The organism is Komarekiella delphini-convector SJRDD-AB1, assembly GCF_014831675.1.
GTDB lineage: Bacteria > Cyanobacteriota > Cyanobacteriia > Cyanobacteriales > Nostocaceae > Komarekiella.
On the sequence record NZ_VJXY01000001.1, the window covers coordinates 574,367 to 630,957 of the forward strand.

Consider the following 56,591-nt stretch of genomic DNA (forward strand, 5'->3'; position numbering starts at 1 on the left):
TGACCCATGTTGGGAAAATCAGCCAACAGCTTACATTGCTGTTTAATTCTTTCTTTGAGTTTTCTAGCCGCATCGGGATTAAAACGGTTGATATAGCTGCTAATTTCCTTCAAATCTAATCTAGCTGAAGGTGCAAAAATACACCTACTCATTATTTAGCTGCCTCTACTTGCTCAATTTCAGCCTCAGCGCGTCGGATGTCCTCTTCAATTTCTGCAAATACCTCTTCGCCATCGATTCCTTCACCACGTTCGAGTTCTTCAATCCCAACTTGGATCTTAGCTTTCAATTCTGCTAGACGCTGTTCTTGAAGGCGATCGCGTTCTTCTAGCAACCGCAATGCTTCACCAATCACCTCATTAACTGAGTGGTATCTACCACTGGTAACTCTATCCTTAACCAACTGCTCTAGTTCTGGGGTCAAAGATACATTCACAACTATTACCTCATTCCATTTACTTTATATGCTAGCCGAAAGGGATTAGAGCAAAGTTAATTCGCCGCTGTTTGAGCTTCTTGATAAATTATTTCCTGAAACTGAATCATGTCTTTTTGCGGATCAGCGTGGCTAACTTTCACTAATATCTGTTCGCCCAAGTTCACAGAACGTTTGAAAATCATTGGTAACTGCAAGCCCAAATCTTCTAACAAAATTAGTGCTAAGTTGCTATCTTCGCGCAGCCACATCAATACTGTCACACTCCAAGTTTGCTCTGGATGACGGCGCAGATATTCTAAAGCCCAATATCTATTGGTTTGCCGTTCTACCATCGTCACCTCTTGGGTGGTAGTAGTGACAGTCATCATCACTTCTTTGAGCTGTTCTGCTGAAAATGGCAGCATTTCACCGCGCAAGTGGGCTTTCAGTTGAAAATGGGTTAGTAAGTCACTGTAGCGGCGAATAGGAGAAGTCGCTTGGGTGTAAGTATCTAAGCCCAAACCAGCATGACGCAAAGGCGTAATGCTCATTTCACTCTTGGGCATGCAACGGCGCATAGCGCAAGCGCGAACAAATCCTGCTGGTAGTAGTAGTAATTCCTCTTCTGGGGGCAATTCTGGCTGCGGCTGACCGCGAAAGGGCAGAGGTATGTTGTGAGCTTGACCGTAACGGGCAGCAACTTCACCAGCAAGAATCATCATCTCTGCTACCAGTTGCCGCGATGCAGAATCATCTAAAATGTCAATGTTGATCTCGTCACCTTTGACTTTGATCATCGCCTCTGGCATATTAATGCTAATTGCGCCTTGAGCATACCGCCAAGCTCTGCGCCGCTGTGCCCAAGTGGCGATCGCTTCAATTTCTGGTTCTGCTTGCACTCCCAATTCCAGCACCTCATCGGCATCTTCATAGGTGAGGCGATAAGTCGGCTTAATCAAGCTGGTATGAATGCTGTAATCTTCTACTGCTCCAGTTTTATCTAGAACAACCCCAAAGCTGAGGGCGCAACAAACCCGTCCCTGTACTAGACTCATTGGCCCAGTTGCTAGTAACTCTGGAAACATGGGAATCATCCCAGTCGGTAAGTAAACTGTGCTACCCCGCTTTCTGGCTTCGAGATCTAAATCATCTTCTGGCGCTAACCACCGAGTGGGGTCGGCTATATGTACCCACAGCCGCTCTCGTCCATCAGGCAATAATTCCCAACTCAGACCATCGTCGATCTCAGTGGTACTTTCATCATCAATTGTGTATGCCTTCAAGTGAGTCAAATCTAGGCGATTTGCATCTAAGTCAGTCGGTGGAAAATCCAAACGCTGTTGCGCCACTTCTAATACCTTATTAGGGAACTGAATCGGAATTGAAGAACGACGCAGGAACAAGTTCTCGTAAGGACTCCACCAACCTAAGTCCACCAAAAGTTGAAAGGCTCCTGGGGGAGTTGTAGGACGTCCCAGCATGGTCATAGTTTCTAAAACTGGAGCCGGGGGAGGATAGGCACGAGCCAAAGAGTCATAATTGACCCCCATCCGCACGGTATCAGCAAGCAGGGCTGCATATTTTTCCAGTCCTTCTAAGCGCTGGAGATCGTGGCGTTGCCACTCTACTGCTTCACCTTTAAGCGCCTGCTCTACGCGAGCCAAAAATTCCTGCTGTCCCTTAGCTTTTAGAGCCTCTACTTCCATCTGGTGCTTGCGTTCTGCTACCTGAGCAGCAGTTCGCGGCTCGTAAGCCTCTGCTTTTTGTTTGAAATAAAGCTTGTCTTCTGATAACAAGCAGTGAGCGGCATAACAATAAAGCGCGTCTGATTCAGAAAAAAGCAGATTTGCCATTTGGTCTGGGGTAACTGTTTCCCCATCCTCAACAAGTAATTCCCAAGCTACTTCTAAGCTAGATGGATCTAAATAAGCTTGAGCTTGCTCCAAAAATCTGGGAATCTCTGAAGGCTTGTAGGTTTGTCCGTTAACTGTATAGGTAATTTGTCTAGGCGCGAGGCTGTGGGATTGACCACGTTCATCTACCACAAACCAGCGGGTTTTGCCGTCTGGACGATCTACGACACCCAGACGACGATCGCCTTGAACCCTAAATTCAACTAGCGTCCCCTTCTCCACAACTCTCGCGCTTTATTTAGTGAACAGTTTAAATAGTTTATAAGGTAAAAGTCGAAAGTCAAAAATTTCAAAGTCAATAGTCCAGAGTAATAATTCTTGACTCTTGACCGTGCCAATTTTAGATTTTAGATTTTGGATTTTAGATTTTTTTGGTTCATGCCCTGTCACCGAACGCGAGTGCGTCTACCCTTGGGAGAAGTTTGCCCGGAGGGAAATTAACGCCACTTACCTGGTTGTCGGGAAACCCTCTGGCGGTAGTAGCTCCTCCTTGCAACTTCTCAAATTGTGGGCGGAACAAATCCTGTTAGAGTCAATCCAAAATCCTCAAGCTTTCAATCCAAAATCGTAAATCCAAAATTGATTGACTCTTGACTTTTTTAGCCTTCCGCATTGATGAATGGCAACAAAGCCACAATCCGCGATCGCTTAATTGCTAATGTCAAATCTCGCTGTTGTTTACACGTCAGTCCGGTAATCCGGCGCGGTAATATTTTGCCTCGCTCGGTGATAAACTTACGCAACAAATCAACATCTTTGTAATCTATTGGTTCTCCTGGCTTGATTGGAGATAGGCGACGACGATAATAGCTCATCTTTACTTAATTTCCTTGTGAACGGTATGTTTGTTGCAGTGGGTACAGAACTTTTTCAGTTCTAGCCGATTAGTTGTATTGCGACGGTTCTTGGTGCTGGTATACCGTGAAACACCAGCAGAGCGCTTGTCTAGGTTAGTGCGACACTCAGTGCATTCTAGTGTCACTATTATGCGGGCGCCTTTGCTCTTAGCCATAATCTTACAAACAGTAAAGCCTGAAGAGAATTAACACAAATGACTATCTTCTCACATTACGACGCAAATTTTCAACTAATCGCTTAACTTTTATATCTAGCGAGTAGCCTCGACGCGACGAAACTATGAAAGTTCCTGTATAGCGATCGTGCAAAGCTTGCCGCATCTGGGTATCAGAGAAGGCACTAGCACAATCGATTGCCAGAGGAAGTACTAGAAGTATAGCAGTAGGATTGGCTCTAATGTTACTCAAGGCAATTGACACTAAAAGCGCACCACAACCGACGATCGCCTCACGCTTCAGCAGCGATCGCAAATCTGGAATTCTACCCACTATTTGCCCATCTTCAACTTCCAACACTTTCAAATCGAACGCCCAACGCCCTAAACTTTGTCCTTGATTGTTGTATACCAACACTACCCGCAAAACCAGCCAAGCTATGACAAAAACTAGGATCTGCACAAATTGAATACCGACATTGCTGCCTCCTAGCAAGGAACTGACTAACCAGACAACCAGGAAATCAAGCCCCAATGCCATACCTCGTCGCCCAATCTCAGCCTTGGGATAGTGTTTTTGGGTAACTCTTTCAATAGTCATATAAAATTAAGTATTTTATTTAAGGGTTGGGAAATAATCATTGCTTCTATTTTTTATATTAAAGTGATGACTGTGGTCATAGAAAAATTGATTTTTGCTTGATATAGAAAATCATTCCACATGAATATCATTGCTGAAACTGACCGTCTTATTATCCGTACTTGGAATCCCCAAGCAGACGCAGAACAAGCGTTTTATATTTATAGTGATCCCGAAGTTACGCGCTTTATCATAACTAAAGTGGATAGCGTTGAAAGTTCACAAAATTTGCTGAAAAAATGGATTACAAAGTCACAAGAATTGAACAATGGCAGTGGTTTTTGGGCAATTCTTCCTAAAGAGACTGAAGAAATTGTGGGAACGATCATCCTCATCCAACTCCGAGATGAAGATGAACAATTGACCCCAAATTACGAAATAGGGTGGCATCTCAAGAAATCTGCTTGGGGAAAAGGATATGCTACCGAAGCCGCGAAAGCGATTCTGGATTACGGATTTAAGACTTTAAAACTTCCTGTAATCTATTCAATTGCCCGTTCTGAAAACACAAACTCACTTCGCGTGATCCAGAGGTTAGGAATGACTCCAGTAGGACGTACAACCAAGTATTACAAAATGGAACTAGAAATGTTTAAGTTAGCTAACCCAATGTAGTACACGCTAAGTAATCAGAGGCGATCGCTATGCTATCAGTCAACGATGCAGAAGCAATTATTTTAAATTTAGTGCAACCGTTGGATGCTCAGCGGGATATAGAAGTTGTAGATTTATTGATAGCAGATAATCGCATTCTGGCAACACCTGTTACTAGTTCATTAGATTTTCCCCATTGGGATAATTCGGCAATGGATGGCTATGCTGTACGTTACGAAGATGTGCAGCACGCCAGCGCCGAACAGCCTGTTATTTTGGAAATTATTGAAGAGATTCCTGCGGGATATCAACCCAAGTCTACGATTCAACCGGGACAAGCGGCACGAATTTTCACAGGTGCGGTGATCCCCACAGGTGCAGATACTATAGTCATACAAGAGAGAACACGCCGGGAAGAAAACCGTGTCTTCATCCTAGCTGCACCGCAGCCGCAAGAATTTATCAGACACAAAGCATCTTTTTACCGAGCTGGAACACAATTACTATCAGCAGGAATTAGGTTAAATCCTGCGGACATTGCGGTGTTGGCAGCGGCACAGTGTCCCCAATTAAACGTTTACCGTCGTCCGCGCGTGGCGATTTTTTCTACTGGTGATGAGTTGGTAACGCCTGATCAAACGCTGCAATCTGGTCAAATTGTAGATTCTAATCAGTATGCTCTAGCTGCTTTGGTAAAGGAGAGTGGAGCGGAACCGTTACTGTTAGGAATTATTAAGGATGAGCCAAATGCCCTTCAAGAAGCGATCGCCTATGCTATCGCTAACGCCGATATAGTTATCTCTTCCGGTGGGGTTTCGGTAGGAGATTACGACTATGTTGACCAAATTCTGGAGTCACTAGGAGCAAAAATCCATATTCGTGCAGTGGGGATGAAACCAGGAAAACCCCTCACCGTCGCCACCTTCTCTACTCAAAACTCAGCACTCTATTTCGGTTTACCGGGAAACCCGGCTGCGGTTTTGGTGACTTTCTGGCGGTTTGTACAACCGGCAATTAAGAAACTTTCTGGAGTTACTGAAGGTTGGAAACCGATATTTGTGAAGGTGCGATCGCGCGATGAGTTGCGATCGGATGGTAAGCGTGAAACTTACCTTTGGGGTAAATTGTATTTAATTGATGGAGTTTACGAATTTCACAAAGCTTGTGGTAGTCACAGTTCTGGTAATTTAATTAATTTAGCTCAAACCAACGCCTTAGCTGTTTTACCTATCGGTAAAACATTAATTTCCTCAGAAGAAAAAGTCCAAGTTTTGCAGATTAGTAATTTGTAATTGTTAATATCCCTGTCGCTATAGCGGTTCTAATTTGGATACAACACACGATAGCTGTAAAAAAAGACCTCTTAGAGGTTTTACTACGCAAAGCCGTCTCTCTCCGGCTCGGAGAGGAGTAGATTTGAACTAAAGTTCAAGGCAGGGAGAAGATTTATCAAATTTACATCTTAAACTTCTTGCAAAAGTCGATTTTAGGAAAATTAAACTACAGATAAACACCGATAAATTATCGGTGTTTATCTGTGTTAATCTATGGTTTCAATAAAAAACTAGTATTTTTGCAAGATGTCTCTTAAATGTCTTAACTGTCTAGTAAAACTCTAAATTTCGATTATTTATTATAGTTATTTTTTTTTAATTCTCTCTTAACTGTCTTATCTGTCGTTGCATTTATTTATTGATAGTGAAAAAATACACACGTGATACTGAAAGGCAATTTTCGATATCACAATTATCTCAACAATTTCTATTTCCCAGGAGAAAAATAATGGGTGCAGTTGACGAAACACAGATACACATCTTAACAAAAGGACAAGACATTCAACTGTCTGATAAATCCATTCAAACCGAAAAATTTTTTAGTGAAAAGACCCTACGAGATGGGGGGAAAATTAGATTCAAAATTCGTTATAGTGCTGAACTAAGAGATTTTTGTCTACTCGAAGTTTTTCTGATGAGAGCACAGAACGGAACAATACATTCTAGTATGAACATTCCTAATGGCGTCTCGACAATTAATGTTCAAGAAATACAGCGAGAATTTAATATTTGGGAAACAGGAGATTATTACTTCGTCTTTAAGATGTCTTTTAATGTTGGAATGTTTTATATTGAGGAATATCAACTTTATTGGACACCTAAGTAATTACTTTTTGTTGCAAGCAATTAATCTTAAAATCAGCAACATCAAACTCGGTGCGATCGCTTTGCTAAGGCTATGTTAATTAGGGTGTCAATAAAACTTGATTTTACCTGAGTTAACAGTTAGCGATCGCTATTATACAATATTATTTTATATAGACTATTTTTCAGTTAATAACATCACTAAAACCCTTACTTATTCCAAATTCAGCTAAGTTAAATTAAGACTTTTTGCTACGGTCGATCCAAATGCCTCTGAGTCCAGCTGCTTTAGCACCGTTGTAGTCTTCTGTAATACTGTCACCAATATGCCATGCTGCCTCTGGGGGACAGTTATGTTTTTTTAAAGCAATGGCAAAAATTTGGGGATCAGGTTTAGCTGCACGTGCCTGAGTAGAAATAGTAACAGATATAAAAAAGTCTCTCAATCCTAAACTTTGCAATACTGAGTAAATCCGAGAATCAAAATTGGATAGTACCCCTAGTTCGATTCCTAAACGCCGCCAGTTGACCAAAGCTGCTAAAACATCAGGATAAACAAACCACGGTTGAGCAGTGCCGAAGTGAATGTAGAGTTCGCTAAAAAAAGCTGAAAAGTCAGAAAATTGCTTGAGAACACCCGCACTTTCAAAAGTGTTTAAGGCAATTATCCGCCACCAATCAAACTCGCGCTGGGGAATATCTTGCGTGTCTGCGTCTAGAAATATCGGCGGTGGCGCGGCTTTAAAACTTTTGATAAACGTTTTATTCAGTGTATCGGCTGAAACTTTAACGCCAAATTCTTCGGCTATTTGACTATAAACTTCACCTACACTACCTTTGACATCAAAGAGTGTGCCCACAGCATCTAAAAAAATAACTTTCGGTTGTTCCATAGTATTAAGTGCTAAGCGTTGAGAGGATATTTTAAAAGTATTGGGCGAATATACGCTACTACATTTTTAGAACCTGCGGAGGCAGAGAGAAGTCTGTAGCTTGCTTTCCTGCGGAACGCTACGCGAACCCGCAGGGTCAGGGTGCGTCGGCTTCCGGCGATGGGCAGTAAGACCCGCATAGTGATGGCTCCGCCAACACCAATGGTGAACAGAACTTCGGAGTTTTGTCTGTGTAGACGCCACTTCTAATCGCCAAGGCTAGTAACAAATTAGACTTTACAAACATCCTTTAAGACAACTAACGTTTATCTAACCGGGTTTGTATCATTATTAAACAGGTATTGAAAAAAAATTAAAACAAATTTAGTTCAAGATTTTTGACAATTATGATCATTACAAATTTGGGTTAAGAACAATATAGGTAAGGCTTATGCCCTACCTACAGTTCTAAAGTTCTATTTAGAAAGTGTTTCTATAATAGGACGGACTAGCCAGTTAAAACCAACTTTGAGCTGATGTTCTAAAGTTGGCAACCGATAGAGATAAGCAACACGACGGGCCACGTATGCCAAGGGGCCGTCTAGTTTCATTCCTAAACCGGTCAGGGTGGCGTTGTCTATTCCTAGTGCCATCATTTCCCCTAACTGTTGGTAGCGCAAGGGAAGTAAGGGGCGATTGGTTAAAGAAGCCCAGATATTCCAAGCGGCATAATCAGATTCTTGGAAAGCTGCTTGTGCAGTGGCGGGAACTTGCTGCCCTTCTGCATCATGACAGTCTGCTAAATCTCCCAAGGCAAAGATTTTTGGATGGTCAAGAACTTGCAGAGTGGGTGTAGTGCTGATTTGACCACGCTGATTTTGCTTTAGAGGCAAGGATTTAACTACGGGAGCAACTCGTGTTCCTACAGTCCAAATTACTAAATCTACAGGAATCGTATCTACTTGGCTTTTGTATTCTAAGGAGATGGTATTTTGGTCTATTAATTCCACTTTGGTTTCTAAATCAATAAACACACCACGCGCATCTAAAGCTTTCTTTGCTGCTTCACGGTTGAACTCTGGCGAAGTTCGCAATATTTGATCAGCGATTTCAATTATCCGAAAGCGTCCTCTTTCCCCTAATCTGTCTGCTAACTTACAGGCTAACTCTACACCACTGTAGCCAGCCCCAACAATTGCTACGCGAATTTTATCAGCATCCGATTCTTCTAAAAATCGCAGGCGTTCTTCTAGACGATAAGCATCAGAGATTGTGCGGAACGGGTAAGCATAGGACGTCGCACCGGGGACTAAATCCAATGGTGTTTCTCCACCTAACGCCAATACTAATCGGTCGTAGGGGATTTCTGGCCCATCATGTAAATATACCCTTTGCTGGTCGATGTCAATTCCAGACACAACTGCTTGATAAAAACGTATACCTGTGCCTTGTAAGAGTTCTTCAAATGGGGGGGCAATTTCCCAGGTTTGCAGTTCACCAGTCAGTAATTCGTATAGTAAAGGAGAAAATAGGAAGCGATCGCTTTGATCTACCAGAACTATTTCGGGTTTTTGCGTAGATTCCCAAGGTAACTGGCTCAAGCGCAGCGCAGTGTAGAGACCACCAAAGCCTCCACCGAGAATACAAATTCTAGGAGTTTGTTGAGTCATCGGTCGATATATGTGGAACCGTCAATTCCAGCAGGGCAACTAACTTCAGTGTAATGATTTCTTTCGGTTTATTGCCATGAGCCAACAATCTGAATGTCGTCCCTCATGCAGTTGATGTGCAGTTAATAGCTTCACCTTGACAAAGCCACATTTTTCATAGCAGCGGTTAGCACGAGTATTGCTAACGTCTGGATCGATGACAATTTTAACAGCTTGCAGTTGTTCAAAAATATATTCTATAACCGCTGAGAGCATTTTTGTGCCGATTCCCTGATTCAAATAGTTGGTTTCGCCGATGAACAAGTCAATTCCATAGACATTATTGGTTTTATCTAAAATAATATAATTGTCTGTCGGTTTCTGGTAAGTCATTAAGTGCATAGTACTGTAAATAATCCATGAGAGCGTTTCGATAGTAAAAGAGACAGGGAACAATTGGCTCATCTCCTCTAATTATAAATTTGTATGTTTTTATAATTCTTTTTAAAGGAAAAGGATTATCTCTCCCTTCATAAAATTCTAAAACTTTTTTGTCAGTTAGCCATTTTGCCATCAACTGATAATCGTACATATCATCTCACATTCGACGAAGGGCGATTTCGTTTTTCTGAAAAAGCATATATATTTAAAATTCTTTTATTGTTGGCTACTCTGCTCGGATTTTAAAACAAACTGTAAAAACAAAAGTATCTAATAACTGAAGTCATAGCTATAAATAAGCAAAAAAATATTTATGCAAAATATAAACCGCCTTTAATTTAATATTTAGGTAAAAAGTAATTAATTACGGTCAGATGTCACAACTTTATAATGCTGTTTATTATCATCTGTTTTAATGTATCAGTTGCTATCTTTATCTTGGGTGTATTAGTTTTTGACGACGCTATTCCAAGCAAAATAACGAGCAATCTCTTCACTCAAACCGTCACTTTGGGTGGTATTAAATGCTGCAACAAAAATTTGTTAGCAATTTTCAGATTAGCCCTGCGATGATATTGATGGTAATAGCTAGAATAGTCGTATTAAAAAAAAAGGATAATATGCCGTGTAGCAGAGTCAAACGTCTCATTTGACGTGATGTAGTTTGTACGTCAGAAACTTGGCTAGTCATACCAATTACAAAAGAATAATATAAAAATTCCCAATAATCTGGATAGTCGTTATTAGGGAAATCTAAACCTCTAGCTATCTCTTCATTATTACTATGATTAATATGTTTATAATAACTATGTGCATATTGCAGTGCAAACATAGTATGTACTAGTAGCCAAGAACCTAAAATTGTCATAATCGAAAGTATGACATGTAGGGTCAGTATAATTGTTGATATTTCTTTTTTATCAGTGAGTAAAAACCCAATAGCTATTACACTAGCGCAAGCCGCAGCAATCACCAGCATGAATATAGCCAAACGGCCTTCATATTCATTTTCGGCATAACGGCGGATTTTTTCTGGGTTAGCTCTGATCATCTTCCACCAAGTTATAGTTAAGAAAAAGTCAGCACTGGAGTTCCAAGCGCAGAGAATACGGGTGGCTAAGTGTAGCCAAGGCGGAAGTAATACTAACACTAATGCAGCCAAGCCAGTAGCAATGATCAATCGGGGTCGGTGGTCAAAGTTTTTAAATAAGTTCAATTTAATTGACACTTTGACAAATTATTTAAACTATAGAGCATGATTAGTAGTATAGCTTTTAAGTTAGTGATTATAGTTGAGAAAATCCTAATTTATTAAAAGTAAATATTATTAATAAGTAACGCGATCGCGCCATTTATCCAGCATCTTATTACTAATGCCTGAAACTATTTTTAAGTCTTGTAAAGATGAAAAATTTCGCTGTTGACGGGTAATAATTATTCGTTGGGCTAACTTCTCACCTATACCGGGCAGAGTTATTAATTCTTCCAAGTTTGCAGTGTTAATATTTACTTCTTTGCTTGCTGTAATTTTACTTGATAAAGGATTTTGAGTCTGAGGACACTGCTGTTGTTGTAGTTTAACTTTTTCTTGAATTGCTGTTGGTATCCCTGGTTTTGCTTTAGCATAAAGACGAGCAAACTCACGCACATAATGGGCAGATACAATGGAATTTTCAATCACCATCAGTGTCTCATCATTGCCACTATTAGCAGCATCCGACCAATTGTGAGAACCTGTAATTACTGTTTGACTATCAATGACACCAAATTTGTGATGTAGTAGATCACCTTTGGCTAATAAAGGCACACCCACAGTAGTAATTGGATTTTGCCAAGGATGATTATCAACTTCATATTTACATTTGTTACTGAGTGCAACACCCATCATATCTAGCGCTTCGCTATAAAAACGGTATGCAAATTGTGGCTCAATCAATGCGCGAATTTGCACACTTTGTTGATGACGGTTTTCTAAGATATTGGCAAGACGTTGCTCGGAAAAGACAAATAATGCCAGATCAATAGATTTAGTTGCTGAATCTAAAGTTTTGCCAATTAAACCATTGCTGCTGTTACTCCAAGGTTGAGTAGGAGAAGTAGGCGAAAACTGTACAGTAATTTGGGTTTTTCCGAAAGTGATTGTTTTAGGCGATCGCATCAGCTTTTGCAAACCAAATCGACTATCTGGCTTGCCTCCTGGCCCATCCCCCCACATGATGTTAAACTCTTCTGTAAATAAAGATGCTAATTCTGGGCTGTCAATTTGCAATAAATTATTAGCATTACCTAAACTACTGGAATTGGTGAAATCGCCAAAAGTATCACTGAGAGTAAAATTTGCCGAAGTTATAATAACAATGCGATTATCCACAATCACAAATTTGTGATGCATTAAACTGCTACCTGCTGAACCATCTGCTTGATCATCAAGCCAGGGAATTTCAGCATTGTGTAAAATTACTAATGCATCTCTTTGATTGATTTCCTCTGGAGTGAGTTGATTATCTTGATTAATATCTACAAATTGGCGAAACTCGTTATAGCGTTCTCGTTCTCTTTTATCTAATTTATTTATTTCAGTAGATGTTAAGCTACTCCAAGGTCGGCTATAACTATTTTCTAAAATTATTCTGATCTTGATCCCAGCTTTTTGTCTATCAACTAGTGCTCTAGCAATTGCAGGTAAACGTAATTCTTGAACTGCTACATCTACTGTTGATTTAGCTTGAGAAATAGCATCAACAATCTGTTTTTCTAAATTATCTCCCAGGCGGGTTTGTTGACGGTAAGGTTCTTTGTATTCTGAAGACTCGGAATGATTCAAGTAAACTTGAACTAATGGGTCTTGCGGTAAAGGTGCTGGACGCTGATTGTAGGAATGGACTCGTTGACAAGCAGCAAGGGGAAATATCAGTAAAAAGATATAAAAAGAATACCTTTGTCTAGAGAAAAACTGCACTGTAATCTGCTAAAAGTGGATTAGGGGTGAACACATTTATCATTCCCAAAATTTTGTGTTCTGAATTAAGTAGAGAAATAACTACCCATACACGCTGAAGTATCTAGATTTTGTCAGATTTGTCATTTAAATGTATGTGTTGACAAGATCAGTATCCTGCTGTCAGCGTGTGTTCCCACTAGGTATTGATTGATATGCAAATTTATCTAGATTACAGCGCCACTACTCCCACTCGCCCAGAAGCGATCGCAGCGATGCAAGTAGTCCTCACTCAACAGTGGGGTAATCCTTCCAGTTTGCATGAGTGGGGAAAAAGGGCTGCAACAGTTGTGGAACAAGCAAGAGTCCAAGTAGCTGGATTAATTAACGCCGCCAGTCCTGAATCTATCATCTTTACTTCTGGCGGCACAGAAGCAAATAATCTAGTGATTATGGGTATTGCCCGGTTGTACGCTGTTCCCCAACATCTAATTATTTCCAGCGTCGAGCATTCTGCAATTTCCGAACCAGTAAGGTTACTTGAAATGTGGGGTTGGGAAGTAACGCGCCTATGTGTGGATGCTAAAGGCAGAATCAACCCTCTGGAATTGAAGGCCGCATTGCGACGTAACACAGTCTTAGTTTCAGTAATTTACGGTCAAAGTGAAGTAGGAACAGTACAACCAATTGAGGAACTGGGGCAAATTGCCCGATCGCATGGGGTTTTGTTCCACACAGACGCAGTGCAAGCAGCGGGACGTTTGCCTATAGATGTACAACAACTCCCAGTAGACTTACTTAGTCTTTCCAGTCATAAAATATATGGGCCACAAGGTGCTGGGGCCTTGTATGTGCGTCCTGATATAGAATTAATACCCTTGCTGGGTGGCGGTGGACAAGAAATGGGATTGCGTTCTGGGACTCAAGCTGTACCAGCGATCGCTGGTTTTGGGGTAGCAGCTGAATTAGCCGCACAAGAACTATCAATCGAAACACCCCGTTTAATTAAGTTACGCGATCGCGCCTTTGCCCTATTAGCCGAAATTCCTAGTTTAATACCCACAGGCGATCTTGATCATCGTTTACCTCACCATGTCAGTGTCTATACAGAAAACGCCGATGGGGAAATCAGCGGTAAAACCTTGGTACGACAACTAAACCTTGCCGGCATTGGTATAAGTGCTGGTGCTGCTTGTCACAGTGGTAAACTTAGCCCTAGTCCAATATTGTTGGCAATGGGCTATTCAGAAAAAGCTGCTTTGGGCGGAATTCGCTTAACACTGGGGCGTGATACCACTGAAGCTGACATAGATTGGACAGCAATGGTGTTGAAGCAAGTTTTGCAAAGACTGACACCAGATTTGTCTTTAACCAAACGTTAAACAGTTATCAGTTATCAGTAAAAAGTGATGTCTTTATCCGCGTTCTTACCCTCTCCCCTATCTCCATCCTCATTAAAAATATTTGTCACCTATCCAAAGCAGAAGATGGCTAGCTATGATCAGCTAAGTGGTCTACCAGCGAATAAAGCAGGTGCATGGGGTAAAATTCACTCAACTATTGCCCAAGGGTGAAGAAGCACAGAGCATTATCTAAAAGTACACTTAACTATTTACGGGGCAATACTTTTTAGATGAAGACTTCTGACGTCTAATTTAGTCTGGGAAAAAGTTAAAGGGTAAGGAGTAAATTTCAGCCTTTCCCCTTTCCCCCTTAACCGAAACGTATTGAGGTACAGGGGACAAAAAATACAAAAAATTTCTCAAGAATAAAAATAAGGATCAGGCTATGACAACCGAACAGTTGACTAGAGACAGCGACAATTTAGATTTAAATCAGCTATTGAGAACGCTGGCTGCTGTCAAACAAGGTGACTTTTCTGTTCGGATGCCCATAGAGCAAACTGGTATGGCGGGGAAAATCGCTGATACGCTCAACGATATTATTGACCGGAATGAGCGGATGGCGACAGAGTTACAGCGGATGGGCGATGTTGTCGGTAAAGAAGGCAAAATCACTGAACGCGCCTCTTTAGGAGATGTTCGCGGTTCATGGTCAGATTGTGTGACTTCTGTCAATACTTTAATTACAGATTTAGTCCAACCAACAGCTGAAACTACACGTGTAATCAGGGCTGTAGCTAATGGCGATCTATCCCAAACCATCGCTACAGAAATTGATGGCAGACCCCTCCAAGGTGAGTTTCTCCAAACTGCCAATATTGTCAACACGATGGTAGACCGGCTCGGTTCCTTTGCATCAGAGGTGACGCGAGTTGCTCGTGAGGTGGGAACCGAAGGTAAACTGGGCGTGCAAGCAGAAGTGCTGGGGGTGGCTGGCACTTGGAAGGATTTGACCGATAACGTGAACTTAATGGCGGGTAATCTGACTGGTCAAGTTCGTAACATTGCCGAAGTGGCTACTGCGATCGCAAACGGCGACCTTTCCAAGAAAATCACCGTCAATGTTAAAGGCGAAATTCTGGAGTTGAAAAACACCGTCAACACGATGGTAGATCAACTCAATTCCTTTGCATCGGAAGTAACGCGGGTTGCTCGTGAGGTGGGAACTGAAGGTAAGCTAGGTGTGCAAGCAGAAGTGCGCGGCGTGGCAGGTACTTGGAAAGATTTGACCGACAACGTAAATTTAATGGCAGGAAATCTGACTGCTCAAGTCCGTAATATTGCTGAAGTTACCACAGCGGTAGCCAATGGCGACCTTTCCAAAAAAATTACTGTCGATGTTAAAGGCGAAATTTTAGAGTTGAAAAACACCGTCAACATCATGGTGGATCAACTCAATTCTTTTGCATCGGAAGTAACGCGGGTTGCCCGTGAGGTGGGTGCAGAAGGAAAATTAGGCGGTCAAGCGGAAGTTCGGGGAGTAGCAGGTACGTGGAAAGACTTGACCGATAGTGTGAACTTCATGGCGGGAAGCTTGACAGCGCAGGTGCGGAACATTGCTGAAGTTACCACGGCGGTGGCAAACGGCGACCTCTCCAAGAAAATTACTGTCGATGTCAAAGGCGAAATTTTGGAGTTGAAAAATACCATTAACACAATGGTGGATCAACTCAACTCCTTTGCCAGTGAGGTAACGCGAGTTGCGCGTGAGGTGGGAACTGAAGGTAAACTGGGCGTGCAAGCAGAAGTCGGGGGAGTGGCAGGTACTTGGAAAGACTTGACCGATAACGTGAACTTAATGGCGGGTAATCTTACCGGACAGGTACGGAACATTGCCGAAGTTGCCACAGCGATCGCTAGCGGTGATCTTTCTAAAAAAATCACTGTCGATGTCAGAGGTGAAATTTTAGAACTCAAAAACACCATCAATATAATGGTGGATCAACTCAGTTCCTTTGCAAGTGAGGTGACGCGGGTCGCCCGTGAGGTGGGAAGTGAAGGTAAGCTGGGTGTGCAAGCAGATGTCCGGGGAGTGGCTGGCACTTGGAAGGACTTGACCGACAGCGTGAACTTCATGGCGGGAAGTTTGACAGCGCAGGTACGGAACATTGCCGAAGTTACCACAGCTGTAGCCACAGGCGACCTTTCCAAGAAAATCACCGTCGATGTCAAAGGCGAAATTTTGGAGTTGAAAAACACCATAAATACAATGGTGGATCAACTCAACTCTTTTGCAAGTGAAGTAACGCGGGTCGCCCGTGAGGTAGGAAGCGAAGGTAAACTGGGCGTGCAAGCAGAAGTGCGCGGCGTGGCTGGGACTTGGAAGGACTTAACCGATAGCGTGAACTTCATGGCGGGAAGCTTGACGGCACAAGTACGCAACATTGCCGAAGTAACCACAGCTGTAGCAACAGGCGACCTTTCCAAGAAAATCACTGTCGATGTCAAAGGCGAAATTTTAGAGTTGAAAAATACCATAAATACAATGGTGGATCAACTCAGTTCCTTTGCAAGTGAAGTAACGCGGGTGGCGCGGGAGGTGGGAACCGAAGGTAAACTAGGTGTCCAAGCAGATGTCAAAGACGTTGCTGGGACTTGGAAGGATTTAACCGACAGCGTGAACTTCATGGCGGGAAGTTTAACGGCACAGGTACGGAATATTGCCGAAGTTACAACTGCGATCGCTAACGGCGACCTTTCCAAAAAAATTACTGTTGCTGTCAAAGGCGAAATTCTGGAACTCAAAAACACCATCAATATAATGGTGGATCAACTCAACTCCTTTGCTAGCGAGGTAACACGAGTTGCTAGGGAAGTAGGAAGTGAGGGCAAACTGGGCGTCCAAGCAGATGTGCGCGGTGTGGCTGGGACTTGGAAAGACTTAACCGACAGCGTGAACTTCATGGCGGGAAGCCTAACAGCACAAGTCCGCAACATCGCCGCCGTCACCACCGCCGTGGCAAATGGCGACCTCTCCAAGAAAATTTCTGTTGATGTCAAAGGTGAAATTTTGGAGTTGAAAAATACCGTTAACACGATGGTGGATCAACTCAATTCCTTTGCTAGTGAGGTAACGCGGGTTGCCCGTGAAGTGGGAACCGAGGGCAAACTGGGTGTACAAGCAGAAGTTAAAGGCGTTGCCGGCACTTGGAAGGATCTCACCGATAGCGTGAACTTCATGGCGGGAAGCTTGACGGCACAAGTGCGGAATATTGCCGAAGTTACCACAGCGGTGGCGAACGGCGACCTTTCCAAAAAAATCACCGTCGATGTTAAAGGTGAAATTCAAGAACTTAAAAACACCATTAACACAATGGTAGATCAGCTTAATTCCTTTGCATCAGAAGTTACAAGGGTTGCCCGTGAAGTGGGAACCGAAGGTAAGCTGGGCGTACAAGCCTACGTTAGAGGCGTGGCTGGGACTTGGAAAGATTTAACTGATAACGTTAACTCGATGGCGGGGAACCTTACCGGACAAGTGCGGAACATCGCCGAAGTTACCAAGGCGGTGGCAAATGGCGACCTCTCCAAAAAAATCACCGTCGATGCCAAAGGCGAAATTTTGGACTTGAAAAATACGACCAACACGATGGTGGATCAACTCAGTTCCTTTGCATCGGAAGTAACGCGGGTGGCGCGGGAAGTGGGAACTGAAGGGAAGTTGGGCGGACAAGCGCAAGTCCAAGGTGTGGCAGGGACTTGGAAAGACTTAACTGATAACGTTAACTCGATGGCGGGTAACTTAACCGCACAAGTACGCGGTATTGCCAGAGTTGTAACAGCGGTTGCGAATGGTGACTTGAAACGGAAACTCATGCTGGATGCTAAGGGAGAAATTGAAACCTTAGCAGAGACAATCAACGAGATGATTGATACCCTAGCAACGTTTGCCAATCAAGTAACCACAGTGGCGCGGGAAGTGGGAATTGAAGGGAAGTTAGGCGGACAAGCCAGAGTACCTGGGGCGGCTGGAACTTGGAAAGATTTAACAGATAACGTCAACGAACTTGCTGCTACTCTTACAACCCAGTTACGGGCGATCGCCGAAGTGGCTACAGCGGTGACTAAGGGCGATTTAACCCGCTCAATCGCCGTTGAAGCCTTGGGTGAAGTGGCAATCCTCAAAGACAATATTAACCAGATGATCGCCAATCTGCGGGAGACAACCCAGAAAAACACCGAACAAGATTGGTTGAAGACTAACCTAGCTAAGTTTACCCGGATGCTCCAAGGTCAGCGAGACTTGGAAACTGTATCCAAACTGATTCTCTCAGAACTAGCTCCTTTGGTAGGAGCGCAACACGGCGTCTTCTTCATGATGGAAGCAGCAGAAAATCAGCCCTATCTCAAACTGCTGAGTAGTTACGCTTACCGTGAACGTAAGCATCTAGCTAACCGCTTCCATTTGGGTGAAGGTTTGGTAGGACAATGCGCTTTGGAAAAAGAGCGAATTCTACTCACGGAAGTGCCAAGCGATTATGTCAAAATCGGCTCTGGTTTAGGAGAAGCGGCTCCCCTAAATGCCGTGGTGTTACCCGTTTTATTTGAAGGACAAGTGACGGCGGTGATTGAATTAGCTTCCTTCCGCCGCTTTAGCGAAATTCATTTAACATTCTTTGATCAACTTACCGAAAGTATTGCGATCGTGCTCAACACGATCGCAGCTTCTATGCGGACTGAAGAATTGCTGAAGCAGTCGCAATCTTTAGCTGAAGAACTACAAACCCAGCAAAGCGAACTCAGAGAAACCAACAAGCGCCTAGAACAACAAGCCCAATCACTCAAAACCTCCGAGGATTTATTAAGAGGACAGCAAGACGAACTACAACAAACCAACGCCGAGTTAGAAGAAAAGGCAGAGTTACTAGCTGTGCAAAAGCAAGAAGTCGAGCGCAAAAATCGCGAAATCGAACAAGCAAGACGATCTTTGGAAGATAAAGCTGAACAACTAGCCCTCTCGTCAAAATACAAGTCTGAGTTTCTCGCCAATATGTCCCATGAGTTGCGGACACCGCTAAACAGCTTATTGATTTTGGCTAGATTGTTGGCGGATAACGTCGAGAGCAACCTCACCGCCAAGCAAGTCGAATACAGTCGCACAATTTACTCAGCTGGTAACGACCTTTTGGCGTTAATCAACGATATTCTCGACCTCGCCAAAATTGAATCTGGAACCATGTCAATTGATATGACCCAGATGCTCTTAACAGAGTTGCGCGAACAGATTGAAGGCACATTTGGACAATTAGCTCAAAATAAAGGGCTTGCCTTCACAATTGAATTGGCTTCGGAATTGCCACCAACTATTTATACCGATGCCAAACGCTTACAACAAGTGTTGAAAAATCTACTCTCCAACGCTTTTAAATTTACAGAGCAAGGAGAGGTACGCTTGCAAATTGCGGTGGTGAAGCAAGGCTGGAGTATCGACCAGCAAACCTTAAATCGCGCCCAGACTGTGATTGCCTTCTCAGTCAGTGATACAGGCATTGGTATTGCCCCCGATAAGCAAAAAGTGATTTTTGAAGCATTTCAGCAAGCCGATGGCTCTACCAGTCGTAGATACGGTGGTACTGGATTAGGTTTATCAATTAGCCGCGAAATTGCTCGTCTCTTTGGCGGAGAAATAAAACTGGTTAGTAATCCAGGTCAAGGTAGCACGTTTACATTCTACTTACCGCAAGAGGGGAGAGGGGGAGAGGGGGAGAGAGGGAGAGGAGGAGAATTTACCTTCTTACCCAGTCCCCAGTCCCTAGTCCCCAGTACCCAGTACCCAGTCCTAAATGACGATCGCGCTACTATCGAAAATGGCGATCGCATATTGCTAATTGTCGAAGATGACATTAACTTTGCTCGTATTCTCCTAGATATGGCGCAACAGCAAGGATTTAAGGTCATAACCGCCCAAAATGGTGTTGCAGGTTTGGCCCTAGCACAGCAATTTCAGCCTTCAGCTATTTTGCTAGATATTCGGATGCCAGAAATGGATGGTTGGACGGTGTTAGATCGTTTGAAGCATGACCCAAGTATGCGTCACATTCCTGTACATATCATGACAGTCGAAGAAGGAAGACAGCGGAGTTTGCAACTAGGAGCGATCGCATATCTGCAAAAGCCTTTAACCAGCGAAACAATATCGGAGGCATTGAGCAAAATTAAAGGTTTTGTTGAGCGTCGAGTGAAGAATTTGCTGATAGTTGAAGATGATGATATTCAACGACTGAGCATTGTGGAATTGGTTGGTAACAGTGATGTTGCTACCACTGCTGTTGCTACTGGTGCAGCAGCTTTAGAAGCCATTCGCTCACAGCATTTTGATTGCCTCGTTCTCGATTTAGGGCTACCAGATATGACTGGGTTTGAGCTAATCGAGCAGATCAAGCTTGAACGTAATGGTGAAAACTTACCTATCATCGTCTACACCGGCAGAGAAATTACCAAAGCTCAAGAAACTGAACTGAGGCGGATAGCCGAGACAATTATTGTCAAAGACGTGCGATCGCCCGAACGTCTCCTTGATGAAACAGCATTATTTTTACACCGAGTCCAAGCAAATTTACCTGCGCCCAAACAACAAATACTAGAACAACTACATTCAATCGACTACTTACTCCTTGGGAAGAAAGTGCTAATCGTAGACGACGATATGCGTAATATCTTCGCGCTGACGAGTATGCTAGAACGCTATCAAATGCAGGTTCTATATGCTGAAAACGGCACAGAGAGTATTGCTTTACTGGATAATACACCAGATATTGATGTCATTTTGATGGATATAATGATGCCAGAAATGGACGGTTACGAAACAACCCGTTTAATCCGCCAGAACGAGCAATTTAAAAATTTGCCGATCATTGCACTCACCGCTAAAGCGATGCAAGGCGATCGCGATAAATGTATTGAAGCAGGCGCATCAGATTACATCACTAAACCTGTAGATACTGAACAGTTACTTTCACTCTTGCGTGTTTGGCTATACCGATAGTTATAAAAATGTTATGGACATAGTCACATAACAACTCTTGCAAAAATATTTTGTGGTATAATGGATAATTTGGCAATTTACGATTATAAGATTTGATTAGCAGTGAGAATAGAGAAAGCTAAACGGCTTACTTCAAGAAAATTTAAGCGTATGACTGGAGTAAGCCGTCAAACCTTTGAGTTAATTGTGGATGTAGTTAAAGATGCTAAATTGCCGCGCAGCTTGGCGATGTCACGATGTGGGGGAATACCAAATAGTTTTTTATATTCCCGGCTGAAATAAGACGCGTCATCGTAACCGACGCGAAAACTGGCGCTCGCCACGTCCATGTTTTCGCCGAGCATCAGACGGCGTGCTTCCTGAAGCCGTATTTGTTTTTGGAACTGCAAGGGACTCATTGCCGTAACAGACTTGAAATGAGAGTGAAAGCCTGACACGCTCATGCCGAGTTCGCGGGCTGTATCTTCAATTTTTAGCGGCTGATCAATGTTCTCGCGGATTTGGCTGACGACCCTGGAGATGCGCTGCACGTCGCCTTCGGTCGTAATAAGCTGGCTGAGCCGCGCGCGCTGTTTTCCCTTTAAAAGCCGATAGATGATCTCGCGGATGATGAGCGGCGCGAGAAACTTCATTTCGTCCGGCGTGTCAAATAGTTTCACCAATTTGACGACTGCATCGAGTAAATCCGCATCAACCGGGCTGACATCCATCGCCTTGACTCCGGCATCGCTTTTTTTTGTTTCGATGCCGGAGTCAATCATCACCGCAGCAACAACTGCCAGATCGAGGTCTATGCGAAGATTCAAATAAGGTTTTTCCTCGGACGCTTCGACGACATTACTCATAATCGGCAAATCAAGCGTCGAGATTAAGTAATGATCGGAATCATAGTGAAATAATTCATCGTTCAAAAGCACATCCTTGCTGCCTTGCGCGATGACGCAGAAGGCGGGCTTGAATACGGATACCTGGCTCTCGGTCGGTTTCGACGATTGATATATGAAAATGTCCGGAAACACTTTCAAAAGGCTGTTTTCGGGAGCGAGACGAATCATTCTTTCGATCAGTTCTTCCCGATTGATCTGCATCTTTCGCTTTTCAAATTCTGCTTCTTTTTGGTTCATAAATTCATCTTAAACGCTTTGTTCTGACAGCAGTAAGCGTTCGCGGAGCGTCTCGTAGAGAAGCCATGCCGCAGGCGATAAGCCTGTGTTCTTTAACTTTTTTTCCTCATCTTAGACTACTACCTCTGAACGCAACTTAGTATCAGCACGTGACGCGGCGGATTTTTGGAGAATTGTCCGGTTTTTTTCGATGAACGTCCTCACGCTATCCGTTTTCACGCCCGTAGAATTGAACTCATACAGCAAACGGTAGAAACGCTGCTGATAAAAACCAGATTAATATTTGGAAAAATTTCAGATTAATAGAGCAACAATTTCCATCTGTAAATCTGATAATGCAAAGGAGAAAAATTATATGAAATATCTATTAATTTTAGGGATGATGACTCTTATGATCAGCGGGCCAGCTTACACACAAACAGAACAAAAAGAACAATCAAAAACAACAAAAGAAATGGAACAAATAACACCAAAGGGATATACAACTTTTAAGGTAAGCGACAACGTTACGATGTATAAAGTTACTTTTAAAAACCAATACAAAATGAATGTTGCCGGACATCTATTTATTCCCAAGAATTTAGATCAGAGTAAAAAACATTCGGCGCTCATTGTTGGGCATCCTATGGGAGCTGTAAAAGAACAAAGTGCCAATGTATATGCTGCAAATATGGCTGAACGAGGGTTTGTGACTTTATCTGTTGACTTGTCTTTCTGGGGTGAGAGTGAGGGCGAACCACGCAACGCTGTTGCGCCTGATATTTATTCTGAAGATTTCAGTGCAGCAGTTGACTTTCTTGGCACTCGTCCATTTGTTGACAGAAACCGAATCGGAATAATTGGAATTTGTGGTAGCGGAAGCTTTGCTATCAGTGCTGCTAAGATTGATCCGCGAATGAAAGCGATCGCAACTGTCAGCATGTACGATATGGGAGCAGCCAACCGAAATGCACTTAACCATTCGCTGACCCTTGAGCAGAGAAAGAAAATCCAGGAGGAGGCTGCAAAGCAACGTTATGTAGAGTTTACCGATGGTGAAACCAAATACACGAGTGGGACTGTACATAAGTTAGATGAAAACACACACCCTATCCAGCGTGAGTTTTATGATTTCTACCGTACACCGAGAGGTGAATACACTCCAAAAGGAGGGTCGCCGGAACTCACAACGCACCCGACGCTAAGCAGTAACGTTAAGTTTATGAATTTTTATCCGTTTAATGATATGGAAACGATTTCCCCTCGTCCTATGCTTTTCATCACGGGTGATAAGGCTCACTCAAGAGAGTTTAGTGAGGATGCCTACAAACGTGCAGCCGAACCCAAAGAATTGTATATCATTCCGAAAGCAGGACACGTTGATTTATATGACAGAGTTGAGTTAATTCCCTTTGATAAACTCACGTCATTTTTTACCGAACATTTAAAGTAACGTGAGTTTGGGATAAGAACCGAAGAATTATTGAAGAAACCGTCGTTTGAGATACAACGACGGTTTCTTTTCAAGTAATTTCAACAATAATTGAAACAAATCTTTGTCATGATAATTGAATTCGGATTCGCACTCATTCGAGTGCAAATAAAAGTTCTGTTAAAGATTGACTCTCGATTTTTAAGAAGCGGTCTAACTATTTATTATACGGAAAGTTTCTATATAATCTTTTTCTAAATCCTAATATTTCAAGCATGACAGCTACCTTCTGTCTGAAATATACAGAAAATTTCTTTTTTACGTTCCCACAGCACTTTGCTATACTTGCCATTCGAGAAAAGAGATGCCAGAAATGTATCCGAATGCCTATTAATTGGCGCACATATTTTTGTATAAACAAGAGGAAACTAATGGCAAATTTTGAAGTTATCGAACAAGAAGGGTTGCATTTAGTCAAGATAAATTTGCAAAACGAAACAGTACGCACTGAATCTGGTGCTATGTACTATATACGTGGCAACATTACTATGCAATCTAAACCGCCCTCTGCGGGTGGATTTTTGAAATCTTTAGCCACAGGTGAAAACATATTTCGTCCCACTTATACAGGAAGCGGTGAATTGTATTTGGAACCTTCTTTGTCTGGATTTCACATCCTAGAATTGGATGGCAGTGAATGGATTTTAGATACTGGCGCTTATTGGGCAAGTGATGGCAGTGTAGAAGTAGGAATTGAACGTAATAAATTAATATCTGGATTAATTGGTGGCGAAGGTTTATTTCAAACCAAAGTCAAAGGCAGGGGTAAAGTGGTCATGGTAGCCCAAGGGCCTGTAGAAGTTGTGCATTTAAAAAATGACCGATTAGTAGTTGATGGCAACTTTGCGATCGCGCGAACAACTACCTTAAATTATCGTGTGGAAAAAGCCACTAAATCTTTCTTCGGTTCTATGACTTCTGGTGAGTTTTTAGTTAACACTTTCGAGGGAACTGGTACTGTCTTACTAGCACCTGTTCCTTATTGGCAAGTAATGTTGTTACGTCAAATTACAGCATTAATTCCTAAAACTTCTAGCTAGGAATTGTCAATTAATTGAACGTGAGAGCGATTAATACGCAAATAAAATGCTTGGTTTTTTAGACGACTAACTAGCAAGTGCCCGCCGAGCAGCCACAGCAGCGACTAACAAAGAGATGCCGCTCATGAACAGGCTAATACCCACATATAGACCAATCAGCCAGAGAGCGCTGAAAGGCCATCGATTCAGAACTATGATGCCCAAAATTAGAGTAACGACTCCGTTTAATGCTACTAGCCAGGACATCCTGTGCCCTGCTCGGTTGGTAAACGCCATAATGATTGTAAAAATACCCTCAACAATGAATAGAATGCCAAAAGCTAAGGTCAACGCTAGCAGCGCAGATCCCAGATTAAACAGAATGTAAATGCCTGCGATCGCGTATAAAATACCCACAATCAAATTCAGCCAGAACCCTCTTACTGGTTTTGACTGAAACGATTCAACAATCATCACAACGCCGCTAATGAGGGTAATCCAACCAATGACGGAGGTAAAAAATGCCGAGGCAATGCCAGGCATTAAAATTGCTAGCACACCCAGAATAATCAAACCAATGCTTAGAGCGATTACCCAACCAGTCGATTTTTGGATATTTACTTCAGGTTGAAAATTAGTAGTCATAGCACTCACCTCGTTTTTTTAACGTGTTTAGGTTAAAACAACTAGCCTCAAGCGAGAAAAACCGCTAAAGGTTGTGTTTGACTGTGAAAACTTGACATTAATAGCGCAAAACCAATGCAATTCGCTGATGAATGGATAGTGCTTCATCGTCCACAATTGCAATGTTTCCTCCCTTAGCCAAGACAACTTCTATAATTTCATCGACAGCATCATCCATTACCTCTGTACCACCCGGTTGATCCACTAACTCAAACCTGCCATCTTCAGTCAAGATTGCAGGTACATGGTAGTTTTTTTCAACCAAAAGCAATTTCCCTCGACCTTCATGTGCTAATCGCCAGGTTTCCCCAATCGTAGAAACGACACTTTGAGTGCTCATTGCGTTATCCAATGCCTGGAGTGCATCAGCCTGTTGCGCCTCCCGAACGGACTGCACGATTGACCACACTTGAGGAGTCAGTTCATGAATCGTCGCTTTGTCAAAATTGCCGCTTAGACTTGGTGCAATCGCTTGGGTATTTTGCGAAACCTCCTGGAAGAAAGATACTTGCCGCTCAACCCCTCCAACAACCAATGGTAGTGACTCATTTTGATTCTGATAGAGCGTCAATACACTATCTACCTGCTGAAAAAATCTGCGATGCCTGTCGTCTCGATAGCTTGAATCAGTGTCATAGGGAAGCGGAGCCGTGGCTCCGGGCCCTGTCATTTGCATTGGGAAGTTTTCATCATCAACTTCTTCAAGAGTTTCTCCTGTTCCAGCTAATAAGCGCGTGGATGCCTGACTTAACAGCAAGACCCAATAGCGCAGCGCCCGATGCATTCCATAGACCAAATCTCGCGTTGCAAATGTTTGATCAATCACAACTCGCGCGGGTACAGGAAAAGGCAGGTAATAAAGCTTGGCAAAGTCATGGCTGACGTATAGCGCCAAACCCTTCAGCGTGTAGCGGTAGTCAATTTCGCTCACGAGGGTTTCGAGACGCTTCAATAATGGTTCCAACTCGCGGCTAGTAAATTCTGTGGTCAGCCGCTTTGTTGCTTCATCTACCAGATTTTTTACTCGAATCGGATCTTGCTTATTATCGGGTGATGTCTGATGAGTTGGTAACAGGATGGAAAGCGCCGGAACATTGCTCAAAGATTGCAGCTGCTTAAGATCCTGACGAGTAATCATGAATTCTCCTATTGATTTTTAGTGGCGACTAAACTGCCTTAAATGTTAAAGGCGAACCACTTGTAATCCCTCTACCCAAAAAAGGAGAGCAATTTTTTTCGGGGTAGATAGGCGGCAATTAAGCAAAGTAAATATTTTTGTTCATCTACTTAATACCGTTTCTTTGTGAAGCTGCGCCAAACTCCTTTCATCTCTTATTACTTCTCTTCGAGACGCTCCGCGTTGGCGGAAGCCTCTCGGAGAGAAGGCGTACTTGGCGTACTTGGCGGTTCGTTAGAGATTACCTGAGCAATACGCTTGAGAATTTGCAAAACGCCGTACAATTCTCTCGCGGATGTGAACGGGGCGAAGACCCTTGATAAGTCGTACTGTGGCGTATTTGTCTGCGTCACTTTCACAAATAAAATATCGTCCCCATTCGTCACCATACCAAACACAGGTTGATTGGGGTTGGGGTTAGCCATCAGATAAGCTAGAGCTTGTGGTACAGCCGACCAAACCGAAAGCGTGGTTTTTTTTGACTCTGATACCATCACCCAGAACTGTTCTTGCAGCACTAAAACGTCAATCCGTCCGCGCAGTATTTCCTCGCCATCATTTAGCACTAATTCCACGGAAGATTCAGCCTTAATCCTAAAAGGAGGATCGTAAAACCCGGAGAGTGCAAGAATTGGTGATACCAGCAACAACATAACTGTCCCTTCTAGTAAATGACCTCCAGTACGGTGATAGAGATACCTGCGCCGCAGGACATCTACAGAGGCTTTTTCCGCTTCTGTAATTTCAGGTAATCCTTCATACCACTCTGGAAAAAACTGCTCGGACTCAACACGGACAAAACCGAATCGATTTTCTGCATCCAAGAGAGTGGTAATCGCTTCTGTAATTGCTGCCGTCTGTGTCATTGCTTGTAGGTAATAGTTGCCTTACTACAGGATCAGCATCTCTATTATCGCCAATTGGCGCGTTTGCAAAGAAAGTACTAGATACTGTTGTACAAAAAAGAATACATTCGGATATCTTAAGCAAGGATACTGAGCAATCAGAACAGCAGCAATGACTGATCATTTTTTAAAAGCCACCAGAGAAACTGTGCATCTGGGTGGTTTCTCCCATTTGCTAGAACCAGTACTGACTGTTGCTTCTGGCGATACAGTTGATGTGGAAACGTACACTGGTTATTACGTTTACGACAAAGCACCACCAGAGTTTCTCACACCAGAATTTCTCGATATCTGCCAAAATTTAGCACCAGAACGCAAAGTTGCTGGAGGGCCGCATTTATTAACAGGGCCAATTTACGTACAGGACGCCGAGCCAGGGGATGTTTTGGAAGTAAGATTAGAAGCGATCGCACCTAGTTTACCCGTAGGTTTTAATGCGATTCGTCCAGGTTGGGGAGCTTTACCACACCAATTTCATCAACCAGCCTTGAGATTCATTACCCTTGATTTAGCTAACAATATCGCTGAATTTCCTGCGGGTGCTGGCATCAAAATTCCCCTCAAACCTTTTTTTGGCATTCTTGGTGTCGCCACCCCAGAAACGTCAAGAACTTCCGTTCCACCAGGTTCTTACGGTGGTAATATCGATAACCGCGAACTGCAAGCAGGTTCCCGATTATTTTTGCCTGTTTTCGTCCCAGGTGCTTTGTTTTCGATTGGCGATGGTCATTCAGTACAAGGAGATGGCGAAGTCAATGTCACCGCTATTGAAACTTCCATGAACGGAAGAATAACACTCAAGCTTCGCAAGGATATACAACTGACAACGCCAATTGCAGAAACTCCAACTGATATTATCACAATGGGGTTTGGTCAAACCTTAGATGAAGCTTTAGAATTAGCTTTGAACAATATGATTGATTTTCTCAAACGCTTCACAAATTTGTCGCCAGAAGATGCTTATGTATTATGTAGTCTAGCTGTGAATTTTCGCATCACTCAAGTTGTGAACAGTCCACAAAAAGGTGTGCATGGGATGCTACCCAAAGCAATTTTCTCAAAGTCAATAAATTTATAAGTTGCAATCTAGCTAATACAACAGAATCGAAGAAATTGGAAGGGTAAAGATGATGAAGTAGGGTAGCCCCTTCAATGTGGGTAAAAATCCTCAAAAAATTTCCTGAATTTTGGGTTTTTTACTTTCGTGTCTTAGTGGTTAAGTCAATTTTTAACCACCAAGACACCAAGACACCAAGAAAAATACGTTACACCTTAAATCAGTGAACAGTAAACAGTAAACAGTAAACGGTTGGGGAATTTAAACTTGCCAGATAGCGCCTGCCACATTGGCTTTGGGTTATTAGTTTTCAGTTGCAAGTGAGGGCCCCTTAGTGGTTACCCTTAAACCCAATTATCTTGACTGTTAACCGTTTACTGTTAACTCTTTACTGTTAAAAGGGCTGGGCAGCAGGAGGAAGTTGCAGTAAGTCTTTCCCTTTCACAGTTCTGCTACTCTATCTTTTGTCTGCTAACTCCTAGAAAATAAATTTGAATCATTGTGTGAGATGGATCTACTATAAAGGTAGAAGAAAAAGTTAGGAAAAATGGGAAAAATTAAAAATCATTTTGATTAACTTTTGTCAAGCGAAGAGGAAGCAAAAGTATCTTGTGTCTATCAATTGAGTTGCTCTGTTCCTCAATTACGAATTACAAATATAGACCAATGAATAAAAAGCCATCATGGAATGTTGAAGAACAAATAGTAATAGTTGAGCTAGGAACTATCAGGCTAAACGGAGAATTGGTTGTACCTGAAAGTGCTGAGGGGATTGTTTTATTTGCTCATAGCGGTAGTAGCAGCCGATACAGTACCCGTAACCACTATCTTGCTCATGTGCTGCGTCAGGAAGGGCGATTAGCAACTATATTGATTGACTTGCTGACAAGAGAAGAGGAAGCAATTGATGAGCGAACCAAGCATTTCCGTAATAACATTGCTTTTCTTGCCACTAGGTTAGTTGCGATTACAGACTGGCTGTTTGAGAACCCGATAACCCAGCATCTCAAGGTCGGCTATTTTGGTGCAAACAGAGGTAGTGGTGCAGTATTTCTAGCAGCAGCAGCACGCCCAATATCTGTCAGGGCTATAGTTTGCCGCAGCGGTCAACTTGATTTAACGGACGTTGTACTATCCCAGGTGCAAGCTCCCACATTGCTCATCGTTGGTAGCTACGACTTCCCAATAATTGCAATGAATGAGGATGCATTGGCACAAATTTCTGCCCAAAACAAGCAACTGGAAATGATTCCTGGGGCAACTCATCAGTTTGGAGAACCTGGTGCTCTGGAAGAAGTAGGACGACTAGCGAGTCAATGGTTCAATTACTATCTGACATCATTTGAATGGCAGGAACCGCATCTACATGCAATGTCCCTAAATTAATGGTTTGAAATTTATTTTTGATAATTTCTTTAGAGGCTTATGTCAGTAATGCAGAATAAGTATCACTGTCTTTAATCAAATATTCGAGGTCATGCACTCAGTCTTCTAGCGCAACAATCAAAGACTTCCCATCATTCGACTGACTTGTTCTAACTGTAAGGGTTTACGTTCGATACTCTGGAAATACTCAATTTTTTGTAGGTGAGTACATGCTGTTTTGAAGTGGCTTAGATTCAGTAAAACAATATCTTCGTAAACTGACTCTTGTGGAGTCTTTATATCAATAATTACCTCTTGTAAATTATTTTGGGTAATTGCAATTTTTAGATATTTTAGAAATAATTCCCGTTTTTTGGCGCGAACACTGAGTAAGTACCAATTACCATTAACAGGTGGTACTGACGGCTCTAAAGGTTGTACAGGTAACATATGCGATGATATTAGGTAGAGTTTTGGCAAATTAAAAAGCTCTAAAACGGCTCGAATTTGTGAGTCAAGAGTTTCGATTTAACTATTATTAAGAAACAATAGCTATTATTTACTACAAAACTAGCTATCACTTGTAACTATTAGTGTTCAAAGTTAAAAACCAGTAGATTATGAGCAACTAAAAAACTTTGACTCACTGTTTTTCAAAATATTATAACAGGATTCTCTCTAGTTTCATCTCTATAAATATCTTTAAGTAGGGCATATCAATCGCTACCATAGCAGTAGTACAATTCTTCTGACAAATATTGAGAATTAACTAGCTGAATATAGTAGTTATATCTGGTAAATCGAGATGAATTCAGGTAGTTGATGCGCCTGATTCTAGCTAATGTATTTTGATGTTCACTAGCTCTCGATTTAGTGACAGTAAATTCCAGTAATATAAGGAATATAACTGACTAAGTAGTAGTCTAGATAAATATTTTTGTAACTACTGTTCCAGACTCCAGTCCAGGGCTACTGCTACTAGATTGGCTAATTCTAGCGGATTGAACGGTTTGGCGATCGCTGCTTTCATTCCAATCTCGGCATAGCGGCGACGGTCACAAGCCTGTATGTTCGCGGTTAACAAAATAACTGGAATAGCTTTTGTTATCGGATTTGTTTGTAGCTTCTCAAAGACTGCAATACCGTTCATGTCTGGCATGATCACATCTAGCAGAATCACATCTGGTTGCCAATCCTCAGCTTTTTTTATCGCCTCTTGCCCAGAACTTGCTGTCAATACTTGCCAGTCGGCGATAGTTTCCAAGCAAATCCTGGCAACTTCTTGAATAGACTGTTCGTTATCAACCACCAGAATTCGTTTTGTTGTCATTGCTGCTACTCTATTCTTGGTTGCGAGTGACTCGTTGAAGTGGTTCCATACAAATCATGCCCGATAGAAATAATTGCATCATCAGCAATATCCAAAATTCGTGCAAATCTGGCTTGAGATAAGCGTAGCTCTTTGTGTGTCTGGCGATGCTCATCAAGTTCTGACTGCAACTGTCGATTGACGCTAATTAACTCTGCGGTTTTTGCTAATTGGCGATCGCGCTGATTTCGCAATGTTACAATGCCATAAGCTAAATCTGCTGCTAATGCTTGTAGCACTTTGACTTCATCAGCATCGAAGGTGTCTGGTTCGGCAGCGTAAATATTCAATGCGGCAAAAGTTTGACCGTTGATAATTAACGGTAACGCGATCGCTGAAGCATAACCTCGGTTAATAGTATGAGACTGCCAAATCTGATAATTGTGATCAGTTAAAATATTTTGGACAATACAAATTTCACCTGTGCGAATGGCGATCCCCATTGGACTTTGCTCATGACTGGTGTTTGCCCAAGTAAGATTCAGAGATTGTAAATATCCGTCTTCATAGCCTGCTTGAGATACGGGGCGGATACTTTTCGCTATATCATCTTCAGCAAAACCTACCCACGCCAGCCTATAGCCGCCGATTTTTACAAGAATTTGACAAATTTGCTGTAATAAATCGAACTCGTCTTTGGCACGAAAGAGTACTTGATTGCAACTACTCAAAGTTTGCAGCTTTCGATTTAACCGTCGAATTTTGGCTTCAGCCTGTTTGTGTGGCGTAATGTCTCGTGTGATTGCTAGCAACACTACTTTGCCATCGTCGTAACACAAAGGAACTGCATGAGTTTCCACCCAGCGACGATTACCCTCACAGCTAATCATCTCGAACTGTAAAATCCCTTTGTTACCTTGACAGACACTTGCATTCAGTTGGCGAAACGCCTCTTGATATTCTGGAGCAATTAACTTATACACAGACTTACCAATCAGCGCTGCGGTATTGTTTGCTTCCAGCATCAAAATACCTGCTGGGTTGATTTCCAACAAAGTACCATCGACAGCAATCACTTTGACGCATTCTGGTTCAGCATCAAAGATAGTTCGCCAGCGATTCTCTAGTTCGATAACTTGCGTGCTGTGCGTTAAAGTGCAATCACCTTTAACCACCGAAACCGACAATTCAGCGCCGCTTGGCAATGCAGATATTGCTGCAACTTCGTTGTCGCCCTCAATTTCCTGACGCAATAACTTAACCCAACATTCAAGGTTAGTTATCTCAGATACACTCAAGATTTGCTCAGAATTCAGCAGACGCTCGATTTTACGTGCCAATTTTGAGCCAAGAGTAAAGCCGAAAGTGCCTAAAGAACCTGCTAAAGTATGCGCCTCTTGGGCTGCTTCCAAGAGCAAATTGCGATCGCCCTGAACAAGTGGTGATTCGGAATTCAAAGCTGCAACGGCTTGCTCTAGCACACTCACTTGCTCATCCACCCGCCCTTTAAATTGTTGCCAAACTCCTGCAACTGCTCTTAGTGTTTGCTGCTGCTTGGATAAATCCTCTTCTTGAGATCTATGCATTCTAGCTTTAGCATGAGAGATTTTCCCTCCTTCTTTGCCTCTTCCTTTCTCCCCCTCTCCTCTTTTCCCTTTTCCCCCCTCCCCTTCCAGTGGTTTCAGGCGATAACCAATCCCGTAAATTGTTTCAATCAAATCACTGGACACTCCGACAGCTTTTAGTTTGTGTCTTAATCCTTTGATATGGGTGCGAACGGCTTCTTCTGTAGGAGTATCATCATAAGACCAAAGATGTTCTAAAATCATGCCGCAGCTAAACACCCGGCGACTATTTCGCAAAAATAGTTCCAACAGAGCATATTCTTTTGGTGTCAGTGACAGCAGATTGCTAGCGTATGTAACTTCACAGCTACTAGGGTCTAGCCTTAACCCGCGCCACTCTAGCACAGGTTGTGAAGTGTTGCCTCCGCGACGCAATAGCGCCCGTACACGAGCAACTAATTCTTCCTCGTTAAAAGGTTTAACTACATAATCATCCGCGCCTGCATCCAGTCCAATTGCCTTTTCATGACCACTATCGCGCCCTGTTAGTAATAGGATTGGTACTTGCAGACCACCCGATCGGATTTGCCGACAAAGACTAATACCATCTAGCTTAGGCAATATTATATCCAGCAGTATTAAATCATAATCGTAAGTTTGGATCAAATCCCAAGCAACATCACCGTCAGTTGCTACTTCAACAACATAGTTTTGGCCAGTGAGAACCGTGGTAAGCACATGAGCATTTAACTTGTCATCTTCTACAACTAAAATCTTCATATCAAAAGCTTTCCGGCGGTTAATACCTACAATAAATAACAAGTAATAAACTTTAATTACTAATAAAATTACTATCAATACTAAGTTTTAAAGTATTTTAAAAAAGATATATCTTTAAGGTGAATATTTTTAAAAAATTGTCAACTTTTATTACTGTGTAGTTGTATTTAAGTGGGAGTTAGTATGTACATGTGTCCTAATTAGAAGTATAAGCTTGGATAAAGTTGCTAGCTAGTTGACAAGTTAATGACAAAAACACTGTGGCGATTGTCTTAAGACACGTGCGATCGCATTTTTTTAATCATCTAAATTCAGTCTTAGGAAGGAATAAACTTTACCATTAGGTATCTCAGTGAATAATTCTTGGCTTTCCTCACAAGTTCCTCAAATTGTTTCTCTATAAACATAACTGTAGGACAAAAAAGCTTACCAGTTCATTCAAAATAATTCTTGGCGGAATTTTATAGCGATTCTCTGATGCAGGAGATACACCAACAAAGGAGACAGGAGTTAGGAGTCAGAATAGTTGCTTGGCTAATATAGCAGTCTGAGAGCATTTGCGGTTTCTTGCAGATGACAGACAGCCTCTCCCGGAAGGATACACGAAAAATCTCACAACTCATGCAGGATTGCCCTAAAAACCAGAAATCTTAAAGACTAATCACTAATAAAACCGGAGGTCTATATGATTAAAAAGATTCTAGTTGCATTAGATCGCTCGGAAATAGGACAACAGGTTTTTGAACAAGCATTAGCCTTAGCAAAGTTAACACAAGCCAACTTAATGCTACTGCATGTCCTGTCTCCAGAAGCAGAGGGCAGTCCTTATGTACCTATGTTCTCTAATTTTGATTACTATCCGGGATTGAACAGTCAAAGTTTTGAGTTATATCAAAAGCAGTGGGATACTTTTAAAAATGAAGGTATCCAGATGTTGCAATTTTTTTGTGCCCAAGCCAACACCGTAGGTGTTACTACGGAATTTACACAAAACCTTGGTCATCCTGGGCGGATCATTTGTGATTTAGCTCGTAGTTGGGGTGCTGACTTAATTGTCATGGGACGTCGTGGTCGTTCTGGGCTGACGGAACTATTCCTCGGTAGCGTAAGTAACTACGTCCTTCACCATGCTCCTTGTTCAGTGCATATTGTGCATCTTCCAATTACTAAAGCAGATCAAGTTGTAAAAGCGGCTACAAACGCTGTAAGCGCCAACTAAATAGAATTTATTTACTTGTTTTTGCAATATCTACGCTATCAGTCTTCAATTGACCATCTTCCATATAAATAATGCGATCGGCAATATCAAGGATGCGGTTGTCATGAGTAACCAGCAAAATTGTACAATCTTGTTCTTTAGCTAACTTCTGCATCAATTCAACGACATCGCGCCCAGATTTTTTGTCGAGTGCAGCAGTGGGTTCATCTGCCAAAACAATTTTAGGATGGCTGACTAAAGCGCGTGCGATCGCCACCCGTTGTTTTTGCCCCCCAGATAATTTCTCTGGGTAGTAATTTACATGATTTGCCAAACCGACAGCTTCCAGCATCGCGATCGCTTTGGTGTTAATATCCTGATTCAGAAATTCGTCATGCAACTCTATGGACATTCGCACATTTTCTTTAGCTGTTAAAAAAGTCATCAAGTTATGCGCCTGAAAAATATAGCCAATCTGGCAGCGAAGTTTGGTTAACTGCTGTTTTTTTGCACCACAAATTTCTTGTCCTAAGATTTTCAGGCTACCTTCTTGAGCAGAGCGCAGCCCACCCATTAGCGTCAATAGGGTAGTTTTTCCTGAGCCGGAGGGGCCAGTCATAATGACAATTTCCCCAGCGTTAATCTCCAAATTAATGTCAAATAATACTTGTTTGCGAAGCGCACCTGTACCAAAATAGTGGTTAAGGTTACTAACAGAAATGACGGGTTCTAAAACCGAGAGTGTTGAATTAGAAGTTACTTGTACAGATTCTTGGAACATAAGATTTTTATAATTTGAATTTCGCAGATTTGGCGTTTTTATCAGCTTACTTGGAGGTTTGAGAAAAACTAAAAAACATCTGCGGGATCAGCAGCTCGTAGCTTTCGCATGGCGATCGCCCCAGAAAAACTACACATTACAATAGTCATGATCAAGACAGCGATCGCTCGTTCTAACTTCATGGTTAGGGGAAGCAGTGTAGCAGCGTAGGTGATCTGATATAGCCCAAAGGAAAGGAAGAATGCAGGGATATAACCTAACACAGCTAAAACTAATGCCTCTTGGAATAGCACTCCCAAAAGATAGCGATCGCTATAGCCCATTGCTTTGAGGGTGGCGTATTCTGGCATGTGTTCAGAAACATCAGAGTAAAGAATCTGATAGACAATGACGATGCCGACAATGAACCCGACACCTACACCTAAACCAAAAATGAAACCAATACCAGTCCCGGTAGCCCAGTAATTTTTTTCGGTTTCGGCAAACCCTTCTGGAGTTAAGACTTTGACATCGTTGGGTAGCCCAGCGGCAAGTTGCGATCGCACTTTTTCGGGATTGGCTCCTGGTTTGAGGTGAATCAACCCAACTTCGATTTGATCAGGTTTACGGTCTGGAAATAGTTGTAAAAAGGTAGAGTCACTGGTGATCACATTGCCATCGGCGGCAAAGGAAGCACCATTACTAAACACACCTTTAACGCTGACGGCTTTGTTATTCAGTTCCGTCTCAAAGTTGCCTGTTTTTTTAAAGATATCTCCAACAGCCCCATACTCTGGACGTCCCGCCTGATCAAACAGAACTTGATACAACTGCTTGAGATGATCCTGATTTTGTTGGATTTCGGGAAATTTAAACGCAGATTTTGCCGGATCAATACCCCACACTAAAATGGCGCGATCAAGACGCGTTTCGGGATTTCGCCATTGTCCGGTGTTGATATAAACTGAATTTACCGACTGAACACCGTCGTAGCCCAATGTTTGATATAGTCGCTCTCTAGAAAAACTTTTCACTGAAAACAGAGTTTGAAATTGGGGATTAATCAAAACCAAATCTGCTTCTAAATTGCGATGGGGTTGTATGGCTGCATCAAAAAGCGCACTTTCAAAACCCAACTGAATGAACATCAGCATATCAGCAAAGGTAATACCTGCAACTGCAACCACTAGACGCGTTTTTTCTTTCATTAACTGCCGCCATGCTAGCGGCGTTTTACGAAATAGTTTGGAAAACATATAATTATGAATTATGAATTATGAATTATGAATTATGTTGTTCAAGCTGGCGCTGTCGCATTAATAAAAATAAGGGAAGACCTAAAGAAACACCAACCAAAAGATTACAAGCAACATAAATCCAGAGATTTTGCATTTTAAGACGTGTTCCCTCCCAAAATACGAATACCCACAATACAAGGGATGAAACGATAACATCCATGCCAAAAAAACCAGATATTTTATTAGCAAAAAGTTGTTCAAAAAACAGCTTTATATCAAGACCATGCTCTAAAGTAAAAGGAATTAACTGAGAGTAAGGTAGAACAAAGCCAAGTATACAAAGTAGAAAATATATGACTTGAACCATGATTGATTTCACCCTATGAGTAGTGCTGGACTACAAGAGATTACGTTACGGTGTATCCAACCTTTGGAACACAACTCTACAATTCAATTGCTGTCTGCACCTGTAAGTTGGTGAAACCAGCAACTCGCTTACTGTCTTCGGGGTTGATGCGAATTTTAACCTCAACTATTCGGCTATCAAGGTTTTCACCAGGCTGGTTGCTGAAAACGTTTTGGCGATTTACCTGCAAGCCAATTTGAGCAACGGTTCCTCGTAGTTCGCCGGCAAATGCTTGACTGCTAATCGTTGCCTGTTGTCCTAGCTTCACTTTACCGATGTCCGTTTGATAAACTTCTGCTACTGCAACCATTTGGTCTGTTTGCGCCAAGTCTGCGATCCCCGCAGTACTAATTTTTTCTCCAGCTCGTGTATGAATTTTGATTATTTGTCCCGCCATCGGTGCTTTGATGTAAGCACCTGCTAACTCGGCTTGAGCATGTTTCAGGGTAGCGATCGCATTTTCAACTTCACTCTGTGCTGCTGCTACATCTACAGTTCGGACTTCTGCAATACTGGTAAGCGTGGCTTTGGCTTCGTTAACTTGCTTGTTTCCTGTGGCGTTAGTGCGGTTAAGCGCTGCTTTCGCTTCGGCGAGTTCTTTGCTTGCAGTGGTGTTAATGCGGTTGAGTACTGCTTTGGCTTCGTCTAGTTGCTGTTTGGCAGTTTCCACGCTCAAGCCTTTGTTGTCATATAAAGAATTAGAAATTGCGCCTTCTGTATATAGTTGCTGATAACGCTGATATTCGGCTTGGGCATTGTTTAATTCTGCCGCAAGCTTCTTAATTGTTGCCTCTTGGGCTATTCTATCTCCTTGCCATTGTGCCTCTATGCGGGCGATCGCTTCTTGTTGAGCTGTTTTGTCTCCTTGGGACTGAGCTTGTAAGCGCTCAATACTTGCTTGCTGTGCCTGAATTTCGCCAGTTTTTGCGCCGGCTTTCACTTGAGCGAGTTTAGCTTGGGAAACTTTGACTTGCTTTTCAGCCTGTAGTACCGCAGTTTGCAAGCGATCGCGTGCATCTAAAATTGTTACAATCTGTCCAGCTTTAACGCGTTCGCCCTCTTTAACTAGGATTTGAGCAATGCGATCGCCATCTAAAGCTATGGGTGCAAATAAGCTAATTACTTCTGTTTCTGGTTCTATTCGTCCTAATGCTGCCACTTTTGGTCTAATAGGCGTGGTTTGCACAGATTCAGATGAGGCAGTTTGACCAACTTTGCCAAACTGAGAAATACCATAAACAACAATTCCACCTGTAATAGCAGTAGCAGCAATTACTAATGCAATTAACCCTTTTTTGGGAGCTTTGAATAACAGTTTTTGATTCATTTTTTTAGAAGATTCTAAAGTGTACGAACATCATTCGTATTACTCAATAATTGCTATTCTCTTGAGGAGGATTGACAATTAATTTCTTTATTAGACAGATATACAGTTAGCATTTTACCCAACAAGGCACATTGTTCATAGAAATCAATATTTTCATTACCCCATAAACGTTCGAGAATTAAGCCATCAATTAAGCTCAATATAAAGGAAGCAAGCGCCGGATCTTGGATACCCAAAACGTCTTTGAGCGCTTGCCGAGATTGATCATCAACCAGCTTAAATACTCCACTACTCCACGGTTGTTTAGAGTCTTGATGCTGACAAAAATCAACCAATACATAAGTTAATTTAATGTAGTAATCTTCATTTTTAGAAAGGTATCTTCCTAATGCTTCCATTTTTTCCTGGAGCGTTTTTGCCCCTGACAACTCAGCTATTGCCATTAGCATTTCTTGTTGATTAATCTCTTGCACCAATTGCTCAAACAAAGTTTGTTTACTAGGAAAGTAGTGGTACAGCGTACCAGTAGAAACTCCTAACCCTTGAGCAATTTGGCGCATAGTGATAGAACCGTAGCCTTTTTGGGCAAATAAGTCAAAGCACTTACCGAGCAGTTCTTTACGGTACAGATCATGGTCAACAATCTTAGGCATGATTAGGTTTATTTATATCGAACGCTCGTTATTTATAAGCCTAACCTCTCTGCTACTGGTTTGTCAAAGTATAAGTGATTGATTTGAATTAAACATAGATTATGGTTTAACCTATTTTTAAAATCAATGTAATATTTATCACTTTTATAAAACGAGTATAGCTATTAGCGATCGCATGTGACAGATACAAAGTAAACTAGCTATACTTTTTTATCTTGCTACAAATAATACTTTTATAAACGTGTGATTGGATTATCCAATGATCAGGTAAGAGACTTGTTTATATTAATAACTTATTTTGAAATAAGAGTTATGTGGATGGAAGTTAAACCAGACAATAAATAGCTTGTTGATTAACCATGCTAATTCTTATTTGATAATAGGAAATTCTCAAAATAAAAGCTATGACAGTCGCTCTTGGAGATTTGTTCCCTGTAATCACATCATTGACCAGGAAAGTCCTTGCTTCTTATGGCTCCACCGCATTGATGAACTGAATAGGCAATACTTATATTTACAACTTTATAAAAATCAGCCATGAGTAAGAGTACCTTCTACAAAATATATGCTGATAATATTTTTGCTAATTGATTTGTCGTCAGTGATGAGCTTAATATCCTACAGGGGTTGACTACCGTCAAAATTTAACTCAGAAAGTGTTATACAATAGAGTTGCTTAGTCTCACTAATGTATTGATAAAGTGTATGAAAAAGCTATGAGTCTGGATATCCATACTTAAAAATACAAAATTAACGAGGTTATGGAGGAGGAAATAACCATGAGTAACTTAACATCTGCACATGCTGAAGTTGAAAAAGTGCAGACAAAAAATTTAGCTATAGATAAAAAACCTCGTCGGCCCACAGATGATATTGTACGTGCTTATCTACAACAAATTGGGCGAGTAAATTTGTTGAGTCGTGAACAAGAAATTGTTTTTGCTCAACAAGTTCAGCAAATGATGAATTTACTAGCTGCTCAAGAAGAATTAGCTGTGAAATTAAACCGCCAACCGACATCGCCAGAATGGGCTGAGCAAGTGAATTTAAGTGTTGAGGTGCTGGAGCAGCAGCTAAGTCAAGGACACCAAGCTAAGCAGAGAATGATTCAGGCAAATCTGCGGTTGGTAGTAGCAGTTGCTAAGAAATACCAGCAACGAAACCTGGAGTTTATGGATTTAATCCAAGAGGGGACTTTAGGCTTAGAGCGCGGCGTAGATAAATTTGATCCAACTCTTGGATATAAGTTTTCTACCTATGCTTATTGGTGGATTCGCCAAGGAATCACAAGAGCGATCGCTCAACAAGGACGTACAATTCGTTTACCCATTCATATCTTTGAAAAACTGAACAAAATTAAGCGTGTACAACGCGAATTATCTCAACAACTTGGTCGCGTTCCTACTACTATTGAAATTGCTAACTCATTATCGCTAACACCCAGCCAAATTCGAGAGTGTTGGTATCTTACCCGTCAACCTTTCTCTCTAGAAGCGCGAGTTGGAGAACAACAAGATACAGAATTGCAAGACATCCTAGAAGATGACGGACTTTCTCCCGAAGACTACGCTGTCGAGGAATCCCTTCATCAAGACTTACAAAACTTATTGGCAAAGCTAACTCCCCAGCAAAGAGAAATATTAACCTTGCGTTTTGGTCTTGCTGATGGATATGAACTCTCTTTAGCACAAATTGGCGATAGGATGGGTATTAGTCGAGAACGGGTACGACAGATAGAGCAAAAGGCTCTAACTTTGTTAAGACGGCAAAAAGATCAAGTGCGTAGTTATCTAGCTGTATAAGAAGAATATACAGCATTAAAACTCCGGGATAAAATTCAGTGATTGTAGAGGAAAATAAACCTCAGTAATCTCAAAAAAGATTAGATATGAGCACATCACAAACAGTGCAACAATTGCAGGCAGAATGGGTAACGCCGGAAAATTTTCGGCGTTATGGACAGGTAATTTCTGCTAGTCAAGATGGTAAGGCTTACGATGCGGAAGATGCCAAGTTAAATCTGCAAAATGGCATTCCCCGATTTTATATTATGCGGTTGCAAGGCAGAGGTCGCAAGTTTCACAACATTACTCGCCATGTGCAATGTACTCAATGTCTGGGTTCTTTGGAGGGAAAAGATTGGTTTATTGCAGTTTGTCCTCCTAATAATGATGTGAATGAACCAGCGTTAGAGAATATTGCAGCTTTCCGCATTCCCGGAAATTGTTTTATTAAGTTAAATCAGGGTACTTGGCACGCAGGCCCCTATTTTGAGCATGAGGCTGTAGATTTTTATAATTTGGAATTGAGTGATACAAATGTGGTGGATCATTTCACTCATGATTTTATCAAGAGTCATCAGCTAGAGTTTGAAATGGTGTAGGTATTGTTTAAAAAATTACCTAAAGTTATGTAGTTGTTTGTATACTTCTGGGGTATTAATATCTACAAGCACAGCTGGATGATCAAATTCCACTTTGTGAATTACTGAATAAAATTCTTTGATAATTTGGCGTAAACCGAAGGTTTCTTCACGGATATTTTGTAAGTGCGATCGCATCTTATTATTAAATAACAATGGATGCCCCATTTTACCTTGATATGTAGGTGCAGTAATCAATGCTAAATTGTCTATATGTGCTTGCAGTAATATCTGGTAAATCTCAAATTTCCTAGGTTGATCAACTGCGGAAATTGCCAATACTTCAAAGTCTGAGGGAATATATTGCAACCCAGTAATTAGAGAAGTTGTTTTTCCGGCATCAGTAAGAGGATTAATTACAGTTAAACTCCCAGGCAGACAATCTTTTTGTTTGTGGCTATTATGTAAACCCAACACTACCAAAGGTGTAAAACCTGCACTTAACCACTGTTCTAATTGATAAGTTAATAACGTTTTACCTTCACCCCAAGGTAGAGAGGTTTTACAAGTACCCATGCGAGTCGATGCACCCGCTGCGAGAATAATAGCAAAGTGTGTCAATTTTCAACTTTTTGCAGAGTTTTCTTTGTGTTTTAGTGTCTTTGTGTTTAATAAAATAATTTTTTCACCACAGAGACACATAGACACTAAGTTAAATGAGCTACTAATCATGACGAAAGCAGATTTTGCTCTATCTTAATACTTATATTGTCTCAGAGAACGAAGCCCCAGTTCCACCACGCCGAACTTTAATTAATTCAGCACAGATACTAACTGCTATTTCTTCTGGGGTTAAAGCACCAATATCTAAACCAATTGGTGCATATATTTGTTGTAAAAACTTGGGTGAACAACCTTCATTTTGCAGCGTTTTGTATACAGTACGAACTCGTTTATTGCTGCCAATCATACCTATATATGGCAATTTATAATTACTTAGCAGCCGCAAAACTGCTAAATCTTGCAAATAACCTCTAGTAACTAAAGCAACATATAAATTAGGAGTTATCTCTAATATTTTCTGAATTGAGCTAATGGGTTGTGCTAGCACCAATGACGCTTCAGGAAAGCGTTCTTTTGTAGCAAAGTCTAGGCGATCATCCTGTACAATAACTTGAAAACCTGCTATTTTGGCAATCTGCGCCAAGGAAACTGCAATGTGTCCCGCACCAATAATCAACAGCGTTGGTGGTGGTAGCAAAGGTTCAATTAATCTGGTAGTTTGTAGAGAAGCAATTAAGCAAGGTTCTAGGAGTACATAAGGTTTTTCATCTGTATTAAATGGTGTGACAATTGCCCCTACTTGCCCAGATGTTAAAACATCTATAATTTGACTAACTAAGTTTAAGCTTTCATTGCCTGACCATAACTCTAACCATACCAGCATTGTGCCTCCACAAACGCCTTGGGTTTCTCGTTGCGCTACGCCAGATAAATCAATTTCTACAAATTGTTTTTCACTTGTTTGCAGTAATTGCAAAGCCTGTTGATAAACTTTTGCTTCCCCAGCACCACCGCCAATTGTTCCAAATGTGCTTCCATCAGCGCTGATGAACATTTTCGCGCCTACTTCTCTCGGTACGGAACCCTTAGTATTGGCGACAGTGGCTAAAACTACAGCACCTTGTTTTAATGCTGTTGATAGTTTTTGGTAGAAGTTAAGCATTTAAGCTTTTCGACAGTTCTCGATAATACAATATCCTCTGAAAAAACAAAATATTACCCACAAGGGTACTATAACAACCTTACTCTGTTTTCTATGATAAAAACTAGTAGGATGCGATCGCTCTATCCACTCTTGTGTAAAAAGATCGAGTTAGTATTTGATTTTTCTCTGAACAGAGTGATATGAACAGGGAATTTAGCTATCCAATCAGATTTAGTTATGTATAGCAGTCAGATTTGAATTATAGTAATACATAATTTAAAATTACTCAATTTTTAATAAAAAATTTATGTTCTTATATTTACTTTACAAAGCAGCCATTAACGCATTTTTACGGTATAACATAACCATCAATTCAACAATATTAAATACAAAAGTTTTTTAGATGAATACAATAAATTATTTAGACAGAAAAAAAACTGCTCTGATAACTGGCGCATCTGGTGGAATTGGATACGAATTCGCTAAGTTATTTGCTCATGATGGTTACAATTTGGTGTTAGTTGCAAGAAGTGAAGATAAGTTAACTCAAATTGCTCAGGAATTCACAAACAAATCGGGTGTAAAAGTTGAAATTATTGTTAAGGATTTATCCGAACCAGCAGCCCCAGAAGAAATTTTTACAAAACTACAACAAGCGGGTATTAAAGTTGATGTACTGGTAAATAATGCTGGATTTGGTACTTATGGATTCTTTCATGAAACTGACCTCACCACAGAATTAGAAATGCTACAGGTAAATGTAGTTAGCCTTAGCCATTTAACTAAGCTATTTCTCAAAGATATGGTCAAGCAAGGCTATGGAAAGATATTAAATGTTTCTTCGGGAGCGGCCTTTCAGCCGGGCCCTCTCATGGCAGTTTATTATGCTACAAAAGCCTATGTTCTATCATTTTCCGAAGCGATCGCAAATGAATTAGAGGGTACAGGTGTGACTGTAACCGTAATCTGTCCAGGAGCAACAGCATCAGGTTTTCAACAAAGAGCTGCTATGGAAGAATCTAAGCTAATTGCTAGTCAAAAAATTATGGATGCGGAAAGAGTAGCCAAGATTGGTTATCGTGGCTTAATGTCAAACAAAACTGTTGTTATCCCTGGGATCAAAAATAAGTTATTTGCTGAGGCCGTAAGATTTACACCCAGAAAAATGGTGGTAAAAATAGCGAGAAGTATGAATAATAAGCAATAAATATTAACTAATCGCTACCCAAAAATTATGTGCGTGGTGTTACGCTAATGTTTTAAATTCCACATAGCATTTTAAAGATGTAATTTTAAAACGTCTTCGTTTTCTTAATTAAGAGTAACTCTCTTGTGGATGTTCCTCAATTAGGGAATAGAGTAAAAAAATGTAAAGTTATTTGTCAGCTTGCATAAATCCCTAATCAACTCCGATAACTCTATAGAAGGCATTGTTTTAGGGAACTTCCAGTTAAAAAATCCCAGTAGGGTATGTTATACCTTTGGCTAAAGCACCCTAAAAATTAAGATTGGATGATTTATTTTTTGGTAATCCCTTAAGTCTCTTAAGCAATACCGGATCAATTTGTTTTCAAACTTTATTTTTCATAAATAATTATTTAGCAATACTTTTTTTGCGGATTTTGCGGAACCGCCTTTAGTGCTGTTGATGTACAACAGCAGTGGTGTTAGAACCCGTGAAATCTAAAGTTTCATTCTGATGAGCTTTATTCTGAACGTAGGTGAAGCGTATCTTGCTATGTCCACACATCTAAAGGATTGATGCTATGACTCGTTTATCAAGCCCTATTGAAAACTTAAAAAATCACTATAAAGTTGTGATTATTGGTTCCGGCTATGGCGGCGGGATTGCTGCTTCACGCCTAGCACGTGCTGGACAACAAGTATGTTTATTAGAGCGAGGCAAAGAGTTTCAACCAGGTGAATATCCAAATAATGAAGTCAAAGCACTGAGTGAAATACAAGTAGATTTGCCTGCTAAACGCGTTGGTGCATGCACAGGATTGTACGATTTTCACGTTAATAAAGATATTAATGTATTCGTTGGTTGTGGGCTGGGTGGGACATCACTTGTCAATGCCAATGTGTCACTACAAGCTGAACCCCGTGTTTTTGCAGATCAGCGCTGGCCCAAGGAATTGCGCGATGATGTCAACACATTATTGGCAGAAGGATATCGTCGTGCTGAGGAAATGCTCAAACCCACTGCCTATCCCCAAGATTTTCCACCCTTACCAAAATTAGAAGCATTAGAAAAGTCTTCTAAATACTTGAATGAAAATTTTTATCGACCACCTATCAATGTGACTTTTGAAGATGGGGTTAATCATGTCGGCGTAGAACAGAACAAATGCAATCTCTGCGGTGATTGTGTATCAGGTTGCAACAATAAGGCAAAAAATACTGTATTGATGAATTATCTGCCTGACGCCAAAAATCACGGTGCAGAAATTTATACGCAAGTAACAGTGCGGCAAGTTGAACGGCAAAACAATCGCTGGTTGGTTCATTTCCAGTTGCTCAACGCCGGACAAGAGAAGTTTGACGCTCCGACAATGTTCGTCAGTGCCGATATCGTTATTTTAGCGGCTGGTACTCTCGGTTCTACAGAAATTTTGCTGCGATCGCAACAAGCAGGTTTGGCACTATCTGACCGATTGGGACACAACTTTACAGGTAATGGTGATGTGCTGGCCTTCGGCTATAACACCGAGCAAAATATTAACGGCGTTGGCTTTGGCAATCGTCCTCCTAGTGGACGGGAACCCGTTGGCCCTTGTATCAGCGGCATTATCGATCTGCGCGAGCAACCACGACTAGATAATGGCATGGTCATCGAAGAAGGCTCAATTCCTGGTGCACTAGCTCCCATCCTACCGAAAAGCCTTGCTGCCGCTAGCACAATACTAGGTAAAGATACTGATGAAGGTTTAGGCGATCGCCTCCAAGAAAAGCTACGAGAAGCGCAAAGTCTAACTCACGGTGCTTACACTGGTGCAGTTCGTAACACACAGACCTATCTGGTGATGACCCACGATGATGCAGCCGGGGAAATGTACTTAGAAAATGATCGCCTCCGCATTCGCTGGGAAAATGTGGGTAAACAATCCATCTTTCAACGAGTGAATGATCGCCTCGCAGAAGCGACTCGTCCCCTGGGCGGCACACAAATTCCCAACCCCATTTGGACTAATTTCTTCGGTCACGACCTGATCACCGTCCATCCTTTAGGTGGCTGCATCCTAGCAGAAGATGCCGAACACGGTGTTGTCAACCACAAAGGACAAGTATTTTCTAGTAACAAAGGTACAGCCGTTTACGAAAATCTATATATTTCCGACGGTTCAGTGATTCCCCGCACCTTAGGAGTAAATCCGTTACTGACAATTTCTGCGATCGCCGAGCGCTGCTGTGCCCTCATTGCCAAAGATCAAGGGTGGACAATTAACTACAACCTACCTTCAGCACCAACTTCCCCAAGCGTCAACAAGCCCGCCAAACTGGGAATTCAGTTCACCGAAACCATGCGCGGTTACTTTTCCACTGAAGTTAAAGACGACTACCAACGTGCCGCTCAGCAGGGTCAAAAAGACAGTTCACCCCTGCAATTTACCCTGACAGTAATTGCCGATGATTTAGAATATCTGCTCAACGACCCCAAACATCCCGCCAAAATAGTTGGTACAGTAACAGCTCCCGCTCTCGCTACCGAACCGCTAACCGTAACCAATGGCGAGTTTAACTTGTTTGTCGTGGCACAAGACCAACATGAAACACGACAGATGCTCTACCGTCTACCCATGACCACAGAATCAGGACAGACATACTACTTAGAGGGCTGCAAACAACTTCACGATGACCCAGGGTTTGATTTGTGGTCTGACACCACCACCCTTTACATCACCGTTTATGCTGGCGACAGTAACAGTAATCCCGTATTAGGTAAGGGTATTCTCAAAATTCAGCCCGTAGATTTTGTCAAGCAAATGACTACCCTGAAAGTTACCAACGCCGCCAGCCCCACAGAACGCTTGCAAGCGATTGATCGCTTCAGTCGCTTCTTTGCTGGCACATTATCTGAACTTTATCTTTAGATGATTGGTTGTTATCTGTTACTGACTCAATATGCAAATCGACTTTCATCATGGTGTCACCTACATTGCAGCGAGATTAGCGGGGTTTGAGCATCAACCTGCTAGTATCATCGCTTACAGTGCCCAATACGTAGACGATGCGATAAATGACGGATTCATCCGGTTTGATAACGGCGCACTGTTTCACCGCATCAGTTCTGCCCACAAGATGCTGGACTATCGCAACTTTGAAGAACTAGCAAATTATGGCGTTTGGATTCCGTTTCATTTTCTGCCAGGTAACGACGGATTGCCAGCAAATGAAGACCCCCAGGGAAGCTTTATCGACAAGTTAATTTGTCGCCCCAACAGCTACGTGGCTCAGGAAATGGTAAAGGAATGTATAAATCGCCGCCACACTCCCTACGGACTGCATCGTCTGGGGATTACTGCTCATGTGTATGTTGACACTTGGGCGCATCAGGGCTTTGCCGGAGTTAATCATCGGGTCAATGAAGCCAAACATCTCCTAGACGAACATGGTAAACCCGATCGCAACCTCATGGATCGGCTCCAAAATTACTTCGTCAGTGAAGCTTTACCCTTGGGACATGGCTCTGTTCTCAGTCATCCTGACAAGCCATTTTTGCGCTGGGGTTACTTCAACGGCAGAGGCGAGCAAATTACCAGAAACAACCCCAAAGACTTTCTAGAAGCAGCAGATAATATGTGCAAAGTCATGCAGCGGTACATAACGGGTAATCCTGATGCTGTTGTACCGGGATTGCCACAACCAGATAAAACTTTAATAGCCCAGATGCTAGAGACTATCACAGATAACAAAGGTAGCCTGCGTCACCAGAAATGGTTGAGTGCGATCGCTCAGGGTAAGTTCAGCTTCGGCAAAGCAAATGTTACTTATATCCCCAAAGGCAAAGACTCGTGGAAACACGTAGCCCTTGGTACTGAAAACTCAGTTGACCGAGAAAACGAAAGATTTCCCTATCACCCCAGCTTTTTGGCAAGTGATTGGAAACTATTTCACGATGCTTTACAGTCCCATCACTTTTACATCATCCATGACCTGCTACCCAAATATGGGATCTGCGTTGCTTGAAGAGGCAGGGGAGCAGGGGGGCAGGGGAGCGGAGGGGCAGGGGGAGAATAAATACTGATTCTTAACTCAGGACTCAGGACTCAGGACTCAGCACTCATTACTCATTACTTGAGGTGTTCAATGGCAACAACCACAACAGCAACAAACAAAGTGGGAATTCAGTTCACCGAAACCATGCGCGGCTATTTTTCTAAAGCAGTCCAAAACGACTATCAACGCGCAGCACAACAGGGTAAACAGAGTGGTTCCCAATTTGAATTTACCGTCACAGTCAGCTCCGACGATTTGGACAGAATGCTGACAGATGAAAGCCACAAAGCCAAAATCGTTGGCAGTGTCATTGCGCCAGCGATATCGCCAGAACCTCTGAGCGTTACCGATGGAGAATTTAACTTATTCATCGTTGACCCAGACAGCGTAAATACGCGTCGCATGGTTTACCGCATGAAAATGACTAGCGAAGAAGGTAAAGTTTATTACTTTGATGGCTTCAAAGTCGTACACAACGACCCAGGCTTTGACATCTGGGCAGACACCACCACGCTATACATTACCGTGCATGACGGCGAGAGTCTCAACAGTCCAGTTTTAGGGCAGGGAATCTTAAAAATTCTGCCAGCAGATTTCCTCCGCCAGATGACTACATTGCAAGTTACCAACACCACCAGCCTACAGCAACAGGTAGAAGAGACTGCACGCTTCGGCAGCTTTTTTGCTGGAGTCTTGTTTAATGTTTACGGTGGAATATTTGCTCCTTCCAAGGTATTCGACCCAGATGCACCACCCCGTCAAAAGCGTCCCTTGCGGATGTCAGCGCCCCAAGTTCATTTCTTCAAAACTGATGATGGAGTGCAACTGCGATTGATCCGGTATCAAGGCGGAACAAAAGGCCCAGTCATGCTAGCACCAGGCTTTGGTACTTCCACCTTGGCATTTTCCATTGATACTGTAGACACGAACTTGCCAGAGTTCTTGTATGCTCAAGGCTATGACGTTTGGCTATTCGATTATCGAGCCAGTGCCGATTTGCCATCCGCCACCACCCAGTTTTCCGCTGATGAAATTGCGCTTTACGATTGGCCAGCAGCAGTTGAGCAAGTGCGTACTATCACTGGGTCACAAACAGTTCAGGTCGTGGGTCACTGCGTTGGCTCCATGTCTTTTTTGATGGCAATGCTAGCAGGTCTAAAAGGAGTCCGTTCCGCCGTTTGTTCCCAATTGACGACCCATCCCAGGGCCGCAACTCTTAACGAAATCAGAGCGGGTTTGCGTCTAGCTTCATTTTTAACAGTGTTAGGTGTAGAAACTCTCAACCCAGATTTTGATACCCATGCCGATTGGCAAGATAAACTTTATGACACGGTTTTAAGGCTGTATCCCACCAAAGAACCCTACAATAGCCCTGTTGACCGTCGCATTCTCTTCATGTATGGAGAAGTGTACAAAATCGCCCAATTGAACGAAGCCACCCACGATGCCATTCACGAGATATTTGGCCCAGGTAATCTCACCTTCTTCAGACATATATCTCTAATCCTGCGCCAGGGACACATTGTTAACAAAGATGGTAAAGATGTTTACTTGCCCCATCTAGAACGCTTAGCCATTCCCATTGCACTGATTCACGGTGCAGACAACGCCTTTTTCCTCCCAGAGGGTTCGGAAATTACTTACAAGCTATTGTGCGATAAAAATGGTGGCGACTTGTATGTTCGCCATGTTATCCCTAATTATGCACACATGGACTGTTTCATGGGCAAAAACGCAGCTAAAGATATTTTCCCCACCATCTTGGCGGAATTAGACAAGTTCAATTAATTGAGGTGGAGGTCAAGAGTCAAGAGTCAAGAGTTATTATTCTTCCCCAATCCCCATACTTCTCTACGAGAGGCTGCGCCAACGACTTACCTCGACTCCGCTCGGCACAAGTCGCTCAGTACAAGTTCCCCAATCCCCAATCCCCAGTCCCCAATCCCCAGTCCCCAGTCCCCAGTACCCAAAAGGTAATTGCAAATGAGCGAAATTAATCAACTACTCAGTGAACCCCTAGCATCTGATATTAGACAACATCCTGGTTTGAAAGAGCTATTTCGCTACCCGCTGATAGAAGCGATTGTTGAGCGACGCACTCGCAGATTAGCCCGTGGTGCTTCAGTCGTAGCAGGAGAACTCAGCCATACTAGCCAAAATCAGCCAGACCCCCTTAGTCCGTTGGAAGAAGCGATTTTGATTGTTGCTACCGGGATGACTGGCATCACAACCCACGATGGCCCTCTAGATAAACCAGAAGGTGGTAAAGAATTAGGAACCCCCTTCCTCAACATTGTTGCTCGTTCTGGTAGTAGCGCTGATAATTCGCAAGCCACCTCCTTTTTCATGATCAACGATGAAGGTATCTGGCTAATTAAGCGACTCAAGGGTCGGGAAGCACTAGCTGCCCTTGGCGATTTACCTCCAAAATGGGAAGATTGGTCAGAGGAACACTGGCTGAAAGCGGCGGCGGCTGTCAAACATAAAATTAGCGATCGCCGCCTAGATTTCCCCCGGATTTATCCTTACTATCTGGGTTGGAATAAACAAATCTCTAATCTTCCTGGAACGACTCTCTTTTTCCCAGTCGTCGATTGCACCCGTCAATATATCAACGTCCTGCTCATCCTACTTTCAGAACCAGACGGTCAAAAACCTTTGTTTGTTGATGACTGGCAGAAATTTCGACCCAAAAGCTTGGCAGACTGGGCAGCTTGGGCAGGAATGCACTTAGGGCTAAGTCCCAAAATCCCTTATCAACCCATCGGTGGGATTGAGCGAGTCAAAGGTGGGTTTGTCAATCCCAATAACACTGTGCCCTTGGGACTCGCTCACGCCATGCGTACCGACCACGAATGTTTCTTTATTTTGCAAAACTTAATGCTCATTGGTCAGGCAATGGGTGTTGGTGGTTGGGTACATGGCGCAGTCTTCCAACCCTTTATTCTTGAGCACAACCCCGCCAAGGAATGGTATGGTTTAGGATTTCGCATGGAACCACCAACTCCTACCAAAAGTATTTGGGCCCCGCCACCAGCTTCCCAACCCAATCCAGTTGGTATCGATGGTGTGTTGGAAGGACTTTGCCCACCATACATTAGTTCTATGGATGAAGCAGTCGATCGCGTCATTGAGGAGAAATACGGCAACCAGGGAGCCTATGGAGATAAAGATGTGTTTGCCCGCTCCTATCAAGCAAAATCAAGTGCTGAAGCCTTCCTGCGGGATGCCGAACCCCATTCTCAAGAAGCAATTCAGTACACCAAAGATATCTGCAATTACATCTACGACACTTATGGTCGCTTTCCTGCTCACGTTGATGCGTTCTTCGTTCCTGGCATCTGGCTCCAATTTAGCCACCTAGAGATGGAATACTACCAGAAATACTACGATCCGGCTCTCTTCCGTCGCCAAGCCCAGCACGCTGAACTTTGGGGCGATCGCTAAACACTGTCGCCAAATCTTTGTGAGAGGAAAGTATGCTAAAAGTTATCAGGATTGTTGCCATCTCCCTCGTCTCTATCTTGCTGGTAGCTACTTTTGGGTTTTTGTACATAGAATCAACTTGGGCAAAACCTCAATTTAGAACTCCACAAGAAGCATTTATCCACGGTAGTATCGGTACTGAGTTAGCGCCCCTACCAGTCTTTCAAGTCCTGCCCGATTTATTCCCCGATCAATTTCAGCCAGCAGGCAAAGAAGCAGGGGATTGGGTTGAGCAATTCGGATTTATCCACGCGAAGCCGGGGGACAAAGAAGGATTGCCAGTCGGGTTTAGTGTTTCTAACTATCAACCTCAATCTGGAAATCCGTCACCTGTAAAGTTTGTGGGCTTTAGCTGTGCATTGTGCCACACATCCCATATTAGGAGGTTTCCCGGAGATGAAGCTGTCATAGTCACAGGCATGGGGAGTACTTCGTTAGACTTGTTTGCCTGGGTAGACGCCTTTAAAACTTCAATTCTTGATAAGAATCTAACTGTAGAAAACATTGCCAAGGCTTATGAAGCTAAATACCAAAAACCCCTAGGAATTGTAGATAAAACTGTAATTGGTTTTTGGCTATCGACTGCTAGAGGTCAAGTATTAGCTTCACTTCCGAAATGGGATGCCCCCTATAATGGCAAAGATTTGAGAGACTCTAAATTATTACCCATTGGCCCATCTCGAACGCAACCTTTTAAAGAGTTAGTCCACTTTGTAATGGATCGCCCCGCCGCCTTGGATAAGTCCTATTCCAAACTGCCGTCATTGTACGAGCAAGAAAATCGAGAATGGGCGCAATATGACGGTAGCGTTAGAGATAGTCTCAGTCGCAGCGTCCTTGCGGCTGTGGCAGCAGGAGCAACCCCGAATAACTTAGTAGTGCCAGAAATTTCTCATAATGTCACCCAAGCCATTGAATATACGAGAGGTTTGCAAGGGCCTAAATATGCAGAGGTATTCAAAGACCAAGGCATCAAGATTGATCCCCAAAAAGTAGAACGTGGTCATGCTGTCTTTCAGCAGAGTTGCGCCACCTGTCATGGCGATCGCAATTTTGCAGATGGTACTTGGGTCAAAGGTGAACTTCAAGGTTTGATTACGCCAATAGAGGAAATTCAAACTGATTCTGAACGGCTTAATTATCGTTACTATCAAGAACTGCCGGATGCTGTTGATGTTTTCTTTCCTAATAGCAACCCCTTGAAACCAAAACGAGAAAACATCAGACCAGGGCCTTTAGGAAATACCAAAGGTTTCATTAACGCCCCCATAGAATCAGTTTTTGCCCGTGCTCCCTATTTGCATAATGGCAGCGTCTTAACCTTGGCAGAGTTAATTAATCTCAAACCTCGTCGAGAAATTTTTTATCGCGGAGACAATCTTTACGATCCAATTGATGTCGGCTTGGCTTCACCAACTGAACCTGATGATAAACATTACTTTAAATTAGATACCCATGTTCAGGGTAACTCTAATAAAGGTCATGATTATCCTTGGACTTATCAGGGAACTGGCTGGGATAAGGCAGCTTTGGAAGATTTATTAGAGTATCTCAAGACCCTTTAAAAGTTTAATCTCTGCGTCCTCTGCGTCTCTGTGGTTAAAAATAATTTATTTAACCGCAGAGGCACAGAGAACACAGAGGAAAGAGGTTAAAGAGTAAGCTCCTTTCAAAAAACTATATTCACAGTTACATAAAAATGGAAATAGTTAAATTTAAAAGAAATATTTCCTTAGCAGAACTTGCTAATACTTTTTTCCCTTTTGGAATTATTCTGACTGCTGCGCTTTTAGCGGCAGAGTTTAAACCAAATTTGAATTTACACCGTGCAATTTACTCATTTTGGGCTAGTACGGTGTTATTAATTCCAGCAATTTATTTATATATATTGCTAGGAAAATTGGCAAAAAAGAATAATTATTGGTTACTGCTATGGACTTTTAGCTTTTTAGCTTATTTAGTTCATTTGTTTTATGAGGTGTTTGGAATATATGGCGGCATTCAAGATTTTGCCGCTGATGGGAGTGCGATGGGCTACGCCCCGCCAGAGGCGATCGCAGCGAGTAAATTAATCTTAGCTTTATGGTGGGGATTAGATATAAGTTTGGGATGGTTTAGCGATTCTTCGGCCTGGATACAAATTCAACGAACTGGGGTACATATTTACGTTGGTTTGAGCTTTTTGGTTGCCAATTTGATTTTACAAGCGAGATTTGCTCGTACTTTAGGGATTATCTTGGCTATCTCTATTTTGGTAGCTTTACTGGTGCGGCACAACACGCGCAATGATCAAGATAATGAAAACCTACCACCTGGTTCCTACGGTTTGCCACTGCTGGGAGAAACGATTCCATTGGCTTTAGATATCCATAGCTTTTACCGCAAGCGTGTTAAAAAATATGGCCCAGTCTTCAAAACTCATTTATTTGGTAAACCTGTCATTGCTTTTAACGGCCCGGAGGCTTTTACTTTTTTTCTAAATCAAGAATATTTCACTCGTGAAAATGCCAGTCCACACCCGATAAAAGAACTATTAGACTGGGACACCTTACCACTGTTGGATGGTGACGAACATCGCCGCCGCAAACGTATTATTCTCCAGGCTTTTACACCGGAGGCTTTCGACAAATACATACCCAGCATTGAACAAACAGCATCTTACTACCTGGAACGCTGGGAAAAGCTGGGTAGCTTTACCTGGTTAACGGAATACCGTAAGCTGAGCGCATCTTTGACCAATGCGTTATTTATCGGGAAAGAGCCAGGCCCGATGAGTGAAACTGTGGGAGAAATCACAGACACTTTTATCAAAGGTTTCTCCTCAATACCAATTAACTTAGGTTTTAATGCCTATGGACGGGCGCTCAAGAATCGTGATTGGTTACTCGATTACATCGACCAAGCGATCCAGCAGCACCGTCAGCAACCTCGCCAGGATCTACTGGGATTGCTGTTATCAGCCCGTAGTGAGGATGGTAGCACTCTCACCGATGCACAGTTGCGCCGCGAGGTAATGCATCTATTCTTTGCGGCTTATTCCGGTTTTTATGTTGCTCTCACCCTGCTTTCTCTAACCCTAGCTCAACATCCAGAAATTGCAGCACTTACTAGGCAAGAAGTCAAGCAATATGTGCCTGATGGGCCACTGGATATGACACAGCTGCAAAAGTTGGTGTATCTGGAGCAAATTACCAAAGAAATCCGCCGCTTCTATCCTATTAATGCTGCCACTTTTTTTGCTCAAGTAAAGAAAGACTGTGAGTTTCAAAATTTTCACATTCCGAAAGGTTGGGGCGCAGTGGCAGGAATCCATACCACCATGCATATCCCCCAAGTTTTTTCGGAACCAAAGAGTTTTAAGCCCTGTCGCTTTGCTCCCGAAAACTTTGCAGCCTTACCAGAAAACAGTTATGTACCACAAGGCGGTGGGTCTAGAGACGGTCATCGCTGTGCAGGCGAAGACATGATCACTGTGTTGCTTAAGGTTATGGGAGTGCATTTATTGCGTCGATATAGTTGGGAACTGCCACCGCAGAATCTTGAATTGAACCAAGACTTGTTTCCTACCCCGCGTGATGGGTTAAAGGTGCGGTTTGGTATTTATACCAATTCGTAATTCGTAATTCGTAGTTCGTAATTGAGAAAAACCGATTTTATATGGGTTTCCAGATTTGTATCCGTTGCCGGATTTTAGAGATAAGTCTGAGCATCGGCTTCCGGCGAACAGAATTTAGGTGAATTGGTATTGCTTAGAGGAGTTGCTAGTGAATATCTTGGTCTGGTTAATTGTCATCATTTTAGTAGTAGCACTTTTGGCGATCGCAAATTCGGCGCGGTTGGTGATTGCACCAAAACGGCAGCGGTTATGGACTAATCCTAAGCAAGAACTGGGGTTGGGCTATGAAGATGTGGAGTTTCCTGCTCAGGATGGGATACGCCTCAAAGGCTGGTTTATCCCGGCAAGACAAATGCCGGCGGCAACTGCGATCGTTGTACACGGCTGGCCCTGGAACCGAATGGGTACTAAAGCTAACGACCCATTAGGAGACTTACCTGGTAGCAAGCCGATTAATCTGTTGCCATTGGCCAAAGCACTGCACGAAAGTAACTATAACGTGCTCATGTTTGACCTCAGCAATTTTGGTGAGAGCGGCGCAAGGATTCCAGTTACCTATGGCTTGCTAGAAAAGCGTGACCTGCTGGGAGCCATCAGCTACCTTAAAAGCCGAAACGAAGTAGATCCAAATCGCATCGTCACCGTCGGGTTTTCTATGGGAGGTAACACAGTAATATATACTCTCCCTGAAACCACTGATATTAAAGCTGCCGTTGTCGTGCAGCCTAATACTTCATCGGTATTTGGGAAACGCTATCGTGCCGATAAATTTGGCCCTTTGGGTAAACTCCTTAACCTACCAATCGAAATTCTCTATTGCTTATCGGGCGCTCCCAAAACTGTCTATCTCCAGCCAGTTTATGCCGCTAACGGTGCTCGCAATACCCCTGTGCTTTATGTGCAAGGTACTGGTGACAAATGGGGTAGCACTGCTGATGTAGCCAATATGGTAGCAGCCACACCCAACGCCGTAGAACCTCTTTATCCTGAGACTGATCATCGCTTTGGTGCGTATCAATACGCAGTCGATAATCCAGACAAGATACTCACCTTCTTTAAGAATTATCTAAGTAAATAGAAGAAATGCAAAGGAGTCCTGAGTCCTGAGTCAAGAATCAGTATTTATTCTCCCCCTGCCCCCCTGCCCCTCTGCCCCCC

The 56,591-nt window shown here is 42.4% G+C and carries 46 protein-coding genes and 2 pseudogenes (1 of these 48 cut by a window edge); 23 read left to right on the forward strand and 25 right to left on the reverse strand.

The window, feature by feature from the left end:
• The 3 genes in view from FNW02_RS02440 to FNW02_RS02450 are tightly spaced (at most 56 nt apart) and all read right to left on the reverse strand, a layout consistent with a single transcriptional unit that may run on beyond the window.
• Positions 1-152 carry the 5' portion of a type II toxin-antitoxin system RelE/ParE family toxin gene (locus FNW02_RS02440; protein ID WP_191755976.1) on the reverse strand. 154 nt of this gene lie to the left of the window's left edge, so 152 of the gene's 306 nt are visible here — the first part of the coding sequence; the start codon lies at positions 150-152; its stop codon lies off the left edge, out of view.
• The gene (locus tag FNW02_RS02445) at positions 152-436 is read right to left on the reverse strand and encodes a type II toxin-antitoxin system ParD family antitoxin (protein ID WP_191755977.1); all 285 of its coding nucleotides are present in this window, start codon (positions 434-436) and stop codon (positions 152-154) included. The genes FNW02_RS02440 and FNW02_RS02445 overlap by 1 nt, the downstream gene beginning before the upstream one ends.
• Before the next feature lie 56 nt (positions 437-492).
• Positions 493-2,553, reverse strand: a complete 2,061-nt coding sequence (locus tag FNW02_RS02450) for an RNB domain-containing ribonuclease (RefSeq protein WP_191755978.1) — start codon at positions 2,551-2,553, stop codon at positions 493-495.
• 109 nt (positions 2,554-2,662) lie between these two features.
• Between FNW02_RS02450 and FNW02_RS02455 the strand changes: the two genes are divergently transcribed.
• Positions 2,663-2,902: a hypothetical protein gene (locus tag FNW02_RS02455; protein ID WP_191755979.1), complete on the forward strand. Its 240-nt coding sequence runs from the start codon at positions 2,663-2,665 to the stop codon at positions 2,900-2,902.
• A 28-nt stretch (positions 2,903-2,930) separates the two neighbouring features.
• Here the strand turns inward: FNW02_RS02455 and rpsR are convergent, their stop codons facing one another.
• From rpsR to FNW02_RS02470, 3 genes are read right to left on the reverse strand one after another with little or no spacing between them, the layout of a single operon-like run.
• Positions 2,931-3,146 (reverse strand): 30S ribosomal protein S18, encoded by a 216-nt coding sequence (gene rpsR, locus FNW02_RS02460; RefSeq protein WP_162397070.1) that lies wholly within the window; start codon positions 3,144-3,146, stop codon positions 2,931-2,933.
• 2 nt (positions 3,147-3,148) lie between these two features.
• Positions 3,149-3,343, reverse strand: a complete 195-nt coding sequence (rpmG, locus tag FNW02_RS02465) for a 50S ribosomal protein L33 (RefSeq protein ID WP_162397071.1) — start codon at positions 3,341-3,343, stop codon at positions 3,149-3,151.
• A gap of 43 nt (positions 3,344-3,386) precedes the next feature.
• Positions 3,387-3,944 carry an RDD family protein gene (locus FNW02_RS02470; RefSeq protein ID WP_191755980.1) on the reverse strand — a complete coding sequence of 186 codons (558 nt, stop codon included), beginning with the start codon at positions 3,942-3,944 and terminating at the stop codon, positions 3,387-3,389.
• Positions 3,945-4,064: 120 nt separating this feature from the next.
• On the opposite strand from FNW02_RS02470, the gene FNW02_RS02475 reads away from it, so the two are divergent.
• The 3 genes from FNW02_RS02475 to FNW02_RS02485 all read left to right on the forward strand — a co-directional run bounded on the left by FNW02_RS02475 (position 4,065) and on the right by FNW02_RS02485 (position 6,737).
• Complete coding sequence (locus tag FNW02_RS02475; protein WP_191755981.1) at positions 4,065-4,598, forward strand: GNAT family N-acetyltransferase; 534 nt, start codon at positions 4,065-4,067, stop codon at positions 4,596-4,598.
• Between the two features lie 29 nt (positions 4,599-4,627).
• Positions 4,628-5,869, forward strand: a complete 1,242-nt coding sequence (locus FNW02_RS02480; RefSeq protein WP_191755982.1) for a molybdopterin molybdotransferase MoeA — start codon at positions 4,628-4,630, stop codon at positions 5,867-5,869.
• 490 nt (positions 5,870-6,359) lie between these two features.
• Complete coding sequence (locus FNW02_RS02485; RefSeq protein ID WP_191755983.1) at positions 6,360-6,737, forward strand: hypothetical protein; 378 nt, start codon at positions 6,360-6,362, stop codon at positions 6,735-6,737.
• A 217-nt stretch (positions 6,738-6,954) separates the two neighbouring features.
• Here FNW02_RS02485 and FNW02_RS02490 read toward each other — a convergent pair whose 3' ends face one another.
• The 5 genes from FNW02_RS02490 to FNW02_RS02515 form a co-directional block, all read right to left on the reverse strand.
• Positions 6,955-7,608, reverse strand: coding sequence for an HAD-IA family hydrolase (locus FNW02_RS02490; RefSeq protein ID WP_191755984.1), 654 nt, complete (start codon positions 7,606-7,608; stop codon positions 6,955-6,957).
• Between the two features lie 455 nt (positions 7,609-8,063).
• Positions 8,064-9,257, reverse strand: coding sequence for an NAD(P)/FAD-dependent oxidoreductase (locus FNW02_RS02500; protein WP_191755986.1), 1,194 nt, complete (start codon positions 9,255-9,257; stop codon positions 8,064-8,066).
• 45 nt (positions 9,258-9,302) lie between these two features.
• On the reverse strand, positions 9,303-9,701 hold the full coding sequence (locus tag FNW02_RS02505; protein WP_348535351.1) for a GNAT family N-acetyltransferase: 399 nt from the start codon (positions 9,699-9,701) through the stop codon (positions 9,303-9,305).
• A 529-nt stretch (positions 9,702-10,230) separates the two neighbouring features.
• A complete protein-coding gene (locus FNW02_RS02510) occupies positions 10,231-10,857 on the reverse strand; it encodes a DUF1345 domain-containing protein (protein WP_225225351.1) in 627 nt (208 codons plus the stop codon).
• Between the two features lie 147 nt (positions 10,858-11,004).
• On the reverse strand, positions 11,005-12,636 hold the full coding sequence (locus tag FNW02_RS02515; protein ID WP_191755987.1) for a phospholipase D-like domain-containing protein: 1,632 nt from the start codon (positions 12,634-12,636) through the stop codon (positions 11,005-11,007).
• Positions 12,637-12,830: 194 nt separating this feature from the next.
• Here FNW02_RS02515 and FNW02_RS02520 point away from each other — a divergent pair, with 194 nt between their 5' ends.
• The 4 genes and pseudogenes from FNW02_RS02520 to FNW02_RS02535 all read left to right on the forward strand — a co-directional run.
• On the forward strand, positions 12,831-13,997 hold the full coding sequence (locus FNW02_RS02520) for a cysteine desulfurase family protein (protein ID WP_191755988.1): 1,167 nt from the start codon (positions 12,831-12,833) through the stop codon (positions 13,995-13,997).
• A 27-nt stretch (positions 13,998-14,024) separates the two neighbouring features.
• On the forward strand, positions 14,025-14,189 hold the full coding sequence (locus FNW02_RS02525; RefSeq protein WP_191755989.1) for a hypothetical protein: 165 nt from the start codon (positions 14,025-14,027) through the stop codon (positions 14,187-14,189).
• Between the two features lie 214 nt (positions 14,190-14,403).
• The gene (locus FNW02_RS02530) at positions 14,404-21,003 is read left to right on the forward strand and encodes a HAMP domain-containing protein (RefSeq protein WP_191755990.1); all 6,600 of its coding nucleotides are present in this window, start codon (positions 14,404-14,406) and stop codon (positions 21,001-21,003) included.
• Between the two features lie 102 nt (positions 21,004-21,105).
• Positions 21,106-21,204 (forward strand): annotated as a pseudogene (locus FNW02_RS02535) (IS5/IS1182 family transposase); the annotation flags it as partial.
• Here FNW02_RS02535 and FNW02_RS02540 read toward each other — a convergent pair.
• Entirely contained in the window at positions 21,171-22,127 is a 957-nt protein-coding gene (locus tag FNW02_RS02540; protein ID WP_191755991.1) for an AraC family transcriptional regulator, read from the reverse strand. The pseudogene FNW02_RS02535 and the gene FNW02_RS02540 overlap by 34 nt on opposite strands.
• Positions 22,128-22,482: 355 nt before the next feature.
• Between FNW02_RS02540 and FNW02_RS02545 the strand changes: the two genes are divergently transcribed.
• Both FNW02_RS02545 and FNW02_RS02550 read left to right on the forward strand, forming a co-directional pair.
• Positions 22,483-23,559 carry an alpha/beta hydrolase gene (locus FNW02_RS02545; protein WP_191755992.1) on the forward strand — a complete coding sequence of 359 codons (1,077 nt, stop codon included), beginning with the start codon at positions 22,483-22,485 and terminating at the stop codon, positions 23,557-23,559.
• A gap of 410 nt (positions 23,560-23,969) precedes the next feature.
• Positions 23,970-24,638: an AIM24 family protein gene (locus tag FNW02_RS02550; RefSeq protein WP_191755993.1), complete on the forward strand. Its 669-nt coding sequence runs from the start codon at positions 23,970-23,972 to the stop codon at positions 24,636-24,638.
• Positions 24,639-24,704: 66 nt separating this feature from the next.
• Here the strand turns inward: FNW02_RS02550 and FNW02_RS02555 are convergent, their stop codons facing one another.
• From FNW02_RS02555 to FNW02_RS02565, 3 genes are all read right to left on the reverse strand, one after another.
• Positions 24,705-25,262, reverse strand: a complete 558-nt coding sequence (locus FNW02_RS02555; protein ID WP_191755994.1) for an HdeD family acid-resistance protein — start codon at positions 25,260-25,262, stop codon at positions 24,705-24,707.
• Positions 25,263-25,359: 97 nt separating this feature from the next.
• Positions 25,360-26,439 (reverse strand): AOC03_06830 family ribosome hibernation factor, encoded by a 1,080-nt coding sequence (locus tag FNW02_RS02560; RefSeq protein WP_191755995.1) that lies wholly within the window; start codon positions 26,437-26,439, stop codon positions 25,360-25,362.
• Positions 26,440-26,636: 197 nt separating this feature from the next.
• Complete coding sequence (locus tag FNW02_RS02565; RefSeq protein WP_225225352.1) at positions 26,637-27,344, reverse strand: type I restriction enzyme HsdR N-terminal domain-containing protein; 708 nt, start codon at positions 27,342-27,344, stop codon at positions 26,637-26,639.
• A 151-nt stretch (positions 27,345-27,495) separates the two neighbouring features.
• On the opposite strand from FNW02_RS02565, the gene FNW02_RS02570 reads away from it, so the two are divergent.
• Together FNW02_RS02570 and FNW02_RS02575 are read left to right on the forward strand one after the other, a co-directional pair.
• Positions 27,496-28,461 (forward strand): acetamidase/formamidase family protein, encoded by a 966-nt coding sequence (locus FNW02_RS02570; RefSeq protein ID WP_191755996.1) that lies wholly within the window; start codon positions 27,496-27,498, stop codon positions 28,459-28,461.
• Positions 28,462-29,106: 645 nt separating this feature from the next.
• Complete coding sequence (locus FNW02_RS02575; protein WP_191755997.1) at positions 29,107-29,826, forward strand: dienelactone hydrolase family protein; 720 nt, start codon at positions 29,107-29,109, stop codon at positions 29,824-29,826.
• Positions 29,827-29,943: 117 nt separating this feature from the next.
• On the opposite strand, the gene FNW02_RS02580 is transcribed toward FNW02_RS02575, so the two are convergent.
• The 3 genes and pseudogenes from FNW02_RS02580 to FNW02_RS02590 form a co-directional block, all read right to left on the reverse strand.
• Entirely contained in the window at positions 29,944-30,285 is a 342-nt protein-coding gene (locus FNW02_RS02580) for a chromosome segregation ATPase (protein ID WP_225225353.1), read from the reverse strand.
• A gap of 463 nt (positions 30,286-30,748) precedes the next feature.
• Entirely contained in the window at positions 30,749-31,135 is a 387-nt protein-coding gene (locus FNW02_RS02585) for a response regulator (protein ID WP_191755999.1), read from the reverse strand.
• A gap of 194 nt (positions 31,136-31,329) precedes the next feature.
• Positions 31,330-33,459 (reverse strand): annotated as a pseudogene (locus tag FNW02_RS02590) (response regulator); the annotation flags it as partial.
• Positions 33,460-34,144: 685 nt separating this feature from the next.
• Here FNW02_RS02590 and FNW02_RS02595 point away from each other — a divergent pair.
• A complete protein-coding gene (locus FNW02_RS02595; protein WP_191756000.1) occupies positions 34,145-34,678 on the forward strand; it encodes a universal stress protein in 534 nt (177 codons plus the stop codon).
• Between the two features lie 7 nt (positions 34,679-34,685).
• Here FNW02_RS02595 and FNW02_RS02600 read toward each other — a convergent pair whose 3' ends face one another.
• The 5 genes from FNW02_RS02600 to FNW02_RS02620 form a co-directional block, all read right to left on the reverse strand.
• Entirely contained in the window at positions 34,686-35,438 is a 753-nt protein-coding gene (locus FNW02_RS02600; RefSeq protein WP_191756001.1) for a DevA family ABC transporter ATP-binding protein, read from the reverse strand.
• A 68-nt stretch (positions 35,439-35,506) separates the two neighbouring features.
• Positions 35,507-36,673: an ABC transporter permease DevC gene (gene devC, locus FNW02_RS02605; RefSeq protein ID WP_191756002.1), complete on the reverse strand. Its 1,167-nt coding sequence runs from the start codon at positions 36,671-36,673 to the stop codon at positions 35,507-35,509.
• Between the two features lie 25 nt (positions 36,674-36,698).
• Positions 36,699-37,022, reverse strand: coding sequence for a DUF2834 domain-containing protein (locus tag FNW02_RS02610; protein WP_191756003.1), 324 nt, complete (start codon positions 37,020-37,022; stop codon positions 36,699-36,701).
• Between the two features lie 76 nt (positions 37,023-37,098).
• Entirely contained in the window at positions 37,099-38,388 is a 1,290-nt protein-coding gene (locus tag FNW02_RS02615; RefSeq protein WP_191756004.1) for an ABC exporter membrane fusion protein, read from the reverse strand.
• A gap of 53 nt (positions 38,389-38,441) precedes the next feature.
• Entirely contained in the window at positions 38,442-39,041 is a 600-nt protein-coding gene (locus FNW02_RS02620) for a TetR/AcrR family transcriptional regulator (protein WP_191756005.1), read from the reverse strand.
• 779 nt (positions 39,042-39,820) lie between these two features.
• On the opposite strand from FNW02_RS02620, the gene FNW02_RS02625 reads away from it, so the two are divergent.
• Together FNW02_RS02625 and FNW02_RS02630 are read left to right on the forward strand one after the other, a co-directional pair.
• Positions 39,821-40,843 carry an RNA polymerase sigma factor, RpoD/SigA family gene (locus tag FNW02_RS02625; RefSeq protein ID WP_191756006.1) on the forward strand — a complete coding sequence of 341 codons (1,023 nt, stop codon included), beginning with the start codon at positions 39,821-39,823 and terminating at the stop codon, positions 40,841-40,843.
• An 86-nt stretch (positions 40,844-40,929) separates the two neighbouring features.
• Positions 40,930-41,424 carry an ureidoglycolate lyase gene (locus FNW02_RS02630; RefSeq protein WP_191756007.1) on the forward strand — a complete coding sequence of 165 codons (495 nt, stop codon included), beginning with the start codon at positions 40,930-40,932 and terminating at the stop codon, positions 41,422-41,424.
• A gap of 15 nt (positions 41,425-41,439) precedes the next feature.
• Here the strand turns inward: FNW02_RS02630 and FNW02_RS02635 are convergent, their stop codons facing one another.
• On the reverse strand, positions 41,440-42,024 hold the full coding sequence (locus FNW02_RS02635; protein ID WP_225225354.1) for a nucleotidyltransferase family protein: 585 nt from the start codon (positions 42,022-42,024) through the stop codon (positions 41,440-41,442).
• A 142-nt stretch (positions 42,025-42,166) separates the two neighbouring features.
• Positions 42,167-43,129 carry an XdhC family protein gene (locus tag FNW02_RS02640; protein WP_191756008.1) on the reverse strand — a complete coding sequence of 321 codons (963 nt, stop codon included), beginning with the start codon at positions 43,127-43,129 and terminating at the stop codon, positions 42,167-42,169.
• A 385-nt stretch (positions 43,130-43,514) separates the two neighbouring features.
• Between FNW02_RS02640 and FNW02_RS02645 the strand changes: the two genes are divergently transcribed.
• The 8 genes from FNW02_RS02645 (at position 43,515) to FNW02_RS02680 (ending at position 56,511) form a co-directional block, all read left to right on the forward strand.
• Entirely contained in the window at positions 43,515-44,318 is an 804-nt protein-coding gene (locus FNW02_RS02645; protein ID WP_191756009.1) for an SDR family NAD(P)-dependent oxidoreductase, read from the forward strand.
• Positions 44,319-44,877: 559 nt separating this feature from the next.
• The gene (locus tag FNW02_RS02650) at positions 44,878-47,205 is read left to right on the forward strand and encodes a GMC family oxidoreductase N-terminal domain-containing protein (RefSeq protein ID WP_191756010.1); all 2,328 of its coding nucleotides are present in this window, start codon (positions 44,878-44,880) and stop codon (positions 47,203-47,205) included.
• A 31-nt stretch (positions 47,206-47,236) separates the two neighbouring features.
• Positions 47,237-48,301 (forward strand): DUF6765 family protein, encoded by a 1,065-nt coding sequence (locus FNW02_RS02655; protein ID WP_191756011.1) that lies wholly within the window; start codon positions 47,237-47,239, stop codon positions 48,299-48,301.
• Between the two features lie 120 nt (positions 48,302-48,421).
• Positions 48,422-50,119 carry an alpha/beta fold hydrolase gene (locus FNW02_RS02660; RefSeq protein ID WP_191756012.1) on the forward strand — a complete coding sequence of 566 codons (1,698 nt, stop codon included), beginning with the start codon at positions 48,422-48,424 and terminating at the stop codon, positions 50,117-50,119.
• A gap of 195 nt (positions 50,120-50,314) precedes the next feature.
• The gene (locus FNW02_RS02665; RefSeq protein WP_191756013.1) at positions 50,315-51,778 is read left to right on the forward strand and encodes a hypothetical protein; all 1,464 of its coding nucleotides are present in this window, start codon (positions 50,315-50,317) and stop codon (positions 51,776-51,778) included.
• Between the two features lie 32 nt (positions 51,779-51,810).
• The gene (locus tag FNW02_RS02670; RefSeq protein WP_191756014.1) at positions 51,811-53,382 is read left to right on the forward strand and encodes a c-type cytochrome; all 1,572 of its coding nucleotides are present in this window, start codon (positions 51,811-51,813) and stop codon (positions 53,380-53,382) included.
• A gap of 134 nt (positions 53,383-53,516) precedes the next feature.
• Entirely contained in the window at positions 53,517-55,433 is a 1,917-nt protein-coding gene (locus FNW02_RS02675; protein ID WP_225225355.1) for a cytochrome P450, read from the forward strand.
• 148 nt (positions 55,434-55,581) lie between these two features.
• Complete coding sequence (locus FNW02_RS02680; protein WP_191756015.1) at positions 55,582-56,511, forward strand: alpha/beta fold hydrolase; 930 nt, start codon at positions 55,582-55,584, stop codon at positions 56,509-56,511.
• The last annotated feature ends 80 nt before the right edge of the window (positions 56,512-56,591 follow it).

What these genes read in the sequence shown, in the direction of transcription:
- FNW02_RS02650 (WP_191756010.1), top strand. Translation starts at nt 44,878, where the DNA reads ATGACTCGTTTATCAAGCCCTATTGAAAACTTAAAAAATCACTATAAA.
- rpmG (WP_162397071.1), bottom strand. Translation starts at nt 3,343, where the DNA reads ATGGCTAAGAGCAAAGGCGCCCGCATAATAGTGACACTAGAATGCACT.
- FNW02_RS02550 (WP_191755993.1), top strand. Translation starts at nt 23,970, where the DNA reads ATGGCAAATTTTGAAGTTATCGAACAAGAAGGGTTGCATTTAGTCAAG.
- FNW02_RS02630 (WP_191756007.1), top strand. Translation starts at nt 40,930, where the DNA reads ATGAGCACATCACAAACAGTGCAACAATTGCAGGCAGAATGGGTAACG.
- FNW02_RS02470 (WP_191755980.1), bottom strand. Translation starts at nt 3,944, where the DNA reads ATGACTATTGAAAGAGTTACCCAAAAACACTATCCCAAGGCTGAGATT.
- FNW02_RS02555 (WP_191755994.1), bottom strand. Translation starts at nt 25,262, where the DNA reads ATGACTACTAATTTTCAACCTGAAGTAAATATCCAAAAATCGACTGGT.
- FNW02_RS02655 (WP_191756011.1), top strand. Translation starts at nt 47,237, where the DNA reads ATGCAAATCGACTTTCATCATGGTGTCACCTACATTGCAGCGAGATTA.
- FNW02_RS02660 (WP_191756012.1), top strand. Translation starts at nt 48,422, where the DNA reads ATGGCAACAACCACAACAGCAACAAACAAAGTGGGAATTCAGTTCACC.
- FNW02_RS02505 (WP_348535351.1), bottom strand. Translation starts at nt 9,701, where the DNA reads ATGAGCCAATTGTTCCCTGTCTCTTTTACTATCGAAACGCTCTCATGG.
- FNW02_RS02675 (WP_225225355.1), top strand. Translation starts at nt 53,517, where the DNA reads ATGGAAATAGTTAAATTTAAAAGAAATATTTCCTTAGCAGAACTTGCT.
- FNW02_RS02560 (WP_191755995.1), bottom strand. Translation starts at nt 26,439, where the DNA reads ATGATTACTCGTCAGGATCTTAAGCAGCTGCAATCTTTGAGCAATGTT.
- FNW02_RS02490 (WP_191755984.1), bottom strand. Translation starts at nt 7,608, where the DNA reads ATGGAACAACCGAAAGTTATTTTTTTAGATGCTGTGGGCACACTCTTT.
- FNW02_RS02640 (WP_191756008.1), bottom strand. Translation starts at nt 43,129, where the DNA reads ATGCTTAACTTCTACCAAAAACTATCAACAGCATTAAAACAAGGTGCT.
- FNW02_RS02665 (WP_191756013.1), top strand. Translation starts at nt 50,315, where the DNA reads ATGAGCGAAATTAATCAACTACTCAGTGAACCCCTAGCATCTGATATT.
- FNW02_RS02545 (WP_191755992.1), top strand. Translation starts at nt 22,483, where the DNA reads ATGAAATATCTATTAATTTTAGGGATGATGACTCTTATGATCAGCGGG.
- FNW02_RS02540 (WP_191755991.1), bottom strand. Translation starts at nt 22,127, where the DNA reads ATGAACCAAAAAGAAGCAGAATTTGAAAAGCGAAAGATGCAGATCAAT.
- FNW02_RS02575 (WP_191755997.1), top strand. Translation starts at nt 29,107, where the DNA reads ATGAATAAAAAGCCATCATGGAATGTTGAAGAACAAATAGTAATAGTT.
- FNW02_RS02475 (WP_191755981.1), top strand. Translation starts at nt 4,065, where the DNA reads ATGAATATCATTGCTGAAACTGACCGTCTTATTATCCGTACTTGGAAT.
- FNW02_RS02615 (WP_191756004.1), bottom strand. Translation starts at nt 38,388, where the DNA reads ATGAATCAAAAACTGTTATTCAAAGCTCCCAAAAAAGGGTTAATTGCA.
- FNW02_RS02610 (WP_191756003.1), bottom strand. Translation starts at nt 37,022, where the DNA reads ATGGTTCAAGTCATATATTTTCTACTTTGTATACTTGGCTTTGTTCTA.
- FNW02_RS02485 (WP_191755983.1), top strand. Translation starts at nt 6,360, where the DNA reads ATGGGTGCAGTTGACGAAACACAGATACACATCTTAACAAAAGGACAA.
- FNW02_RS02585 (WP_191755999.1), bottom strand. Translation starts at nt 31,135, where the DNA reads ATGACAACAAAACGAATTCTGGTGGTTGATAACGAACAGTCTATTCAA.
- FNW02_RS02595 (WP_191756000.1), top strand. Translation starts at nt 34,145, where the DNA reads ATGATTAAAAAGATTCTAGTTGCATTAGATCGCTCGGAAATAGGACAA.
- FNW02_RS02600 (WP_191756001.1), bottom strand. Translation starts at nt 35,438, where the DNA reads ATGTTCCAAGAATCTGTACAAGTAACTTCTAATTCAACACTCTCGGTT.
- devC (WP_191756002.1), bottom strand. Translation starts at nt 36,673, where the DNA reads ATGTTTTCCAAACTATTTCGTAAAACGCCGCTAGCATGGCGGCAGTTA.
- FNW02_RS02670 (WP_191756014.1), top strand. Translation starts at nt 51,811, where the DNA reads ATGCTAAAAGTTATCAGGATTGTTGCCATCTCCCTCGTCTCTATCTTG.
- FNW02_RS02645 (WP_191756009.1), top strand. Translation starts at nt 43,515, where the DNA reads ATGAATACAATAAATTATTTAGACAGAAAAAAAACTGCTCTGATAACT.
- FNW02_RS02565 (WP_225225352.1), bottom strand. Translation starts at nt 27,344, where the DNA reads ATGACACAGACGGCAGCAATTACAGAAGCGATTACCACTCTCTTGGAT.
- FNW02_RS02480 (WP_191755982.1), top strand. Translation starts at nt 4,628, where the DNA reads ATGCTATCAGTCAACGATGCAGAAGCAATTATTTTAAATTTAGTGCAA.
- FNW02_RS02620 (WP_191756005.1), bottom strand. Translation starts at nt 39,041, where the DNA reads ATGCCTAAGATTGTTGACCATGATCTGTACCGTAAAGAACTGCTCGGT.
- FNW02_RS02530 (WP_191755990.1), top strand. Translation starts at nt 14,404, where the DNA reads ATGACAACCGAACAGTTGACTAGAGACAGCGACAATTTAGATTTAAAT.
- FNW02_RS02525 (WP_191755989.1), top strand. Translation starts at nt 14,025, where the DNA reads ATGTCTTTATCCGCGTTCTTACCCTCTCCCCTATCTCCATCCTCATTA.
- FNW02_RS02625 (WP_191756006.1), top strand. Translation starts at nt 39,821, where the DNA reads ATGAGTAACTTAACATCTGCACATGCTGAAGTTGAAAAAGTGCAGACA.
- rpsR (WP_162397070.1), bottom strand. Translation starts at nt 3,146, where the DNA reads ATGAGCTATTATCGTCGTCGCCTATCTCCAATCAAGCCAGGAGAACCA.
- FNW02_RS02570 (WP_191755996.1), top strand. Translation starts at nt 27,496, where the DNA reads ATGACTGATCATTTTTTAAAAGCCACCAGAGAAACTGTGCATCTGGGT.
- FNW02_RS02520 (WP_191755988.1), top strand. Translation starts at nt 12,831, where the DNA reads ATGCAAATTTATCTAGATTACAGCGCCACTACTCCCACTCGCCCAGAA.
- FNW02_RS02500 (WP_191755986.1), bottom strand. Translation starts at nt 9,257, where the DNA reads ATGACTCAACAAACTCCTAGAATTTGTATTCTCGGTGGAGGCTTTGGT.